We start from the raw sequence: 40,531 nt of genomic DNA on the forward strand, positions 1-40,531 counted from the left end.
GTTATGGCCGCGAGTACCGGCATTATTGGTGCGTCGGTGGTCATGCTTGGGTTGCTGGCGCTGCCGGTCATGCTCAAGCAGGGGTACAAGCCGGAGATGGCTTACGGCGTAGTAGCGGCGTCCGGCACCTTGGGCATCCTGATTCCACCCTCGATCATGCTGGTGCTGATGGGCTCCATCATGCAGATTTCGGTGGGGGCGTTGTTCAAGGCTGCACTGATTCCCGGTTTGATGCTGGGTGCGCTGTATACCTTCTATCTGCTGATGGCGGCGCGGTTGCGCCCAGACTGGGCACCACTGGCCAGTGAAGGTGGCGCGGCTGAAGAGGTTGAAGATCAGCTGCCGCTGGCGATTGCGCTGCTGCGTGACCTGCTTGGCCCGGTGGTATTGATTACAGCCGTGCTGGGCTCGATCATGGCGGGGATAGCAACACCGACTGAAGCGGCCGCCATTGGGGCGGGTGGTGCCATGCTGTTGGCGCTGCTGCTGCGGCAGCTGAATATGCAGGCGTTGCGTGAAGTCTGTCGGCTGACCTCAAAAACATCGGCCATGATCCTGTTTGTGGTGATTGGTGCGACCTGTTTCAGTGTGGTGTTCAAGCGCCTTGGCGGTGCCGACATGATCGAAGAGATGATCACCGGTACCGGCCTTGGACCTTATGGTCTGTTGTTGCTGCTGATGGGGTTGATCTTCCTGCTTGGTTTCTTCCTTGAGTGGATCGAAATCAGTTTCGTGATTCTGCCGTTACTGTTGCCGGTAGTGAACGGGCTGGACTTCGGCGGTGTGCTTCAAGGCGAGGCATTGCTGGTGTGGTTCGCCATTCTGGTAGCGATTAATCTGCAAACCAGTTTCCTGACGCCACCCTTTGGGTATGCCCTGTTCTATCTCAAGGGCATCACCGATGGCAGCGTCAGTATTGGCACTATTTACCGTTCGATCATTCCGTTCGTGTTGTTGCAGCTGACCGGATTGGTTATGTGCATCCTGTTCCCGTCTATCGTGCTGTGGTTGCCGGGCATGAGCGAGTAGATATTCCAGCGAGCGTTATTGGCCAGGGAAGGCCTGAGACCAGGAAGGGCACACCATTTATTGGTTGCCAAACATGGCCTCATGCAGTGCTTGAAAGTTCGGAAAGGCATAATCTGCCAGGTGTGAGTAGTCGGGTAGCATCCTGTAATTAACCAGGCAGGATTTCATGTTTGCATTCCGACCGGCCTCCAGGTCATACCGATAATCCCCCACCATCAATACCTCATGCGTCGGCAGTGCGAAATCACGGGCGATATCCAGCAGAGCCGTCGGGTCTGGCTTGGGCTTGGAGGTCTCCCGTGTAATCACAACCTCGATGGGAATGGCATTGCGCTCAATTTTCAATTTTGAGGATTGGCAGGAGTTACGCGTCACAATCGCCATCGGAATGTTGTGTTCAAGACAACTATCAACGAAGGCACGGGCACCCGAAATCCACTCACAGTGTTGTGCATCCTGCAGTTCATGGCGGTGAACGATGGCCATTGCTTCATGCTGCTGTTCGACTGGAAGAGTTTCCAGAAACGTTAGTACATCGGCCTCTGGCGGACAGTTGATCTCCCGTTTGATCGCGGCAAAATCAAGATCGGAAGACACCAGGGTGCCATCCAGGTCGAAAATAACGCCTCGCAGTTGTTTCACTCTGCAGCCTCTGAGTAATGTGGATTGAACAGGTTACCTTATCAGGACTGCCGATATTGGGTAGAGCCTGAATGTGTTTCAAGGCGTACGCAAGCAGTTGGGTGATTGGTTCAATGGGGGCGTGCTCATTTGCTATTGGAATCAATGAGTTTGCACATGCAGTCAATAATGACTATTTATATCGTAAATATTCTTTGCTTCGCTCCAAAAATTCCGGTGAGTGGGGCGTTATGTACAAGGGGGGAATCAGTGCTTAGACCCGTCGTTCAGGAAGAAACCAGCGGCTGCGGAATTGCGTCGGTGGCCAATATTCTGGGTAAAACCTACGCGGAAATGAAAGTCGTGGCGAATGCGATGGGGATTTATGCCGAAGATACATCGCTTTGGTCGGATACCCAGTATGTGAGGGAGATGCTGTCCATTGCCGGTGTCGAGACGTCTGCCGATGAAATTCCGTTTGAATCATGGGACGGCTTGCCTGATCTGGCGCTACTTTCGATCAAGCACCACACGGAAGACGGCAGAAATTTCTGGCACTGGGTTGTTTTCAAGCGCACGGATGGTCAAGCGTTTGTTTTGGATTCAGCAAGTTACCTGCCATCCAACATTCGAACAGACTTCGATGAAATGCAGCCCAAGTGGTTCATTGAGGTCACGCATGCTTAATAAACCGCAGTAGACTCTTTTCAATCTCTGCCTTTTCCTGCGGCTGGCGGGTCAGTATTTCCAGTCGTGAGTCGCGCCGCCAGGCTGATTCGCTAACACTGGCGGGTTGGTTGGCGTTGCGGTTATAGCTGACCCAGGCATGGCCAATTTTCACGACGGCTTTAAGCCGGACGATTTCATTCAGGCCGTCCAGGTAAGCCTGCACGCTGGGCCAATCGAAGGCGTCGTCGGCGGTGAAGATCCAGCCATAACTGTAATATCCGTCATGGTTGCCGCTTTTGCAGATCGGCTTGCCGGGCATGGGGCGTTCTGGCGTGGTGATCGGTTGTAGCAGGTGTGGTGCTGGCGTGGCGGCTGCATGGGCCTGTGGATAAGTAGCCTGGCGCTGGCTCAGGTGGTCCAGATCCAGCCATGCCGGGTCGAGCTGTCCCTGTGTCACCTGCTGAATGGCGGCCTTGGGCGGGAACAGGTTGGCCGACAGTGCGGAGGCTTCTTCAATCTCTTCGGCACCGGCCAGATCGGTACGGTTGAGTACGACCATGTCGGCGAGGTTGAGCTGGTCAATAAAGCCGGGCTGGCGTATCACCTCGGGCTGGTGCAGTACCATTGGGTCGAGCAGGCAGATGATGGTGCGCAGGTCGAGCACGGTGCGGAACTGTTCATTCTGCAGCGTATCGATGATGCGTGCAGGGTGGCCCAGGCCGGTGGGTTCAATCAGCAGGCGGTCAGGGCGAAAGCGGCGCAGCAATGTCGCCAGCGTGATCGGCAGGCTGGGACCCAGGGCGCAACAGAGGCAACCGCCTGCCAGCTCTTTCACTTCGATGCCGTCCTGCTGTTCGATCAGGCCGCCATCAATGCCGATCTGGCCAAACTCGTTGACCAGTACCGCCCAGCGTTCGCCTTCGGGTTTGTGCGTAAGCAGGTGGTTGATCGCGGTGGTTTTACCGGTGCCAAGAAAGCCGGTAATGATGTTGGTGGGGACATGTTGAATTGCTGGCTGGCTCACGCGGAGGCTCCCTGAATGTTACAGGGTAACGATTGTGAGCCAGCCGCCGCCGACTGGCAAGTTCAGGCGCAGACCTTTTCGTGTTTACGCTTGGCTTCCAGATAACGCGGCATGGGGCCGATATCTTCGTAGACCGGTTCGTCATCCTCGACCCTGATTACGCGGGTTCCCTGCTTGTACGGCATGTGGGCTTCAATATCGGTAAGGATTGTATGCAGCAGAATCGGCGTCAGTTCGACGATATCCATACCGTAAACCTCAGCCAGTGCCTGCAAGCGCACCATATCTTCGCGGTTGATCGGCAGGGTGACGGTCTGCAGATGCGTCTGTTGCCGTGAATGTTGTTCCAACCGCTCGAGCAGGGCGGTGATGTGGCTGTCGGGCATAATATGCATCCTCTTGCTGGAACAGGACGCCCCGGGGGGCACTCCCGTTCAGCATAGTCGACGGCTCATCGCCCTGCATGGCGTTAACGCTTGATGAAACCTTTCGTATTCAGGAAGGGCAGCATGTGCGGGCGCGCTTCTTTCACCAGCATGCCGGAGATCTGCTCACTCCAGCTCATTTCCTTGTTGCCACCGGTGCGGGTGCGATAGTACTCGCGCACGCTTGCGTCATAGGCAGCGATGCGTTCTGCGTCGGCACTGTCATCGTAACGGTCGTGCTTGAGGACTACGTCCAGCGGCAGTCGCGGCTTCACTTCCGGGTTTTGATCCGGCTGGCCGAGGCAGAGGCCAAAGACCGGATACACCAGTTCCGGCAGTTCCAGCAGGTCAGCAACCGCTGCAATCTGGTTGCGCAGACCGCCGATATAGACCCCGCCCAGTCCCAATGATTCAGCTGCGACCATGACGTTCTGGGCGAACAGAGCGCAGTCGAGGGACGCGGTCAGGAACTGTTCGGTATAGCCGGACAGCATCTCGGCATCGTGCATGCCACAGGCCAGCTGGTGGCGTTTCATGTCGGCACAGAACACCAGAAAGACAGGGGCGGCAGCAACGTATGGCTGGTTACCGGCCATCTCGGCCAGGGCATCACGGCGTTCGCCCTGGCTGACCTGGATAACAGTGCAGGCCTGAATGAAGCTTGAGGTGGCGGCAGCCTGACCGGCCTGGACCAGTGCATCCACGGTGGCCTGGTCGATCGGCTCTGCGGTGAACTTGCGGATGGAACGGTGACTATTCAGCAGGTCGATCATCGGGTTCATGGATCTCTCTCCGTTAATGAGGGTGGCGCGATTATACATGGATCAGGCGGAAGGTCAGGTTGATGCGCGGGTGCTGGCAGCGTTTTGTCCGTGGCAGGCAGTGCTGCCAGTGGTGCTGAGTGGGGCCGGCCATCAACAGCAGGGAACCGTGCTCCAGCGTGAGTGCATGGGTGTCACGGCTGGCGCTATGGCGCAGGCGAAAGCGGCGAGGTGCACCCAGACTGACCGAGGCGATCAGCGGGTTCTGGCCCAGCTCCGGCTCGTTATCGGCGTGCCAGCCCATGGCGTCCTGACCGTCGCGGTAGAGGTTGAGCAGCAGGGCATTGAACGGCCGATCACATAGCGCTTCCAGTTTCTGTTTCAGTGGCAGCAGCGCGGGTAGCCAGGGGGCTGCGTTCATGCGCAGGCCTGAATAGGTGTAGCCGATGCCTGCGTCCGCCTGAAAGGCCTGCAGACGCGGGATCGGGTGTTCCTTGCCGAACAGGCGGATGCGGTCCTGCCGCCAGGTAACCGCATGCAGCAACTCCGCCAACAGCGCATCGGCATCGGCGGGACGCATAAAGTCAGGCTGGTAGCGGATATCGGCGTCGGGCAGTAACAGGTCAGTCGGTATCATGGTGGGCAAGCAGTTCCTGCACGGCCTCGGCGATGGGTTCAGCGATATCGATCTGGTTGCTCAGGTGCGGGATGCAGGCAGTGGTCACTACATCGGCCACTTCGGTGAGTTGGCTGTAGGCATCTCCGGCGAAAATGCCGTGCACACCGATGGCAACGGGGCGGGGCAGGCCAGCGGCTTGCAGGTGCTTGATCGTTTCCAGCATGGTGCGCCCGCTGGAGATGATGTCATCCACCAGCACGGGGGTGCGTTGGGCAGCATCTTCCAGATCGGGCAGTGATACGCTGACGTCATAGTCGCCGCGACGTTCTTTCTGTAGCACCTGAAAGGGGGCACCGGCCAGCTCTGCTACCTGGGAGACCCACTGCTCACTTTCGCTGTCCGGTCCGATCAGCAGGGGGTGGGTGATGTGGGTCTGAATCCAGCGTGCGATCAGGGGCGCGGCCGGTACCACGCGGGACGAAATACTGTAGATCTCATCCAGCGAGTCATAACGGTGCAGATGCGGGTCGACGGTCACCAGATAATCGAAGGCGGCTGACAGTAACCTGGCGAAGGGGCGTGAGCTGACGCATTCCCCCGGGTGAAAGCGTTTGTCCTGACGCATGTATGCCAGGTACGGGGTGACCAGGCCGACGCTGCGGGCACCGCACTCGCGCAGCGTGTCGGCCAGAAACAGCAGGCGCAGGGTGCGTTCGTCCGGGTGGAACAGGTTACACAGGATCACGCAGTCCTGCCCCGCGCAGTCGGAATGCACGCGCAGGTAACTTTCGCCATCGGGGAAACGGCGCTGTTCCAGTATGCCGGCCTGAGCGTCGAGCAGGCGGGTCAGTTGAGAGGCCAGCGCAGGATCTGAATCGGGATTGAAAAGCAGCATGATTAAGGCTGTCCTCCTTGGGGATCAGTGTCCAGTTGGATGACCTGGACGTGGTCGTTGAGATACTCCACCGCGTAGTTGAGTTCCCCGGCATTTTCAGCATGAATCATCATCAGGATATCCCGGCACTCCACTTCATCACCCAGTTTGACGCAGATTTCCACGCCCGCGGCCGGGTCCGCCGGTGCGCCTGCCAGTTTGGCGATCTTGGCCAGAATACGGTTGTCGATCTGGTGCACACGGCCCTTGCGCTCGGCGACCATGGCATAGCGATAATGGGCGACAGGTGGTTGCCGCAGCCCACCCTGGGCTTTACAGATGGCGCGGAATTTGGCCCAGGCCGCGCCGCTGGTCAGCGTTTCCTCGGCGAGCACAACGCCTTCTTCCGGGGTCATGTGGTTGGCCATCGATAGCATTGCACCTGCGACCTGCGTTGCGCGGGTGCGCAAGTCCTGAGGCGCATCAGACTTGTTCTGTAGCACGGCCAGCAGATCATGAGCCTCCAGTGCCGGGCCGATGCCACGCCCGACCGGCTGGCTGCCATCGGTGAACATGACCTGAAGTGTGAGCCCCAGCTGGCTGCCGACAACGCGGAAACTCTCGGCCAGGCGCTCGGCAGCGTCCTGGCTGCGGACCTTGGCGGTCGGGCCGACCGGAATGTCGATCAATACATGGGTGGCACCGGCGGCGATCTTCTTCGACAGTACCGAGGCGATCAATTGGCCTTCACTGTCGATGTCCAACGCTCGCTCCACCTGAATCAGCAGATCGTCAGCGGGGCTCAGACGCATGGCTCCGCCCCAGGCCAGACAGCCACCTTCACTGTCAACGACTCGGCGCATCTGTTCCAGTGTCAGGCTGACTTCGGTCAGCGTTTCCATGGTGTCGGCGGTACCGGCCGGCGAGGTAATCGCCCGTGACGAGGTTTTGGGAACCGTCAGGCCACAGGCGGCCAGAATGGAGACCACGATGGGGGTAGTGCGGTTTCCGGGCAGGCCGCCGACGCAGTGTTTGTCGACGACCAGCGGCAGCTGCCAATTGATCGTGCTGCCGGATTTGACCATTGCCTGGGTCAGTGAGGTGATCTCCTGATCGCTCAGGCTGTCGTCACCACAGGCGGTAATGAAGGCCGCCAGATGCACGTCGGCATAGCGACCATCGACGATGTCGTTGATGATGCTTTGAAACTGCAGATCGTCGAGCTCATGTCCGTAGACCTTGGCTCGCACATGAGACAGTGACTGTACCGGCTTGGGGTGGGACAGCCAGATGGAGTCGGCGGTATTCAGCTGCAGTCGTTGCCAGGCAGAGTCGGAAAAGCCGACTTCATCGTCGGCCAACAGTTCACCGGTAACGATATTGAGTGACGCGATCAGATGCAGATCATGGTGCGTTGTGATCAGGACCCGTGACAGGCTTTCAAAGCCTTCCGAGCGGCAGACATGGCTGTGCGCCGGCAAATACAGCGTGGGTTCATGGTGGGTGTCGATGCCCATTCGGCGTGCCTTGAGCGGTGCCATCCGTTCGGGGGTCAGCATCATCATCGGCGTGTCTCCTTGTGATCCGGCCAAGTCATCAGTGTAACGCAACTAAGCTTACGGCGGATAATACCGATGCCCAGACAGCACTGTCGGGAGTACGGCCCGACTGTTAGAATGCGCGATTAGACTTTGGATCTACATACTGGATGCGAGCACAGCATATGGAACGCCGTTACCGTTTGGTTCTTTCCTGCCCGGACCGCGTGGGCATTGTATCGATGGTCAGTAACTTTATCTCCAGCCATGGTGGCTCGATCACCGACGCCAACCAGCACTCCGATACGAGTACCGGCTGCTTTTTCATGCGGGTCGAGATCAGTGCGGCCACACTGCCATTTTCCCTGGAGCAGCTGAAGGAGGCGTTTGCGCCGATCGCGGCCTCCTTCCAGATGGAATGGGAAATTCATGATTCGGCCCGTCCCAAGCGGGTGGTGTTGATGGCCAGCCGCGAGTCGCACTGCCTGGCTGACTTGCTGTACCGATTCCACAGCAACGAGCTGTTCTGTGAGATCGCCTGCGTGATCTCCAACCACGATGATCTGCGCAGCATGGTGGAATGGCATGACATTCCCTATCACCATGTCCCGGTTGATCCGGCCGACAAGACACCGCACTTTGCCGAGGTCAATCGACTGATTGAAGCGCATGAGGCCGATGTCGTAGTGCTGGCGCGTTACATGCAAATTCTGCCGCCGGATCTGTGCGAGCGTTACCCGCACCGGATCATCAACATTCATCACAGCTTCCTGCCGTCGTTTGCCGGTGCCAAACCCTACCATCAGGCTCATGAGCGTGGGGTAAAGCTGATCGGTGCAACCTGCCACTATGTCACCCAGGATCTGGATGCCGGGCCGATCATTGATCAGGATGTGACCCGTATCAGCCACCGTGACTTGCCGGAAGATATGGTACGCCTGGGACGTGATGTGGAGAAAACCGTACTGGCCCGTGGCCTGCGTTGGCATCTGGAAGATCGTGTGCTGGTAGAGGGCAATAAAACCGTCGTATTTGCCTGATGGCGGCGATGACTGACTGGACTACTATAAAGGTAAAGGCCGGTCGGCGTGGATTGACCATGGCCGCACACTGGAAACGGGAGACCAAGGGATGCTGAGATCCGTAAAAGCACAGGATTACATGGCGACCAATCTGATTTCGTTCAGCCCGGAAACGCAGTTGTTTGATGCCATTCGGGCATTGCAGGAGTACGGCATATCGGGAGCGCCGGTCGTGAATCCCGAAGGCCAGTTGGTCGGCATGTTGTCGGAGCTGGATTGCCTACAGGCAATACTGACCCAAACCTATCACGAAGAAGAGATGGGCAGCGGCGGGCATGTGCGTGATTACATGACCGTCCAAGTGGATACCGTGGCCCATGATGCCGATCTGACGACTGTTGCGCGCCAGTTCATTGAACGTGGTCGTCGTCGCTTGCCGGTCGTGCATAATGGTCGGCTGGTCGGGCAGATCAGCCGAGGTGACATACTGCGTGCGGTTGAGGAGTTTGCCAAAGATGGTTGAGTTACACGGCAGGTCCGCTCATGCGTGACTGGTTGCCTGAAGCGCCGGTATTGTTTTATCCGTCACTGGCGCGTGAGCTGGGCAGTGACGAAGCATTGCTGTTGACGATTTATCACGATTACGCTCGCCATGCCGGTATGCATGCCGACGATGGCAGTGTCGAATGTATTCTGCCGCACAGCCGCTGGTTGCAGCTGGCCGACTTCTGGACTGAAGCACGTTTACGCACCGCGACAGAAAGCCTGGCGCAACAGGGCTGTTTGCAGGTCAGTCTGAATCAGGGTGGCAGTGTACGCTTGCGTTTGCTGCCGCGTGCAGCCGCTGCGCCTGTTGTTGTGGAACCCGAAGAGCAGCAGGATGTGGCGCCTGCGTCCGTACAGCAGCTGCCGGTCTATGATGCGCCGCCATCACGGCCCGTGCGACGCAATACCATGATGGAACGCAAGGGGCCGGCGCCCACATTCGGTGGCAGTATCGGCTGGCGTCGACACAAGGACGAACTGCAGGCCATCTTCGAGCAGGCTGAAGAGCGCAATCTGCAACTGCAGTCGATGGTGCTCGGATGGCAGCCGTCCGACATGTTTCACGCAATGTTGCCGCGTCATGCCATTCCCACCGAATTTGCCACCGGTTGTCTGGACGAATTCGTGTTGTACTGGCTCGACAAGGACCGCAAGGAAAGCAACTGGGACCAGAAATTTCTGGCCTGGGTCAAACGCGAGTGGGTCAAGAAGCAGACACGGGACGCGCGCGAGCAGCGTTACGAACAGGAACGTCAGCCAGTAAGTGGGGGCAGTCATGAAAACACCCGCGGAGATTCTCGGGAAAAACGCAAACGGATTACCGCAGCCATCATGGACATCAAGGACACCGACTGGTAGGTCGGATGCGCCTTCGCCCTCGGCCATCAGTGCGCAGACCAAAACACTGGTCAACATGATCTTTGCCCGTTTCATGGCCATATACGGACACAAGTTCAAAAGCTGTTTCGAAACCGAAAACGAGCTGCGCCTGGCCAAGCGCGAATGGGCGATGAGTCTGGATGGTTATGGTGAGCAGGAACTGGTGGCGGCGGTCAATCGCTGTAAGGAAACCACCTCCTGGATGCCCAGCATCGCCGAGTTCCTCGACATTTTGCGCGATATCAATGGCGACTTCGGCCTGCCCGGTTTACGGGATGCCTATGCGGAAGCGTGTCGGCATGCCGAGCATCCGACGCGGCATCGCTGGTCACACCCGGCGGTGTATTACGCCGGTCGGGAAACCGACTGGTTTCTGCTGCGCAGTGAAGAAGAAAGCCGGGCCTTGCCGGCGTTCCGTTATCACTATGAGGTGATCTGCCGTCGTGTACGTGCCGGTGAAACCCTGGATCAGCCGGTACCGGTGGCACTGGAAGACAAGCAGGCCAACACCGTGGCCGACTTTATTCAGCGCTTTACCGCTGAGCATGGGCTGACGCCGGAAGAGGGGGCTACTTTGCTGTTTTATCTGACCCTGCCGCGTAGCAGTCGCACCCGCAAGCGTTTGCAGGCGCAGTCACAGCATAAGCTGGAGCAGCGCGGCCTGACGATCCGGTTACCGGACGAGGCCTGCTGATCCGGTTGGTTCAGTGAGCCGGTGGCGTATCGAAGGTCTGGCCGAACATCTCGCCAATTGCCTGACTTAATGCGTCGCTGCGGTCCGGGTTGCGGAATGCCTGCAGAATCAGGGCGCGGTGGACCGGCATGAACATCAGTTCGGCCAGAATGCGGCTGAAGCCCGTCTGTCCCGCTTCACCCTGCGCCAGTTGTTCCAGGAATACCGACAATACTTCGGGGGCCATTAACGCAGTTTCGCAACGGGTGGCAATCACGGTGATGACCTCCGGTTGAGTTGCGTGGACGCTCGCCAGTACCGACAGTACCCAGGCCTGCTTGGCGGATTCGTCGCTCATGTTGGACAGCGCCCGGCACAGGGCTGCCACTCGATTACTGTTGTCAGTCGCGAGTGCATGATTCAGCTGGGCATGCAGTGCCTGCTGCAGTGCGCCACTCGGCCGGGTGTGTTCCAGTAACGGGCACAGCGTTTCCAGCACGGCGGCGGGCATATCGGCCAGGCGTTGGCACAGGGCGCGCTCATTGTCGTCCTGATCCAGTCGTGCGATGACATCGGCCAGGCCCTGATAGGCCAGTGACTGCCATGCATCCAGTGGCAGTTGTCCGTTGAACCAGGCGTGAGCACGTTCATAGTGCGGGGATGCCGGCGCTTTCATTTCGCGGGCGGCCAGGGCGTGGAAGGCAGCCATGCGGCTCTGGTCCGGTGTGAAGGAGTACGGATTATCCTTGAGCGCATCCTCGTCCAGTTGACCGTTCTGGCTATTGATAACATTTTGCAGCAGACGTTTGAGCAGGTCGTCACGCGCAGCCGGTGCTACCAGTCCCTGTTCATCCAGCGGAAGACGCAGAAACCAGACCGCATTTTCCTGCTGCCGTTTCGGGTTCCAGATCAGCAGTGCCATCCAGGCCAGGTGTTGAAAGGGGCTGGGGTAGGGCAGCTGCGAATCCTCGATACGGCGAAACTGGTCGAGTGACAGCTTGCTGATGCGGCGGCCCATGTCGAACACGCGCAACGCCGCGCCGGTGGAGCGCAACAGTTCAGTAATGGAGTCGGGCAGAGTGTTTTCAGCAGACATACAGATCCACAACGTAATGATGAAGTTTGCCGTTATCTTACCATTTCAGCGAGTGCGCTGCCCTCGCACTTTACGAGCAGGCCGTTGTGATGAGCCGAGGGTTTGTAACCGGCCTATGTTAAATTATCTTTATGTCATGCCAAAAGGACCGTTGTAGTCATGATCCTGACCCTGCTATTTGCCAGTGCGATGCTGTTGATCAGTATTGTTCTCAGTCCGTTGTCCAACCGTATCGGCATGCCGGTACTGCTGCTGTTTCTCGGCGTCGGTCTGCTGGCGGGACAAACCGAGATGGGTCAGCTGCTGTCCGCCGACGTGGACAGCACCTTTCTGGTCGGTCACCTGGCGCTGGCCATCATTCTGCTGGATGGCGGCATGCGCACCCGGATCGAAACCTTCAGGGTGGGCCTGAAACCGGCGCTTTCTCTGGCAACCTTCGGGGTGGTGATCACCGCGGCACTGACCGGTTTGGCGGCACACTGGATTCTGGACCTGCCGCTGCTGCCGGCACTGTTGATCGGCACCATTATCTCCTCGACTGACGCGGCGGCCGTGTTTGCGCTGTTACAGAATCACGGGTTGCGCCTCAATCAGCGTGTCAGTGCCACGCTGGAGATTGAGTCTGGCAGTAACGACCCGATGGCGATCTTCCTTACCATTATTCTGCTGGAGCTGATCACCCGCGAGACACCGCCCGGCGTGATGGAAGCAGGGTTGTTGCTGGTTACCCAGCTGGGGTTGGGTGCATTGGGTGGATTGGCCGGTGGCTGGTTGCTGGCGCGACTGTTGCCGCGGCTGGCGCTTCAACCCGCGTTCTATCCGCTGCTGGTGACAGCGGCCGGTTTAACCGTATTTTCACTGGTTGGCCTGCTGGATGGCAGTGGTTTTCTGGCGATCTACTTGATGGGGATCCAGATTGGCAACCGTGGTCTGCGCAAGCTGGACGATATTCTGCAGGTGCATGATGGGCTGGCCTGGCTGGCGCAATTGAGCCTGTTCCTGATGCTGGGCCTGCTGCTGTCCCCGCATGAAAAGCTGGATTATGTCGGCGAAGGGCTGGCGCTGGGGGCGGTATTGATCCTGTTCGCCCGTCCGCTGGCGGTATTCATCAGTCTTTGGCCGTTCGGGTTTCGCTGGCGCGAGCAGGTATTTATCGCTTGGGTCGGGTTGCGGGGGGCGGTACCGATTGTGCTGGCGCTGTTTCCGTTGATGGCTGATATCGAACATGCGGCGCTGTTTCCGATCATCGCGTTCATCATTGTTACCCTGTCGCTGTTGTTGCAGGGCGCGACGCTGGCACGGGTGGCGCGCTGGTTAAAGCTGGAGTTGCCCACGGAGCCTGCAGCCACACACCGGTTAAGCCTCGACTGGTCACCGGCGCATTACCACCGGTTAATGGTGTTCGAGCTGGATGGCGAACACTGGACGCCACCCCGTAATCTGCAGGGGGTACGCCTGCCCCCGGATATTGTGCTGACGGCAGTGTTGCGAAATGGCCAGCTGATACCGTATGAGCCCGACCTCAAATTGCAAAGTGGCGATCAGCTTGCGGTGATTGGCGAGGAAGGGGCGGAAAAGCCGCTGGCGCGGCTGTTCAGTTCGGTGGCGTCGATCCCGGCCTTGAAGGAAAGTACCTTCTTTGGTGCCTTTGAACTCAACGGCAATGTGCAGCTGCAGGCGCTGGCTCAGAACTTCGGCCTCGAGATTGATCCGGCCCTGCAGCCATTGAGCGTGGCTGAGTACATTGCATCCTGCCTGCACGTGCCGCCGGTGGAAGGCGACCGTGTTGCGCTAGGCTCGATCCAGTTGGTGGTCAAGGTATTGGAAGACGGCAAGGTTAGCCGCGTTGGTCTAAAGTTCTGATCCCTGTCGCTGACAGTATGGGGTTGACGTGGTTTAATTGCGCGCGATTAGGCAAGGAAGTAAAGGGAGTCATCTGTGATTGAAGCCGTTTGGATCATCTTCGCATTCGTGCTGGGGATGGGGGTCAAGTTGGTCGGATTGCCGCCGTTGATCGGTTATCTGGCTGCCGGGTTCGCCATTGTGGCGGCCGGCGAATATACCGGTATTCCGGTGCAGGGCACGGAGGCGCTGAGCCATCTGGCTCACCTGGGCGTATTGTTGCTGCTGTTTACGGTCGGGCTGAAATTGAAAGTGCGCAACCTGGTGCGTCCGGAAGTGATCGGCGGCGGAGTGCTGCACTTTGCAATATCCATCGCCATGTTCACACCGGCATTGCACTGGATTATGGGGCTGGAATGGTACACCGCGATGATGTTGGCGGTGGCGCTGTCGTTCTCCAGCACCGTTTTGGCGGCGAAGGTGCTTGAATCCAAACGCGAGCTGAGAGCCTTTCATGGTCGGGTGGCGATCGGCATCCTGATTGTTCAGGACCTGCTGGCACTGCTGGTACTGGCATTGGCCAGTGGCCAGACGCCATCGCCCTGGGCGCTGCTGATTTTTGCCATGCCGCTGCTGCGTCCGCTGTTCTACAAACTGTTGGATATCAGTGGGCATGAAGAGTTGCTGGTGCTGTTGGGTCTGTTACTGGCGCTGGTTGTCGGCGGCAAGGGCTTTGAACTGGTCGGTCTCAGCTCTGAACTGGGGGCGCTGGCGTTCGGTGCGCTGCTGTCCAGTCATCGCCGGGCAGGTGAGTTGTCGCAGTCGTTGTGGAGCATCAAGGAAGTGTTCCTGGTGGGCTTCTTCCTGCAGATTGGTATGGGCGGTTTGCCGGATGCCAATGCGCTGGTGTTTGCGCTGGTGATGGGGCTGGTGTTGCCGCTGAAGGGGATTCTGTTCTTTTTCCTGCTGTTGCTGTTCAAGTTGCGTGCACGCAGCGCATTTCTGTCTGGCTTAAGCCTGACCAACTACAGCGAATTCGGTTTGATCGTGGCCAGCATCGTCTTGCCCGAGTGGCTGATTCCGCTGGCTATTGCGGTTTCCGTCTCGTTTTTGGTATCGGCACCGCTGTATCGTCTGGCGCATCCGCTCTATGACCGTTTCGGTCACTTTCTGTCCCGTTTCGAGCGTCAGGGTTTTCATCCGGACGAGCAGCCGCTGTCATTGGGTGATGCCGAAATCCTGATTATCGGTATGGGCCGTACCGGTACGGCAGCCTATGATCATCTGAAGCAGCGCGGCATCCCGATGGTGGCGCTGGACTCGGACCCCGCGAAGGTGGAAACGCATGCCAAGTGCGGACGTAATGTGGTCTTTGCCGATGCCGAGGATGTGCAACTGTGGAAGAACCTGCAGGCACCGAAGCTTAAGCATGTCATTTTGGCGGCCAACGATGTGGAGGCCAAGGTGACGGCGGCGCGACAGTTACGTCAGGCCGGGTTTGAAGGGATTATCGTGGCGCACAGCATGTTTGCCGATCATGCCGAAGCGATCACGGCCGCTGGTGCCGATCATACCTATCAGACCATGGCGGAAACCGGGGTGGGTTTGGCCGAGCATATTTTCAGTGAATCACGACGCAAGGAAGAAGCGCTGATCTGATCAGCGCGGCTTCTCGCCGGAGCGGTCAGCCTTGCCGCTCCCGTCTTGTACGTTCTGCTTTTCCACTGCGGCTTTCGGCACAGCCGCATCCGGTTTACCCTTGCTGTCGGGGCTGCGTGAAGTCTGCAACAGTACCAACATGTATTCCAGTTGTTGCTCGATGTTCTCCAGCCGATTTTCCAGTCGGGTGATACGGTTCAGGTTCTGGCGTTCGCGTTCGGCGATTTCGCCTTCGTCCTTCTCGATGAAGAACACCGAGAAGCTGGCGGTTAATAACGAAAACATGCAGATCCCCACCAGAATCAGCAGGGAGCCGAACAGGCGGCCCTCGTTGGTGCTGGGCACCAGATCGCCATAACCGACCGTGGTCATGGTGACCCATGCCCACCAGATGCCGTCGATGGGGCCGTCAAATGCCGGGTCCAGTGCCGCAATCAGGAAGCCTGAAATCACCAGAAACAGCAGGCAGATCAACAGGGTTGTGCCCAGATTGTGGCGCGCCAGAATCGAGCGCAAGTCCCGTGAGACCTTGAACAGAATGCCGACCATGACCAGCAGCCTCAGGCTGCGGATGGCACCGGCATAGAAGGAATAGTCGCCCAACAGGGCGGGCAGTCCGGCGCAGATAATCACCAGACTCATCCAGTTTTGCTTCAGGTAGCGGCTGCGATCATCGACGACGCAGAGCATTAGCCCCATTTCGGTGACGAAGCCAAGCCAGATCACCCAGTCGGTGATCTGGTGAGTCATGCCGTTGACGATACCGTCGGCACGCAGGTACCAGTCGACCAGAATCCACAGCGCCAGTATCAGCATCGGCCATTCCAGACGCTTGCCCCAGCGTTTGGCCCGAGCGTTCTCGGCCTTGCTGACACCGCCAAATCCCATACGAAACATCAGCGAGTGGTGTGTGTCGTAGCTCATCGGCGGCGGCCTGTCCCTGGTTTAGTGGTGTACGCGCAGCTGCATATCCAGCTGGCCGATCAGTGCGATCAGATGACGTGTATCTTCACGCATCTGCTTGAACACTTCTTCGGCCATCGGCACTATTTCGCTGTTCTGCGGCAGCGGCAGTTGCTGTTGGATCATCATTTCCAGTCGCGGCAGCAGTAACCACTGTACCCACTCATTGAAATCGAGCGTATCGACACAGAATGGCTGGGTGCTGGCCAGAGCCTCCGGGGCCGGAGGCTGTTGTTGCCACAGGCCTATATTCTGCATTTCGCTGCGGATTTCGATCAGCAAGGCGCTGACCTGCTGGTGTTGGCTCATCAATTACTCCTTGCGCGCGGCTTTGAGGGTGTCGGCGATCAGGAAAGCCAGCTCCAGTGACTGGTCGGCATTGAGGCGCGGGTCACACTGGGTGTGATAGCGATCGGCCAGACCTTCTTCAGTGATCTGGTAGGCACCACCGATACACTCGGTCACATTGTTGCCGGTCATCTCGAAATGTACGCCGCCGGCATGGGTGCCTTCGGCGTTGTGGACTTCGAAAAAGCCCTTCATTTCGGTGAGAATGGCGTTAACACTGCGGGTCTTGTAGCCACTGGACGCCTTGATGGTGTTGCCATGCATCGGGTCGGAGCTCCACACGACATGGTGGCCGCTGGCCTTGACCGCACGGACCAGTGGCGGCAGCATTTCAGTAATGCGGTCGGCACCCATGCGTGCGATCAGGGTAATGCGGCCCGGAATCTGGGACGGATTGAGGATGTCGAGCAGGCGCAGCAGGTCGTCAACCTGAGTGCTCGGACCAACCTTGATGCCGACCGGGTTGCGTACGCCGCGCAGGAACTCCACGTGGGCATGATCCGGCTGGCGGGTGCGGTCACCGATCCAGAGCATGTGCGCCGAGCAGTCGTACCAGTCGCCGGTCAGGCTGTCCTGACGGGTCAGTGCCTGTTCATAGCCCAGCAGCAGTGCCTCGTGCGAGGTGTACAGGCTGGTTTCTTTCAGCTGCGGGGTGTTGGCCGAGCTGATGCCACAGGCTTCGATGAACGCCATGGTCTGGTCGATCTGATCGGCCAGATGCTGGTATTTCTCGCCCTGCGGGCTCTGCTGTACGAAGCCCTGAGTCCACTGATGTACCTTGTGCAGGTCGGCAAAGCCGCCGGTGGCAAAGGCACGCAGCAGGTTCAGTGTGGCAGAGGACTGATGGTAGGCCGACAGCAGGCGCTGTGGGTCCGGTGTGCGAGCTTCGGCGGTGAAGGCGATGTCGTTGATAATGTCGCCGCGGTAGCTGGGCAGCTCAATGCCATTGATTGTTTCGGTGTCGGTCGAGCGCGGCTTGGCGAACTGGCCGGCCATGCGGCCGATCTTGACCACCGGGCAGCTGCCGGCAAAGGTCATCACCACTGCCATCTGCAACATCAGCTTGAAGGTGTCACGGATCTTGTTGGCATTGAACTCGGCAAAGCTTTCGGCGCAGTCGCCGCCTTGCAGCAAGAACGCCTTGCCTTCGGCCACCTGGGCCAGGTCAGCGGTTAGAGAGCGAATCTCGCCGGCAAACACTAGCGGCGGATACTCGCCAAGCACCTGTTCGACCCGATACAGGGCGTCCTGATCAGGGTAGGTCGGGTGCTGTTTGATCGGCTTGTTACGCCAGCTGTCGGGAGTCCAGAGTTCCATTTTGCTCTCACTACTTAACTGATTAACTGAACCCATGATAGTACCGTAAATACGGCGTAACGACAGCCCGGCCGTGCGTTCTGTTCTGTTGGCAGGTGCGGTTGCGCATTCGCAAGGCCTGAGTGAGCCGGTATACTGATGCGTTATTCTGTTGATGCCCGAGTGCCAAGGATTTCATGACTGCCATACTGTTTCGTGTTTCACGTTTGTATATTCGCCAGCAGCAGGCCAAGCAGCTGTTGTGGGTCCTGCTGATGCTGGTTCTGGTTGCGGGTAGTGGCTATTTCTTAACTCGTGCCGAAGCGGTGGTTGATTATTTGCTGCCGGTACTGGGTGTTGCTGCTTGTTCAGCGTATCTGGTCAAACTGGTGCAGCTGCTGAAGCGTGGTGCGTCCGGGTATCCAGACGTTGAAGTGGACGCATCGGCAGGCACCTTGAAGGTGCTGCAGGAGACGCCGGTGGTGTTGAATCTCAGCAACATTCTGAACATGCGTATTCAGGTTGCACTCACGCGGGTGCTGGCGATTACCTTGGTCACGGAAGCCGGTGAGCAGCTGCGGCTGGAGGGGTATGAGCGAATTGATGAGCTGGTGGCTGCACTGGAAGCTGTGCTGCCGGAGGATCGTGTGATCCGTACCCGGCTGCGTTATTGACGGCTGCGTTCAGGCGCTGCGGATGCCATTGAGGTTGTGGAACGTAACCTCGCGGGCAGTATTGAGGAAGTCGACCATGAAGTCGGCATCCTTTTGATCCTCACGCATGGCAGCGTAGAGGGTGCACCATAATCCCTTCTCACCCAGCGGGCGGGCAGCAATATACTCGCGCTGCAGGTACTCATGGGCGGCCCAGTTGGGCAGGGCAGCAATGCCTCGGCCGCTGGCGACCAGCTGCATGATCATCATGGTCAGCTCGGCAGTCCGGATCTCGGCGGGTTCGATATCCACGGGGTCGAGGAAGCGGGTGAATAGATCCAGACGGTCCCGTTCGACCGGATAGGTGATGAGCGTTTGCCCTTCAAAGTCTCGCGGCTGGATAAAGCGTTTGCTGACCAGTGGATGCTGGCGTCCCATGACCAGAATGGACTCGTAGCTGAACAGCGGCACATAGTGGATGCCGGTCCGCTCTTCCGGGTCTGAGGTGATGACCAGATCCAGGTCGCCACGGGCCAATGCTGGCAGTGGCTGGAAGCTGAAGCCGGTGGACAGGTCCAGCTCGACCTCTGGCCAGTGTTGCCGGAAGTGGTCGATGGTCGGCATCAGCCAGTCGAAACAGCTGTGGCATTCAATGCAGATGTTGAGGCGACCGGTTTCGCCGCCCGCGAGGCGCATGATGTCGCGCTCCGCACTGCGCACCATCGGCAACAGTTCATCCGCCAGCGCCAGCAGGCGCTGGCCTGCGCTGGTGAAACAGATCGGGCGTGTCTTGCGGATGAATAGGGAGCAATTGAGCCGCTCCTCAAGATCCTTGATCTGGTGGGACAGGGCGGATTGGGTCAGGTGGATGCGCTCGGCGGCCTCGACCAGACTGCCTGCGTCGCGCAAGGCGGCAAGCGTTTTCAGGTGACGAATCTCGATCATGCCCACCCCTCAGGTTGTGGATAACAGCCAGTATAGTAGCGAATGCGCAAGTCTGGCGAGGGCGGTAGCCAGCAGGCTACCGCAACCCGTCTCAGGATTTGACCAGCAGGAATTCCAGCAGTGCTTTTTGCGCGTGCAGGCGATTCTCGGCTTCGGCAAAAACCACCGAACGCGGGTCTTCCAGCATATCTTCGCTGACTTCTTCGCCGCGGTGTGCGGGCAGGCAGTGCATGAACAGTGCATCGTCTTCGGCCAGATCCATCAGCGCAGGCGTGATCTGGTAGCCACGGAACTCACGGATGCGTTCACGCTGCTCGTCTTCCTGGCCCATTGAGGCCCAGACATCGGTTACTACCAGATGAGCGCCATCGACCGCTTCTTCCGGGTTTTCGAACACGTTCACGCGGTCGCTGTTGCGTGCCACCAGTTCTGTGTTTGGGGCGAAGCCTTCAGGGCAGGCGATGTTCAGTTTGAAGTCGAACTGGCGTGCGGCGTTGATGTAGGAGTGGCACATGTTGTTGCCATCACCGACCCAAGCGACGGTCTTGCCCTTGATGGAGCCGCGGTGCTCGATGAATGTCTGCATGTCGGCGAGCAGCTGGCAGGGGTGGTAGTCATCGGTCAGGGCATTGATGACCGGTACCTTGGAGTAGCGGGCGAAGGTCTCAACCAGTTCATGGCTGAAGGTCCGAATCATCACCACGTCGACCATGCTGGAGATGACGCGGGCGCTGTCTTCGACTGGTTCGCCACGGCCCAGCTGGGTGTCGCGCGGCGACAGGAACATGGCATGGCCACCGAACTGCGCCATGCCGGCTTCGAAGGAAACGCGGGTGCGGGTCGAAGCCTTTTCGAAGATCATTGCCATGACCTTGTTTTTCAACGGCTCGTAAGTTTCGCCTGCGTCGCGCATCTGCTTGAGAATAATGGCGCGCTGTACGATCTGCTGCAGCTCTTCAGGGGTCATGTCCAGCAGCGTCAGAAAATGTCGTGTACTCATAAGTATGTCGGTCGGCGGCCTGGGCCACCGGCTCCCGGTGTCAGTTGAATAAAAGGGACTCAGTTGGCGCTATCGCGTTCTTCACCGGCATAAACCCGGATCAGCTGAGCCACGGTATTGACCATGAGGTCGGCATCATGGTCGGTCATTATTAGAGGGGGCAGCAGGCGAACGACACGGCCACCGCCGGTGACGTTCAGCAGGATGCCCTTGATCTTGGCCAGCACGACCAGCTCGCTGCCGGCTTCGGTCAGCTCGATGCCGATCATCAGGCCCTTGTTGCGGACCTCTTGCACGTAAGGGGCGTCGCCGAACTGCTCGCGGAATCCGTGGGCAATGCGTTCGCCCAGTGCTGCGGCGCGCTGGCACAGGTTGTCCTGTTCGATGGTGTTGACCACGGCCAGAGCTGTTGCGCAGGCCAGTGGATTACCACCATAGGTCGTACCGTGGCTGCCGGGGGTAAAGGTTTCGGCAGCGATGCCGCGGGCCAAGCAAGCACCAATCGGGAAGCCGTTGCCAAGCCCTTTGGCGGTGGTGACCACGTCGGGCAGTATATCGTTGTGCTGGTAAGCAAAATAGCGACCGGTACGGCCGTTGCCGGTCTGGACTTCGTCAAGCATCAACAGCCATTCCTGCTCGTCGCAGATCTGGCGGAGATGATTCAGGTAGTCCGGTGCGGGAATATGGATGCCACCTTCGCCCTGCACGGGTTCGACCAGAATGGCGACTACGTTGCTGTTGTCGCGGGCAACCTGGCGTACGGCGTCGACATCATTGTAGGGAACCTGGATAAAGCCGCTGACCAGTGGCTCGAAGCCCTGCTGGGTAGCGCGGTTGCCGGTCGCGCTCAAGGTTGCCATGGTACGGCCATGGAACGACTGCTGCATGACGATGATGGTCGGGGTGTCAATATTGCGGTTGTGGCCGTAGCGGCGGGCAAGTTTGATGGCCGCTTCGTTTGCTTCGGCACCGGAGTTGGCAAAAAAAGCGTTTTCCATGCCGGAGATACGGGTCAGCGCCGCTGCCAGAGCTTCCTGCTGCTTAATGGTATAAATGTTGGAGCAATGTACCAGTTTGGCGGCCTGTTCGCTGATGGCGCGCGTTACGGCCGGATGAGCATGGCCAAGCCCGGTGACGGCGATACCGCAGAGCGCGTCCAGGTACTTGTTACCGTCGGTGTCATACAGCCAGGCCCCTTCACCATGTTCAAAGGCGACCGAGAGCCGATTGAAAACATTCATCAATGGTTGCGTAGCCATGGGCGTCTCCCTACAACGCAAAAAGGCAGCCACGGCTGCCAGTAAAACAAACATTCTATGAGCAGCAACCGTGTTTGGCAATTCAATCATCGGCTGGAGGTCAATAAAACTGCGTCCAAGGGTTGAAAAAAACGGGAAATGGAGCAATACAAAAGACAGGCAGAGATAAGTTGTCGGGTCTAACTTGAGTGGAACGCTGGGTTATATGTTAAGCTTCGAGGCAGGCTGGATTTCACAGTTAGACAGATATAAAGGTGTATAGATGAGTGTAGTCGATACAATCAAAGAGCAGATCGAAAACAACGCAATTCTGCTTTATATGAAAGGTACTCCTCGCTTCCCGCAGTGCGGTTTTTCATCGCGTGCCGTTGAGGCTGTGATGTCCTGTGGCGAGCGTTTTGCGTTTGTAAACATCCTTGAGAACCCTGAAATTCGTGCCGAGCTGCCCAAATATGCCAACTGGCCGACTTTTCCCCAGCTGTGGATCAATGGTGAGCTGGTCGGCGGATGCGATATCATTTGCGAAATGGCGGCCAACGGCGAGCTGAAGGAAATGATTACGGCAGTTGCACCTGCGGGTGATGACGCTCAGGCGTAAATGATTATTCAGGCGGTGTGCCGGCTGTGTGGTCGGTGGACTGTCATTGGTTTCGACAAGTCGTACAACCCTAGCGAAGGAGAATAGAAGCATGGGCGTATTGGTAGGTAAGCAGGCTCCTGATTTCAATGCAGCAGCGGTTCTGGGCGATGGCCAGATTGTTGATACATATAACCTGAAAGAAGCGATCAATGGCAAATACGGCCTGATCTTCTTCTATCCGCTGGACTTCACCTTTGTGTGCCCGTCTGAGCTGATCGCACTGGATCACCGTATGGATGCGTTCCAGGAGCGTGGCGTTGAGGTGATCGGTGTCTCTATCGATTCCCAGTTCACTCATAACGCATGGCGTAACACCCCGGTTAACGAAGGCGGTATTGGTCAGGTCAAGTACACCCTGGTTGCTGACGTTAAGCACGAAATCTGCAAGGCATACGACGTTGAAGCTGAAGGCGGCGTTGCGTTCCGTGGCGCGTTCCTGATCGATGCGAACGGTGTTGTACGTTCTCAGATCGTCAATGACCTGCCGCTGGGTCGTAACATGGACGAGCTGATTCGTCTGGTTGATGCGCTGCAGTTCCACGAAGAGCATGGTGAAGTGTGCCCGGCGGGCTGGAACAAGGGTGACAAGGGTATGAACGCCTCTCCTGAAGGTGTTGCCAAGTACTTGGCTGAAGAATCTGGCAAGCTGTAAATTTGCCTTGTTGTGGCGGCGGCTCGGGTAGTTGACGAGTTGCTGGCAGACGAAAAAAATCCGGAGCTCTCGCAAGAGGCTCCGGATTTTTTATGCCACCGAGGTTGTCGGTGGGTGAGCTCAATCAGCGCAGGGCAGGGTCTGTCGCCGGGTGCAGTGTGCGTAACAGGGCTTTCAGTACCTTGGTGTTGCCGGTAACCAGATTGCCGCGCTCGCTGTACTTGTTGCCGCCGGAGAAGTCACCGACCAGACCGCCTGCTTCACGGATCAACAACAGGCCGGCAGACAGTTCGGTGCTGCTCAGGCCGATCTGGTAAAAACCGTCCAGTCGACCCGCTGCCGTATAAGCCAGGCTGAGTACGGGGGAGCCGCTGTTGTGCAGTGTTGCGCCGGCTTCCATGATGTTCTGCATCATGCGGGCATGTGATTCGATCCAGGGCTTGTCGCTGCTGCGGCCGTGGTAACCCGTGCCGATGATGGCACCGTCGAGAGCGGTACGGTTGCCCACGCGCAGGCGTTTACCGTTCAACTGGGCACCCTTGCCGCGGCTGGCGGTGAACTCTTCACCGAATACCGGGTTGATGACAACACAGTGTTCAGCTTTGCCGTTCATGAAGCCGGTGACGCTGAGGGCGAACATCGGCAGTGCGTTGGAGAAGTTGGTCAGGCTGTCGATCGGGCTGATATGCCATTCACAGTGCCCCGGGCCTTCACCGATCGGTGAGTGCGTACCGCTGTACTCGCCAATAACGCTGTGCTGCGGATAGGCTTTTTGGATTGACGTCGTGATTGTGCGTTCGGCCTGCATGCAGAGCTCACTGATGAACTCAGCGACATCGGCCTGTTCAGTTTTGATCAGATCAAGGCGTTCGAGGGCGCGAGAGATCTGTTCGCCTGCGAGCCGTGCCGCGCGCAGGGCAATATTAACCATTGGTTGCATCAGTGTGTGTGTCCAGTCTTCATGATTGTCAAAGGTCTATTGTAGCTCAGACCGGCGCTACGCTGAACAGGTGGTCTGCAACTCAATCATGTTCTGTTAGAATATTCAGCTTTTAACGGCGAAACCCCATGTCTGATCATATCCGTATTGTACTGGTGAACACGACACACCCCGGTAATATCGGGGGTGTTGCTCGCGCAATGAAAAATATGGGGCTGAGCGATCTCTGTCTGGTCAGCCCCAAGGTATTTCCGCACCGGGATGCGGATGCGCGTGCATCCGGCGCGACCGATCTGCTTGAGTCCGCCATGGTGGTCGATAGTCTGGATGAAGCTATCGCAGATTGTGAATTGGTGTTCGGGACCAGTGCGCGTGAGCGGCACATCCCCTGGCCGTTGGTTGATCCGCGTGAGCTCGCGGCCATTGCAGCGCCGCTTCAGGGCAAGGCCAAGGTGGCAATTCTGTTCGGCCGCGAGGACCGTGGATTGACCAATGAAGAGCTGCAGCGCTGTCACCACCACGTACATATTCCCGCGGTGGATAGTTTCAGCTCACTCAATATAGCGGCAGCGGTTCAGGTTATTACCTATGAGTTGCGCATGGCAGCGTTGGCGGAAGAGCCGATGAATAAGCCGCAATGGGGGACCAACTGGGACATCGACTTGGCTGAGCAGCGTGAGCTGGAATTGATGTTCGAGCATCTTGAGCGCACGTTGGTCAAAATCGATTTCCTGGATCCTGACAACCCGCGTCAGCTGATGCCGCGTTTGCGGCGTCTGTTGCAGCGGGCCGTGCCTGATAAAATAGAGGTGAATGTGCTGCGCGGTATTTTGACTGCGGTTGAGCGTCAGCTGCCACCTGCACCGGTGAAGGACGATGACGATGTTTAAGCGGATGAAAGAGGATATACGCTCGGTATTCCATCGCGACCCTGCTGCGCGCAATGCGTTTGAAGTGTTGACGGCATACCCGGGGCTGCATGCGATCTGGTTTCATCGGCTCGCCAATACACTGTGGCGGCGCAACTTCAAATGGTTGGCGCGGATGGTGTCCAATATTGCTCGCTGGCTGACGGGGATCGAAATTCATCCGGGGGCGACCATCGGGCGGCGCTTCTTTATTGACCACGGAATGGGTGTGGTGATTGGCGAAACGGCCGAAATTGGGGATGATGTCACGCTTTATCATGGCGTCACTCTGGGCGGTACCAGTTGGAATAAGGGTAAGCGCCACCCGACGCTGGGTAATAATGTTGTCTGTGGTGCCGGTGCCAAGGTGCTGGGGCCGATTACCATCAGTGCGGGTGCGCGCGTCGGTTCCAATGCGGTTGTCACCCGAGATGTGCCCGAAGATGCGACTGTGGTGGGGATTCCGGGGCGGATCATCAGGCGCCACCCGGAGGAAGACAGTGCCGAGGAGCTGAAGCGTCGCCAGATGGCTGACAAGGTCGGCTTTGATGCCTATGCGGTAACCCGTGAGGTATCCGACCCGGTGGCACATGCAATCCGTTGTCTGCTGGATCACATGCAGGCGATGGATCATAAGGTTGAAACCATGGGTAAGGCGCTGTGTGAGATCAAGCCGAGTTATTGTGACGAGCAGCTGCCCGAGTTGAAGTCGGAAGACTTTGAGGCGGTGGATGACAGCGGCGGCGTGCGCATGGGCGATGATAAAGACCGACGGAACGAGTCGGTTAAATAGTTGACTAAATTAGTAGGGAATCGCATAATGCCAGCATGCTGTAAAGCGTGGGTATGAGGAATACTATGCGATTAACAACAAAAGGGCGATATGCGGTTACCGCGATGCTTGACCTTGCATTGCATGAGGGCAGAGGGCCGATCAGCCTGGCTGATATCTCTGAGCGTCAGGGTATATCACTGTCTTATCTGGAGCAGCTGTTTGCCAAGCTACGCCGTAATGAGCTGGTAGGTAGCGTACGCGGTCCGGGTGGCGGTTATCAGCTCAAGCGTGCGCAGGCCTTGATCAATGTGGCTGAGGTGATCGATGCGGTAAACGAGTCGGTTGATGCCACAGGTTGCCAGCATAACGGCGGCTGCCAGGGCGGTGAGGTGTGTCTGACCCATCACCTTTGGTGTGATCTCAGTGATCAGATTCATAATTTCCTGAGTAGTATCAGTCTGGCGGACCTTGTGGCTCGTCGTGATGTTCAGGAGGTGGCCGGTCGCCAGCGTCAGGTTGAAGACCTGATCGCCAGTAGTACAGAACAGCCAGCGCGCAGTAAGGCCGCTGTGTAGAGTTTTTTTGGAGAGATGAGATGAAATTGCCGATCTACCTTGATTACGCCGCAACAACACCGGTTGACCCCCGTGTAGCAGAACAGATGATTCAGTGTCTGACACCTGATGGCAACTTTGGTAACCCGGCTTCACGCTCGCACCTGTTTGGCTGGAAGGCGGAAGAGGCGGTCGAGACTGCACGCCGTCAGGTCGCCGATTTGCTGGGCGCTGACCCACGTGAGATTGTCTGGACCTCCGGTGCGACCGAAGCCGACAACCTGGCGATTAAGGGTGTTGCCCATTTCTATGGCAAGAAGGGCAAGCACATCATTACCTCCAAGATCGAACACAAGGCGGTACTTGATCCCTGTCGTCAGCTGGAACGTGAAGGTTTCGAAGTGACTTACCTTGAGCCTGACAGTCAGGGTCTGATCACGCCGCAGCAGGTTGCTGATGCCCTGCGTGACGACACCATTCTGGTATCGTTGATGCATGTAAATAACGAAGTCGGCACGATTACGGATATTGCTGCCATCGGCGAGATTACCCGTGCCAAAGGCGTGCTGTTCCATGTGGATGCAGCCCAGAGCGTTGGCAAGTTGCCGATCGACATGGAGACGATGAAAGTCGACCTGATGTCGGTTTGTGCACACAAGATCTACGGCCCCAAAGGTGTTGGTGCCCTGTACGTTCGTCGCAAGCCGCGTGTTCGTCTGGAAGCACTGATTCACGGTGGTGGTCACGAGCGCGGCATGCGTTCAGGTACATTGCCGACCCACCAGATTGTGGGTATGGGCGAATCCTTCCGCATCGCCGGCGAAGAGATGGCGGCTGAAACCGAGCGTCTTGAAGGCCTGCGTCAGCGTTTGTGGGACAGCGTCAAGGATATGGAGGAGGTTCACGTAAACGGTTCTATCGAACAGCGTGTCCCCGGTATCTTGAATATCAGCTTTGCCTTTGTTGAAGGCGAATCGCTGCTGATGTCGATCAAGGATCTGGCAGTGTCTTCAGGTTCTGCCTGTACTTCGGCGAGTCTGGAACCCTCTTATGTGCTGCGTGCGCTTGGGCTGAATGACGAATTGGCACACAGTTCGATTCGCTTCTCTCTGGGGCGTTTCACAACCGAAGAAGAAGTCGATTACGCGGTTGCGCAGGTTCGTCACGCTGTTGACAAGCTGCGCGAGCTGTCTCCGCTGTGGGATATGTTCAAGGACGGCGTAGATCTGAGCAAGGTTGAGTGGGTTCACCACTAAGGTCCTGAATAGTTTTGGAGGTTTATCATGGCGTATAGCGAACAGGTTATTGATCATTACGAAAACCCGCGCAATGTTGGCAAGATGGATGCTGACGACGCGCATGTCGGTACCGGCATGGTAGGTGCGCCTGCCTGTGGTGACGTAATGCGTTTGCAAATCAAGGTCAGTGATGAAGGGGTGATCGAAGATGCTCGCTTCAAGACCTATGGTTGCGGTTCAGCGATTGCATCCAGTTCTTTGGTAACCGAGTGGGTCAAGGGTATGACGCTGGATCAGGCGTCCGAGCTCAAGAACGCACAGATCGCCGAAGAGTTGGCTTTGCCGCCGGTCAAGATCCATTGTTCGGTACTGGCCGAAGATGCGATCAAGGCTGCCGTCGAAGACTATCGTAACAAACAGAAAAAGTGACACCGTAACGGAGGGTGAAAGCCCTCCGTAATTGGGGTAATTATGGCAATAAGCATGACACAGGCCGCAATTGACCATGTTGCGGGATATCTTGTAAAGCGCGGTCATGGTGAAGGTATTCGCCTCGGCGTAAGAACGTCGGGCTGCTCCGGTATGGCCTATGTGCTGGAGTTTGTTGATGCCAGCGAGCCCGAAGATCAGGTCTTCGAATTCGGCGGTGTCAAGGTGATGGTTGATCCCAAAAGCCTGACTTACCTGGATGGTACCCAGCTTGATTTCGTTCGCGAAGGGTTGAATGAAGGCTTTAAATTCAGCAATCCCAACGTACGCAACGAATGCGGCTGCGGCGAGAGCTTTACTATCTGATGCGTTGGTGTCAGTGAGGCCGGTTGATGGATATCACACGTAACTATTTCGAGATTCTCGGGCTGCCCGTCAGCTTTGACATCGATCAGGCACAGCTTACCGAGCGTTATCGCGACCTGCAAAAGCAGGTACACCCTGACAGACATTCACATCAGTCTGACCGAGAACAGCGCCTGGCCGTGCAATATACGGCCTATCTCAATGAGGCGCTGACCACGCTGAAATCTCCGCTCAAGCGTGCCCAATACCTGCTGTCCCTGCAGGGAATAGATACCCTTTCCGACTCCCGCACCCAGCTCGACCCCATGTTTCTTATGGAACAGATGGAGCTGCGTGAGCGGGTCGCTGATGCGACGGATCATGATGATCCGGGAGCGGAGCTGGAGCAGCTGGAGGCGCTGGTTGGTGCCGAGTTGAAACAGCTGCAGTCCGCGTTCGTGAAGGCATGGGAAGGGCAACAGTTGGCACAGGCAGAGGTGCTGGTACGCAAGATGCAATTTGCCAGCAAACTGCAGAGTGATATCGAAGCGCTGGAAGACAGACTGTTCGACGATTAACGGAAGTTCTATGGCATTACTGCAAATTGCTGAACCTGGACAGAGCCCTGAACCTCACGCGCGCAAGTTGGCCGTGGGTATCGATTTGGGTACAACCAACTCACTGGTTGCCTCCGTGCGTAGTGGTGAGGCAATCACGCTGGCTGATGCCGAAGGGCAACACCTGCTGCCTTCGGTCGTGCGTTACCGACAGAATGAGCGGCCGCTGGTGGGGGCTGAGGCGTTAGCGCAAGCGGCGCAGGATCCATATAACACGATCATCTCGGTTAAACGTCTGATGGGGCGTGGTATTGAGGATATTGCGGGTTTGGGTGATGAGTTGCCCTACCGCTTTGCCGATTCCGATTCCGGCATGCCTTATTTGCAAACGGCCGCAGGTGATAAAAGCCCGGTAGAGGTCTCGGCTGATATCCTGGCGACACTGGTTGCCCGCGCCCGTGAGTCGCTTGGCGGTGAGCTGGAAGGGGCGGTGATTACCGTGCCGGCCTATTTTGATGATGCTCAGCGTCAGGCCACCAAGGATGCTGCCCAGTTGGCAGGCCTCAAAGTGCTGCGTCTGCTTAACGAGCCTACTGCAGCGGCGGTGGCATACGGTCTGGATCAGCGTGGCGAAGGTGTAATTGCCGTTTATGATTTGGGCGGTGGTACCTTCGATCTCTCCATCTTGCGTCTTAATCGTGGTGTCTTTGAGGTGCTGGCGACGGGCGGTGACACGGCTCTGGGTGGCGATGACTTCGATCATCTGCTGGCGCAGGTCCTGTTGCAGCAGTCCACTCTCGGCCAGGATCTGAGTGCTTCCTCGGCGCGCCGATTGACTGCCATGGCACGTCGCATCAAAGAGCGTTTGACCGATGAAGCGGTCGTGACTGAGACTATTGAGCTCGAAGGGCGTGACTTCACGGTTGAAATCAGTCGTGAGCAATTCGATGCGCTGATTCAGCCGTTGGTCAAGCGTACGTTGCGGACCTGCCGTCGCGCGCTTAAAGACGCGGGTGTTGGCGTTGATGAGGTAATGGAAGTGGTCATGGTAGGCGGGTCAACCCGTGTGCCGCTGGTCCGTGAATCGGTCGCCGGCTTCTTTGACCGCCAGCCGCATATCGATATCGATCCTGACCGTGTGGTTGCCATTGGTGCCGCTGTTCAGGCCGATGTATTGGTCGGCAACAAGCCGGACAGCGACATGTTGCTGCTGGACGTGATTCCGTTGTCGCTGGGGCTGGAAACCATGGGTGGTCTGGTGGAGAAAATTATCCACCGCAATACCGCCATTCCGGTGGCCCGTGCGCAGGAGTTCACGACCTACCAGGATGGTCAGACCGCGATGGTCATTCACGTGCTCCAGGGTGAGCGCGAGTTGATGCAGGATTGCCGTTCGTTGGCTCGTTTTGTCTTGCGTGACATACCGCCCATGGCGGCGGGTGCAGCCAAGATTCGGGTGGCATTCCAGGTTGATGCAGATGGCCTGTTGAGTGTGGAGGCAGAAGAGCTGTCTACCGGTGCGATCAGCAGTATCCAGGTGAAGCCCTCGTATGGTCTTGGTGATGACGAGATCACACGAATGCTGAAAGAGTCTTACAGCCATGCGGCTGAAGATCTGGAGGCGCGTAACCTGCGTGAACAGCAGGTTGAAGCGGAGCGTATCGTGGCGGCCTTGCAGGCGGCAATTCAGCAGGATGGCGAGCTGTTGAGCGATGCTGAGCGTGATGCGCTGGAACAGGACGTGGCCACGCTGGAAGCGGTTGTGGCTGAAGGTGATTACCGCCGTATCGAGAGTGCTGTTGAGGTTCTGGCCAAGGCGAGTGACTTCTTCGCATCACGACGGATGGATCAGAGTATTTCGCGTGCCCTGGCAGGGCATTCGATTGACGAACTAGATAAGGAGGCGCGTTAATGCCCCAGGTGATTTTTCTGCCACATGAAGAGCTTTGCCCTGAAGGCAAGGTAGTAGAAGCGCAGGCTGGTGTGTCCATTTGTGACATTGCGCTGGCGAACGGGGTGGAAATCGAGCACGCCTGTGAAAAGTCCTGCGCTTGCACTACCTGTCATGTGATTGTGCGTGAAGGTTTCGATTCATTGCAGGAGTCGGACGAGCTCGAAGACGATATGCTGGATAAGGCGTGGGGTCTCGAAGCTGAGTCGCGACTCAGCTGTCAGGCTCTGGTTGGTGATCAGGATCTGGTAGTGGAAATACCCAAGTACACAATCAACCAGGTATCCGAGCAACACTGAGGTATAGGTTATGGGCTTGAAGTGGGTAGATGTGCACGATATCGCCATCGAGCTGTATGAGGCATATCCGGATGTGAATCCGTTGCAGATCAGTTTTCCGGATCTGTACAGCAAGGTTATGGCGCTGGATATGTTCGACGATGTGCCTGATCACTGCGGTGAGAAGATTCTGGAAGCGATCCAGATGGCCTGGATCGAAGAAGCAGAATAACGCTGATGCCCGGCTCGGCGTAAAGTCCAGCCGGGCTGCATGACAGAGTTGTCTGTTCAGTCTCCGGTGCTTTGCGTATAATGTTGCGCCTTATTGATCTATAGCACTATAAATTGGGGATGTGACCTACTATGTCAGTTGAACGTACGCTTTCTATCATCAAGCCGGACGCTGTTGCTAAAAACGTTATCGGTGAAATCGTGACTCGCTTTGAAAAAGCGGGCCTGAAAGTTGTTTCCATGCAGATGAAGCAGCTGAGCAAAGAAGATGCTGAAGGCTTCTACGCTGAGCACAAAGAACGTCCTTTCTTTGCTGATCTGGTTGCATTCATGACCTCTGGTCCTGTTGTTGTGCAGGTACTGGAAGGTGAAAATGCAATCGCGATGAACCGCGATCTGATGGGCGCTACCAACCCGAAAGAAGCGGCTGAAAGCACTATCCGTCGTGACTTCGCTGAATCCATTGATGCCAACGCCGTACACGGTTCTGACTCTGCAGCTTCTGCAGAGCGTGAAATCGCCTACTTCTTCGGCGCGTGATCCATCTTGGGCTGCCTGTTCTGGGCAGCCTTTCACTCCAAACGAGTAACACTACGATATGTCTGAGACCCCATCCAAACTCAACCTCCTGGGACTGTCTCCGGCCAAGCTGGAAGCCTTTTTCGAAGCTCAGGGCGAGAAGCGCTTTCGCGCCACTCAGGTCCTCAAATGGTTGCATCAGCAGGGTGCCTCCAGCTTTGACGAGATGACCAACATCAGCAAGACGCTGCGTGCCAAGCTAGCTGAGGTAGCCGAGATTCGCGAGCCGGAAATTCTGCTCGACAAGACGTCAAAGGACGGTACCCGTAAATGGGTTATTCGCATGGATGGTGGTTCGGCAATCGAGATGGTGCTGATCCCGGAAGGCGATCGCCGCACCCTCTGTGTATCTTCCCAGGTCGGCTGCTCGCTGGACTGCAGTTTCTGCTCCACCGGCAAGCAGGGTTACAATCGCAACCTGTCTACGGCAGAGATTATCGCCCAGTTGCGGGTAGCTATCCGTGCCTTCGGCCCCTTTGATCCCAACGAGCGTCGCGTCAGTAACGTGGTCTTCATGGGCATGGGCGAGCCGTTGATGAATTTCGACAACGTGGTCGATGCCATCCAGTTGATGATGGATGACAACGCTTATGGTCTGTCCAAGCGTCGCGTGACCTTGAGTACGTCCGGTGTTGTACCGGCTATCGATCGCCTGCGTGAAGTGAGTGATGTGTCACTTGCTATTTCATTGCATGCGCCAAATGACGCACTGCGCGATACGTTGGTGCCGATCAATAAACGTTATCCGATCGAAGAGCTGATTGCTGCGTGCAACCGTTATCTTGATGGGCTTAGCGATAAGCGTGTGATCACGATTGAGTATACCTTGATCGAAGGTGTTAACGATCAGCCGGAACACGCTCGTGAGCTAGTCAAGGTGCTGCGCCAGGTTCCCTGTAAGCTGAACCTGATTCCGTTCAACCCTTTCCCCAACTCCGGCTACAGCCGTCCCAGTGAAGCGGCGACCCAGCGCTTCAAGGATGTGATGCTCAAGGCGGGCATTATCACCACGGTGCGCCGTACCCGCGGTGACGACGTGGATGCCGCCTGTGGGCAGCTGGTCGGGCAGGTCGAAGACCGTACCCGTCGTAGCCAAAAATACATTCCTGTGGTACAAGAGGAGCCTGCTCACGGAAAGACTGACAGGGTTTAAGGGGGACGAGTGAAAGGCTTCAGCTTGGTTTCGTTGCTGCTTGCGGCAGCGTTGGTGTCCGGCTGTGCGTCACAGTCGACTGGTTCTGTTGGTGCGCAACGCGGTGAATCCGAAGAAGCCGTGGAAGCCTACACTGGTCTGGGGCTGCAATATCTGCAGGCGGGTAACACCGTCAATGCCAAGATGTCTCTGCAGCGGGCACTGTCAATAAATGATGATTATGCGCCGGCCTACAACGCAATGGCGTTGGTGTTCCAGGTTGAGCAGGAATATGGTCTTGCTGAAGATTATTTCCGCAAGGCAATAGCGGCTGATGCTGATTCTGCCATGGTGCATAACAATTTCGGTGCCTTCCTGTTTGCTCGTCAGCGTTATCAGGAAGCCTGTGAAGAGCTGAATCGAGCGACCCTTGATCCTTTCTATCAGCAGCGTGCCCAGGCATTTGAAAATCTGGGTCGCTGTTATGCGCTGCTTGATCGTCATGACGATGCAATCGGCGCATTCAAACGTGCGCTTGCCATTAATGGCAATCGTCCTGTTGCTTTGGTTGAGCTCTCTGCCCAGTTACTGAGGCAGAACGACCACGCCATGGCCAGTCGCTATTTTGAACGCTTCCGGCAGCTGGTTGATAACAGGCAGGTTGAGCACTATCCGAAGAGTTTGTGGCTGGGCATTCAATTGGCCAGACTTGATCGCAATGTATCCCGAGCGGCGACCTATGCTTTGCTGCTGAAGAATATGTTCCCCCAATCGGAGGAGTATCGTCTTTACAAGGAGAGTGCCCAGTGAGTGACGAGTCATTAGCTGTACTACCTGACGCAGTATTTCCTGATCGTATATTTACCGATGCCCGAGAGCGTCTGGGGTTGAGTGTTGATCATGTCTGCCGCCAGTTGCATCTGCCGCAAGACGTGATCAACGCTATAGAGAAGGCTGACCTGCAGCACCTGTCTGACCCGGTTTTTGCCCGTGGCTACATTCGTTCCTACGCGCGCTTTCTCAGGTTAGATCCGGAACCATTGATACAGGCCTATAACCAGCAGACCGGCAATTTGTCGACTACCGGTCGCGTCAAGGCGATTGGCACTGTATCCGTCTCGCCGGGCCGGGGGCAGGGGCATCCGTTACTGCGGTTTGGATCCTGGCTGTTTCTGTTGGCGCTGGTTGCGGTCAGTATCTGGTGGTGGCAGGCACAATACGGCTTTGATGCCGATGAGCGAGCCGAGCTTGATCAGGCACCGGTTTCAGTGGAAACCAGTGATGGTACAACGCTGGTATTACCGCAGTTGGTTGAACCTGAGTTTGATGACATTGCCGATAGCGTTGCTCCACCTGTGGTGACTGCTGATAATGAGGCCACAGCGCCCGTTTCTGAGCCAGCAGCCATCGCCGCGGATTCAGAGTTTGGCGTGGAGCTGGAAGTAACTCAGGCGTTGCAAGTTGTTGCCGAGCCTGAATCTGAGCCTGAGTCAGCGTCTTTGGCGCAGCCCGGTACGCTGGATCTGAGTTTCTCTGCTGACTGCTGGCTCAGCGTCAAGGATGCAAGCGGTCGAACGTTGTTTAGTGGTGTCGCCGAAGCGGGCAGTTCACTGGCTCTCGACGGTGTCGAGCCTTTGGCGATTGTTGTAGGGCGTGTGAGTGCAGTGGCCCGTATGGCCTATGCCGAGAAGACGATAGATCTTGCTGCAATCAGCAAAAATAATGTGGCCCGCTTGAGCCTCCCGCTGTAACCCTATTTTTCAGATATGACAGGAAAGCTGACGTTTTGACAAAGATTAAAGCCATTCGCGGCATGAACGACATTCTGCCGGATCAGACACCGGTCTGGCAGTATCTTGAAGCCACCATCAAGCGCGTAGTAAGCGAATACGGCTACTCCGAGATCCGCATGCCGATCGTCGAGCAGACTGATCTGTTCAAGCGCTCTATTGGTGAAGTCACCGATATTGTCGAAAAGGAAATGTATACCTTTGACGACCGTAACGGTGAAAGCCTGACCCTACGTCCGGAAGGAACGGCATGTTGCGTGCGTGCCGGTGAAGAGCATGGGTTGCTGTACAACCAGACGCAACGTCTGTGGTACACGGGCCCCATGTTTCGTTACGAAAAACCGCAGAAGGGACGTTATCGTCAGTTCCATCAGGTGGGTGTCGAAGCGTTCGGTATGGCCGGTCCAGATGTGGATGCCGAGTTGATTTTGATGACTGCGGCATTCTGGCGTGAACTGGGTATGAGCGACGCTGTGACCCTGCAGCTGAACTCGCTCGGCAGCAATCAGGCGCGTGCGGCCTATCGTGATGCGCTGGTGGCCTATCTGCAGCAGCATTTCGATCAGCTGGATGAAGACAGTCAGCGCCGTCTCGAGAGTAATCCTCTGCGTGTTCTGGATAGCAAGGATGAAGGAACGCGTGCCATTCTTGAGCAGGCACCGGTGTTAACGGACCATCTGGATGAAGAGTCTGCGAGTGACTTCAAGGCGTTATGTGACATGCTGGATGCAGCGGGCGTGCGCTATGAGGTTAATCCCTACCTGGTGCGCGGCCTGGATTACTATTGCAAGACCGTCTTCGAATGGGTAACGGATAAACTGGGTGCTCAGGGAACCGTGTGTGCCGGTGGACGTTATGACGGGCTGGTTAAGCAGTTGGGCGGCAAGCCGACACCTGCGGTCGGGTTTGCCATGGGGATTGAGCGTCTGATCCTGCTGCTGGAAACGCTCGAACTGGTACCGGCTGCAGCGCGACAGACATTTGATCTCTATCTGGCGGCTGAGCACAAGGGTATCCAGGCCGAAGTGGTTCTGCTTGCGGAACAGTTGCGTCGTGCAGTACCCGGGATGCGGGTTCGAGTGCATTGCGCCGGGTTGAAGAATATTGCAACCAAGGCTCGTCAGACAGGAGCCGCGGCCATCGTGCTGGTCAAACGCGTGGAAGACGACAGTATCCAGGGCTCGCTTTGGCATCACGACGAAACCGAATATGATGTGTCGCCGGAGCAGCTGATTGAGCGCCTGCGCACGCTGTTCGGTAATTAAGAGTATCCACATCCATCGTGGTAACAGAATAATCAGGAGTTAGCGTGGCTGAATTACGAACGGAAGAAGAGCAGCTGCAGGCATTAAAGGGCTGGTGGCAGGAAAACGGCAAGTCACTGGTGTTGGGTGTAGGTCTGGCGGTTGCGCTGGTGCTGGGCTGGCAAGGCTGGCAGGCGCGTCAGGAGCAGCAGTCGGCCATGGCATCTGCTCTGTATCAGAACCTGATGGAAGCAGCTCAGCTGCAGTCTCGGGATCTGGCCGATGATGCGCAGTATGCGACCGCTCAGCATTTGGCCGATCAGCTGAAGAACGATTTTACCGATACCACATATGCACGTTATGCGGCACTTATTTTGGCCGCTTTGAATGCGCAGCGTGAAGATTTCGATGCGGCTCGTACGGAGCTCGACTGGGTATTGGCTGCTTCCGAGGAACAGGACAGCATCCGTCGCATTGCAACTCTGCGCAAGGCTGCAGTGCTGCATCAGCAAGCGGCGACGGATGAAGCCGTTGCCTTGCTGGAAGCTTTGGGTGCGGCGAGCTTCGAAGCTGAAAAGCAGGAGCTGTTGGGTGATCTTTACCTGGCTCTGGGGCAGCATGATCAGGCACGTAATGCCTATGATGCAGCGCTGCTGGCCGCTGGTGGTGCTGCGCAGCGCCCACTTCTGAAACTCAAGCGGGATGACTTGAGTGAGGTGAACTCATGAAACAGAGTGTCATATTCAAGCGCTTGCTTGCGGTGGCGGTCGTCGGTGCGAGTCTGTCCGGTTGCGGTATGTTTGGCAGTGACGATACCGTTAAGCCTGCGGAGTTGGTGTCGTTTGAGCAGGAGCAGCAGCTGAAAGAGTTGTGGAGCCTCAAGATCGGTGGCGATCTGGGCGAGAAGTTTCATCAGTTCAGTCCTTCCATTGATGGTGACCGCATCTTTGCCGTCAGCGCTGAAGGTGATGTGCTGGCTGCCTCGCTGGAAACTGGCGATGTTGCGTGGCGCAAAGAACTTGATGTTGAAGTCATCGGTGGCGTCGGTGCTGGTAATGGGCTGGTTGTACTGTCTACGCTCAGCGGTGAAGTGGTTGCCTTGTCGGCACAGGATGGCAGCGAGCAGTGGCGTTATCAGGCTTCTTCGGAAGTTGTCAGTCCAGCACAGATGAATGCCGAGATCGTGGTTGTGCAGCAGCTGGATGGCAGGGTGACTGCGTTGGATCTGGTAACAGGTTCACAGCGCTGGAGCTATGATAGCCAGATTCCGCGGTTGAGTCTGCGTGGAACCGCTTCACCGATCGTGGCGGCTGATTTGACGCTGGCCGGTTTTGCCAATGGCAAGCTGATTGCGCTTGAAAACCGTACCGGTCGCCCGGTCTGGGAGCAGCGGATTGGCCTGGCAGAAGGGCGTTCCGAGCTTGAGCGCATCATCGATATAGATGCCCAGCCCTTGATCTATAATCGACTGGTCTATGTTGCCGGTTATCAGGGGCGTTTGGCTGCTGTGAATCCGTCCAATGGCCAGTTGGTTTGGGCGCAGGACCTGTCCAGCTATCGAGGGCTTGCCGGTGGCTTTGGTAATGTCTATGCGGTGACGGCGGAAGACAGTTTGCAGGCGTTTGATGCCCGCAACAGTGCGAGTGTATGGCGTCAGGATGCATTACAGAACAGAAGGCTGACTGCGCCGGTCATCTTGGGTAATAGCGTGCTGGTTGCCGATGCGGAAGGTTATTTGCATGCATTGTCACAAGTCGATGGTCATTTTACGGCACGTCACAAGATCAGCTCTGCCGGTGTGCAGAGTGATCTGTTGGTAAAAGATGATGTACTCTACGCGTTGAGTAATGATGGCCGTTTGACGGCGTTGCAGCTACAGTAATCAAAATCGAATCTATTTTCGCGGCGGCCTCTGTTTATTGACAGAGTGCCGCCGTGTTGCTTTCCAGGTGAAACCCTATGTTACCCGTAATCGCTTTGGTTGGTCGCCCCAATGTTGGCAAGTCGACCCTGTTCAACCGACTGACCCGTTCGCGTGATGCGCTTGTCGCCGATTTGCCCGGTCTGACCCGAGACCGTAAATATGGAGAGGGGCGTGTCGGTGATTGTGACTATATCGTGATCGATACGGGAGGGATTTCCGGTGATGAAGCAGGCATTGATCAGCGCATGGCAGAGCAGTCACTGTTGGCGATCGATGAAGCCGACATTGTTCTGTTTCTGGTAGACGGTCGTGCGGGTCTTAACCCGGCCGATGAAATGATCGCGAATCATCTGCGCCGTCACAACAAGGAATGTTGGCTGGTGGTGAACAAGACTGATGGTCTTGATCCCGATATGGCAGTGGCTGATTTCTACGCGCTGGGTATTGGTCAGCCACTGGCGATTGCGGCCGCCCATGGCCGTGGCGTGTCGAATCTGATTGATGAGGTGTTGGCACCCTTTGTGCCAGACGAGGATGAGCTGGCGGCCGAGAAGGTCCGCAAGCATGACGACAGTATTCGCATTGCGATTATCGGCCGCCCGAATGTCGGTAAATCGACGTTGGTTAACCGTATGCTTGGCGAAGACCGTGTAGTGGTCTACGACGAAGCAGGCACTACACGTGACAGCATTTATATCCCTTATGAGCGTGATGGGCAGAAATATACGCTGATCGACACGGCGGGTGTGCGTCGGCGCAAACACATTACTGAAGCGGTTGAAAAGTTCTCGATCGTTAAAACATTGCAGGCGATCAAGGATGCGAACGTTGTTATCAGTGTGATCGACGCAAGTGAGGGTGTGACCGAGCAGGATCTCAGCATGATGGGATTTGTTATTGATGCTGGTCGTGCATTGGTGGTGGCGCTGAACAAATGGGACGGGATGAGCAGTGATCAGCGTGCGGATGTGAAAGTTCAGGTCGAGCGTCGTCTTGAGTTCGCTTCATTTGCGCGTTTCCACTTCATTTCTGCATTGCACGGTTCAGGGGTCGGTGACCTTTACGGCTCGGTTAATGAAGCGTTCGATTGCGCCATGGCTAAGTGGTCTACCAATCAGCTGACTCGCCTGCTGGAAGATGTTGTTGCCGATCACCAGCCGCCAGCGATCAACAATCGACGCATCAAGTTGCGATACGCGCATCAGGGTGGCTCCAACCCGCCAATCATCGTGGTGCATGGTAATCAGACAGCGGCGTTGCCGGGGTCATACAAGCGCTACCTTGAGAATCGTTTCATTCGCTATTTGAAAGTACGGGGTACACCCATCCGTTTTGAGTTCAAAACCAGTGACAACCCGTTTGCAGGACGTAAGAATACACTGACGGCCCGTCAGTTGGCGAAGAAGGAACGTAGTCGTCAGCACATCAAGACGCTGAAGCACAAAGCAAAGAAAAAGACGCAGCGCTAACAATGGCAGAACAGAATGTGCGCAGTTCGGATGCGGCCATTGGCGTATTCGACTCGGGTGTAGGTGGTTTGACGGTGCTGAACGCGTTGCGTGCAGCATTGCCGCATGAAAACCTGGTGTACTTGGGAGACACCGCACGGGTGCCGTATGGTACCAAAAGCGCGGTGTCGGTTATGCGGTATGCCGAGCAGGCGGTGCGTGCATTGCAAAGCCGTCACATCAAGGCGGTTGTCATTGCATGTAATACAGCGTCAGCTATGGCGCTGGAGCATCTTCAGGCAACGTACCCTGATATTCCTGTATTAGGAGTGATCGAACCGGGGGCTTTGGCGGCCTGTCGTCAAACCAGTAGTCGACATATCGGTGTTATCGCAACTGAAAGCACGACCTATAACCAGGCCTACCAGAAAGCGATCATCAACCTTATGCCTGATGCTCGGGTGCGTGCTCAGGCATGCTCTTTATTTGTTGCGCTGGCTGAAGAGGGTTGGCATAGCGGCGAGCTGGTCGAGAAAATCATCGCAAAATGCCTTCAGCCGTTATTGGAAGCTGGTGGGGAAGGTGGTGATATGGACACGCTTGTGTTGGGATGTACGCATTTTCCTGCATTAGGTGAAGCCATAGCTAATGTGGTTGGCCCCGATATCAAACTGGTCGACTCTGCTGTTACAACGGCAGCAGCCGTCAGTGAGCGCCTGGGATTGGCTGGATTGCTTAATAAGCAGTCGCCAGCGGGTACCCTCGGCTTTCTGGTTACCGATGGGCCTGAACGTTTTGTCCGGGTGGCCAACAACTTCTTTAATGAAACAATAGCCTCTGCCAGTGTTGAGCTGGTCGATATCCAGCATTATTCAGCGACATGAAACTTTTTTACAGAAAAGCGTTGACTCCCTCGCTGGTGTCTGTAGAATTCGCCTCCTCGCTTGAGACGACAGGGTTCGCGAAACACTGAAGACTCAAATGAGAAGGAAGTAAGTGCTTGAAACTGAATCAGTTTCTGATGTAGAATTTGCCTCCTTGATGTCACCGGTTCGTTGTTGAAGTGCTCGGCACTGAAACAAAAAAACGAAAATAAAGGTTGACATTGAAATGAGACGCGGTAGAATATGCGCCTCGCTTGAGACAACAGGTTCTGCCAAACGGCAGCGTTGTTC

General features: G+C 56.7%; 46 protein-coding genes (1 of these 46 running past the window's edge). 30 read left to right on the forward strand and 16 right to left on the reverse strand.

Going from position 1 to position 40,531, the window contains the following annotated elements; translation table 11 throughout:
- Positions 1-1,029, forward strand: the 3' portion of a protein-coding gene (locus CLV44_RS06535) for a TRAP transporter large permease (protein WP_106591309.1). The gene continues 330 nt to the left of window position 1, outside the view; only the last 1,029 of its 1,359 coding nucleotides appear in the window; the start codon falls outside the window, past its left edge; the stop codon is at positions 1,027-1,029.
- 57 nt (positions 1,030-1,086) lie between these two features.
- Here the strand turns inward: CLV44_RS06535 and CLV44_RS06540 are convergent, their stop codons facing one another.
- The gene (locus CLV44_RS06540) at positions 1,087-1,671 is read right to left on the reverse strand and encodes an HAD family hydrolase (RefSeq protein ID WP_106591310.1); all 585 of its coding nucleotides are present in this window, start codon (positions 1,669-1,671) and stop codon (positions 1,087-1,089) included.
- A 249-nt stretch (positions 1,672-1,920) separates the two neighbouring features.
- Here CLV44_RS06540 and CLV44_RS06545 point away from each other — a divergent pair, with 249 nt between their 5' ends.
- Positions 1,921-2,337 (forward strand): hypothetical protein, encoded by a 417-nt coding sequence (locus CLV44_RS06545; protein WP_106591359.1) that lies wholly within the window; start codon positions 1,921-1,923, stop codon positions 2,335-2,337.
- On the opposite strand, the gene CLV44_RS06550 is transcribed toward CLV44_RS06545, so the two are convergent.
- The 6 genes from CLV44_RS06550 to CLV44_RS06575 all read right to left on the reverse strand — a co-directional run bounded on the left by CLV44_RS06550 (position 2,324) and on the right by CLV44_RS06575 (position 7,584).
- Complete coding sequence (locus CLV44_RS06550) at positions 2,324-3,343, reverse strand: CobW family GTP-binding protein (protein WP_245912624.1); 1,020 nt, start codon at positions 3,341-3,343, stop codon at positions 2,324-2,326. The two genes, CLV44_RS06545 and CLV44_RS06550, sit on opposite strands and share 14 nt — an antisense overlap.
- Positions 3,344-3,405: 62 nt before the next feature.
- Positions 3,406-3,729 carry a hypothetical protein gene (locus tag CLV44_RS06555; protein WP_106591311.1) on the reverse strand — a complete coding sequence of 108 codons (324 nt, stop codon included), beginning with the start codon at positions 3,727-3,729 and terminating at the stop codon, positions 3,406-3,408.
- Positions 3,730-3,812: 83 nt separating this feature from the next.
- Positions 3,813-4,550 (reverse strand): oxygen-insensitive NADPH nitroreductase, encoded by a 738-nt coding sequence (gene nfsA, locus CLV44_RS06560; protein ID WP_106591312.1) that lies wholly within the window; start codon positions 4,548-4,550, stop codon positions 3,813-3,815.
- 31 nt (positions 4,551-4,581) lie between these two features.
- On the reverse strand, positions 4,582-5,166 hold the full coding sequence (locus CLV44_RS06565) for an alpha-ketoglutarate-dependent dioxygenase AlkB family protein (RefSeq protein WP_106591313.1): 585 nt from the start codon (positions 5,164-5,166) through the stop codon (positions 4,582-4,584).
- Complete coding sequence (locus CLV44_RS06570) at positions 5,153-6,043, reverse strand: ribose-phosphate pyrophosphokinase (RefSeq protein ID WP_106591314.1); 891 nt, start codon at positions 6,041-6,043, stop codon at positions 5,153-5,155. The genes CLV44_RS06565 and CLV44_RS06570 overlap by 14 nt, the downstream gene beginning before the upstream one ends.
- Positions 6,044-6,045: 2 nt before the next feature.
- Entirely contained in the window at positions 6,046-7,584 is a 1,539-nt protein-coding gene (locus CLV44_RS06575; RefSeq protein WP_170069286.1) for a thymidine phosphorylase family protein, read from the reverse strand.
- Positions 7,585-7,745: 161 nt separating this feature from the next.
- Between CLV44_RS06575 and purU the strand changes: the two genes are divergently transcribed.
- The 4 genes from purU to CLV44_RS06595 all read left to right on the forward strand — a co-directional run bounded on the left by purU (position 7,746) and on the right by CLV44_RS06595 (position 10,701).
- Entirely contained in the window at positions 7,746-8,600 is an 855-nt protein-coding gene (gene purU / locus CLV44_RS06580; RefSeq protein WP_106591316.1) for a formyltetrahydrofolate deformylase, read from the forward strand.
- Between the two features lie 91 nt (positions 8,601-8,691).
- On the forward strand, positions 8,692-9,105 hold the full coding sequence (locus CLV44_RS06585; protein WP_106591317.1) for a CBS domain-containing protein: 414 nt from the start codon (positions 8,692-8,694) through the stop codon (positions 9,103-9,105).
- Positions 9,106-9,125: 20 nt separating this feature from the next.
- Positions 9,126-9,986: a DnaT-like ssDNA-binding domain-containing protein gene (locus CLV44_RS06590; protein WP_106591318.1), complete on the forward strand. Its 861-nt coding sequence runs from the start codon at positions 9,126-9,128 to the stop codon at positions 9,984-9,986.
- Between the two features lie 55 nt (positions 9,987-10,041).
- Positions 10,042-10,701: a replication protein P gene (locus tag CLV44_RS06595; RefSeq protein WP_106591319.1), complete on the forward strand. Its 660-nt coding sequence runs from the start codon at positions 10,042-10,044 to the stop codon at positions 10,699-10,701.
- 10 nt (positions 10,702-10,711) lie between these two features.
- Here CLV44_RS06595 and CLV44_RS06600 read toward each other — a convergent pair whose 3' ends face one another.
- Positions 10,712-11,776: a DUF3549 family protein gene (locus CLV44_RS06600; protein ID WP_106591320.1), complete on the reverse strand. Its 1,065-nt coding sequence runs from the start codon at positions 11,774-11,776 to the stop codon at positions 10,712-10,714.
- 159 nt (positions 11,777-11,935) lie between these two features.
- Between CLV44_RS06600 and CLV44_RS06605 the strand changes: the two genes are divergently transcribed.
- Entirely contained in the window at positions 11,936-13,639 is a 1,704-nt protein-coding gene (locus CLV44_RS06605; protein WP_106591321.1) for a potassium/proton antiporter, read from the forward strand.
- 75 nt (positions 13,640-13,714) lie between these two features.
- Positions 13,715-15,277, forward strand: a complete 1,563-nt coding sequence (locus CLV44_RS06610; protein ID WP_106591322.1) for a cation:proton antiporter family protein — start codon at positions 13,715-13,717, stop codon at positions 15,275-15,277.
- Here the strand turns inward: CLV44_RS06610 and CLV44_RS06615 are convergent, their stop codons facing one another.
- Genes CLV44_RS06615 through CLV44_RS06625 form a run of 3 tightly spaced genes read right to left on the reverse strand, consistent with a single transcriptional unit; the run spans position 15,278 to position 17,905 of the window.
- On the reverse strand, positions 15,278-16,201 hold the full coding sequence (locus CLV44_RS06615) for a potassium channel family protein (RefSeq protein ID WP_106591323.1): 924 nt from the start codon (positions 16,199-16,201) through the stop codon (positions 15,278-15,280).
- Between the two features lie 21 nt (positions 16,202-16,222).
- Positions 16,223-16,549 carry a YqcC family protein gene (locus tag CLV44_RS06620; RefSeq protein ID WP_106591324.1) on the reverse strand — a complete coding sequence of 109 codons (327 nt, stop codon included), beginning with the start codon at positions 16,547-16,549 and terminating at the stop codon, positions 16,223-16,225.
- A gap of 3 nt (positions 16,550-16,552) precedes the next feature.
- Positions 16,553-17,905 (reverse strand): class II 3-deoxy-7-phosphoheptulonate synthase, encoded by a 1,353-nt coding sequence (locus CLV44_RS06625; RefSeq protein WP_106591325.1) that lies wholly within the window; start codon positions 17,903-17,905, stop codon positions 16,553-16,555.
- A 176-nt stretch (positions 17,906-18,081) separates the two neighbouring features.
- Between CLV44_RS06625 and CLV44_RS06630 the strand changes: the two genes are divergently transcribed.
- Positions 18,082-18,558, forward strand: coding sequence for a hypothetical protein (locus CLV44_RS06630; RefSeq protein ID WP_106591326.1), 477 nt, complete (start codon positions 18,082-18,084; stop codon positions 18,556-18,558).
- Between the two features lie 9 nt (positions 18,559-18,567).
- Here the strand turns inward: CLV44_RS06630 and CLV44_RS06635 are convergent, their stop codons facing one another.
- The 3 genes from CLV44_RS06635 to CLV44_RS06645 all read right to left on the reverse strand — a co-directional run bounded on the left by CLV44_RS06635 (position 18,568) and on the right by CLV44_RS06645 (position 21,741).
- On the reverse strand, positions 18,568-19,482 hold the full coding sequence (locus tag CLV44_RS06635) for a LysR family transcriptional regulator (RefSeq protein ID WP_106591327.1): 915 nt from the start codon (positions 19,480-19,482) through the stop codon (positions 18,568-18,570).
- 91 nt (positions 19,483-19,573) lie between these two features.
- Positions 19,574-20,482 (reverse strand): ornithine carbamoyltransferase, encoded by a 909-nt coding sequence (gene argF, locus CLV44_RS06640; protein WP_106591328.1) that lies wholly within the window; start codon positions 20,480-20,482, stop codon positions 19,574-19,576.
- 59 nt (positions 20,483-20,541) lie between these two features.
- Positions 20,542-21,741, reverse strand: coding sequence for an aspartate aminotransferase family protein (locus tag CLV44_RS06645; RefSeq protein WP_106591329.1), 1,200 nt, complete (start codon positions 21,739-21,741; stop codon positions 20,542-20,544).
- Positions 21,742-22,003: 262 nt separating this feature from the next.
- On the opposite strand from CLV44_RS06645, the gene grxD reads away from it, so the two are divergent.
- Positions 22,004-22,339, forward strand: a complete 336-nt coding sequence (grxD, locus tag CLV44_RS06650; protein ID WP_106591330.1) for a Grx4 family monothiol glutaredoxin — start codon at positions 22,004-22,006, stop codon at positions 22,337-22,339.
- 91 nt (positions 22,340-22,430) lie between these two features.
- Complete coding sequence (locus CLV44_RS06655; RefSeq protein WP_106591331.1) at positions 22,431-23,033, forward strand: peroxiredoxin; 603 nt, start codon at positions 22,431-22,433, stop codon at positions 23,031-23,033.
- Positions 23,034-23,157: 124 nt separating this feature from the next.
- Here CLV44_RS06655 and CLV44_RS06660 read toward each other — a convergent pair whose 3' ends face one another.
- Positions 23,158-23,973 (reverse strand): inositol monophosphatase family protein, encoded by an 816-nt coding sequence (locus CLV44_RS06660; RefSeq protein WP_245912626.1) that lies wholly within the window; start codon positions 23,971-23,973, stop codon positions 23,158-23,160.
- Between the two features lie 128 nt (positions 23,974-24,101).
- On the opposite strand from CLV44_RS06660, the gene CLV44_RS06665 reads away from it, so the two are divergent.
- The 19 genes from CLV44_RS06665 to murI all read left to right on the forward strand — a co-directional run bounded on the left by CLV44_RS06665 (position 24,102) and on the right by murI (position 40,240).
- The gene (locus CLV44_RS06665; RefSeq protein WP_106591333.1) at positions 24,102-24,863 is read left to right on the forward strand and encodes an RNA methyltransferase; all 762 of its coding nucleotides are present in this window, start codon (positions 24,102-24,104) and stop codon (positions 24,861-24,863) included.
- Entirely contained in the window at positions 24,856-25,674 is an 819-nt protein-coding gene (gene cysE / locus CLV44_RS06670; protein ID WP_106591334.1) for a serine O-acetyltransferase, read from the forward strand. The genes CLV44_RS06665 and cysE overlap by 8 nt, the downstream gene beginning before the upstream one ends.
- A 65-nt stretch (positions 25,675-25,739) precedes the next feature.
- Positions 25,740-26,231 carry a Fe-S cluster assembly transcriptional regulator IscR gene (gene iscR / locus CLV44_RS06675; protein WP_106591335.1) on the forward strand — a complete coding sequence of 164 codons (492 nt, stop codon included), beginning with the start codon at positions 25,740-25,742 and terminating at the stop codon, positions 26,229-26,231.
- Between the two features lie 20 nt (positions 26,232-26,251).
- Positions 26,252-27,466, forward strand: coding sequence for an IscS subfamily cysteine desulfurase (locus CLV44_RS06680; protein ID WP_106591336.1), 1,215 nt, complete (start codon positions 26,252-26,254; stop codon positions 27,464-27,466).
- 27 nt (positions 27,467-27,493) lie between these two features.
- Positions 27,494-27,877, forward strand: coding sequence for a Fe-S cluster assembly scaffold IscU (gene iscU, locus CLV44_RS06685; RefSeq protein WP_106591337.1), 384 nt, complete (start codon positions 27,494-27,496; stop codon positions 27,875-27,877).
- 42 nt (positions 27,878-27,919) lie between these two features.
- Positions 27,920-28,243, forward strand: a complete 324-nt coding sequence (gene iscA, locus CLV44_RS06690; RefSeq protein WP_106591338.1) for an iron-sulfur cluster assembly protein IscA — start codon at positions 27,920-27,922, stop codon at positions 28,241-28,243.
- A 26-nt stretch (positions 28,244-28,269) separates the two neighbouring features.
- On the forward strand, positions 28,270-28,800 hold the full coding sequence (hscB, locus tag CLV44_RS06695; protein WP_106591339.1) for a Fe-S protein assembly co-chaperone HscB: 531 nt from the start codon (positions 28,270-28,272) through the stop codon (positions 28,798-28,800).
- Positions 28,801-28,810: 10 nt separating this feature from the next.
- Positions 28,811-30,691, forward strand: coding sequence for a Fe-S protein assembly chaperone HscA (hscA, locus tag CLV44_RS06700; RefSeq protein WP_106591340.1), 1,881 nt, complete (start codon positions 28,811-28,813; stop codon positions 30,689-30,691).
- Positions 30,691-31,029, forward strand: coding sequence for an ISC system 2Fe-2S type ferredoxin (fdx, locus tag CLV44_RS06705; protein ID WP_106591341.1), 339 nt, complete (start codon positions 30,691-30,693; stop codon positions 31,027-31,029). Before hscA ends, fdx begins: the two co-directional genes overlap by 1 nt.
- 10 nt (positions 31,030-31,039) lie before the next feature.
- Positions 31,040-31,240 (forward strand): Fe-S cluster assembly protein IscX, encoded by a 201-nt coding sequence (gene iscX, locus CLV44_RS06710; RefSeq protein ID WP_106591342.1) that lies wholly within the window; start codon positions 31,040-31,042, stop codon positions 31,238-31,240.
- A gap of 131 nt (positions 31,241-31,371) precedes the next feature.
- Positions 31,372-31,779, forward strand: a complete 408-nt coding sequence (gene ndk / locus CLV44_RS06715) for a nucleoside-diphosphate kinase (RefSeq protein ID WP_106591343.1) — start codon at positions 31,372-31,374, stop codon at positions 31,777-31,779.
- A gap of 58 nt (positions 31,780-31,837) precedes the next feature.
- Complete coding sequence (gene rlmN, locus CLV44_RS06720) at positions 31,838-32,971, forward strand: dual-specificity RNA methyltransferase RlmN (protein WP_106591344.1); 1,134 nt, start codon at positions 31,838-31,840, stop codon at positions 32,969-32,971.
- A gap of 9 nt (positions 32,972-32,980) precedes the next feature.
- The gene (gene pilW, locus CLV44_RS06725) at positions 32,981-33,760 is read left to right on the forward strand and encodes a type IV pilus biogenesis/stability protein PilW (RefSeq protein ID WP_106591345.1); all 780 of its coding nucleotides are present in this window, start codon (positions 32,981-32,983) and stop codon (positions 33,758-33,760) included.
- Entirely contained in the window at positions 33,757-34,701 is a 945-nt protein-coding gene (locus CLV44_RS06730; RefSeq protein WP_106591346.1) for a RodZ domain-containing protein, read from the forward strand. Before pilW ends, CLV44_RS06730 begins: the two co-directional genes overlap by 4 nt.
- 62 nt (positions 34,702-34,763) lie before the next feature.
- Positions 34,764-36,005 (forward strand): histidine--tRNA ligase, encoded by a 1,242-nt coding sequence (gene hisS, locus CLV44_RS06735; RefSeq protein ID WP_245912627.1) that lies wholly within the window; start codon positions 34,764-34,766, stop codon positions 36,003-36,005.
- Positions 36,006-36,049: 44 nt separating this feature from the next.
- On the forward strand, positions 36,050-36,712 hold the full coding sequence (locus tag CLV44_RS06740) for a YfgM family protein (protein ID WP_106591348.1): 663 nt from the start codon (positions 36,050-36,052) through the stop codon (positions 36,710-36,712).
- Positions 36,709-37,866, forward strand: coding sequence for an outer membrane protein assembly factor BamB (bamB, locus tag CLV44_RS06745; protein WP_106591349.1), 1,158 nt, complete (start codon positions 36,709-36,711; stop codon positions 37,864-37,866). Before CLV44_RS06740 ends, bamB begins: the two co-directional genes overlap by 4 nt.
- Before the next feature lie 77 nt (positions 37,867-37,943).
- Positions 37,944-39,377: a ribosome biogenesis GTPase Der gene (der, locus tag CLV44_RS06750; protein WP_106591350.1), complete on the forward strand. Its 1,434-nt coding sequence runs from the start codon at positions 37,944-37,946 to the stop codon at positions 39,375-39,377.
- A gap of 2 nt (positions 39,378-39,379) precedes the next feature.
- Positions 39,380-40,240 carry a glutamate racemase gene (murI, locus tag CLV44_RS06755; RefSeq protein ID WP_106591351.1) on the forward strand — a complete coding sequence of 287 codons (861 nt, stop codon included), beginning with the start codon at positions 39,380-39,382 and terminating at the stop codon, positions 40,238-40,240.
- A 93-nt stretch (positions 40,241-40,333) separates the two neighbouring features.
- Here the strand turns inward: murI and CLV44_RS17395 are convergent.
- Positions 40,334-40,531, reverse strand: a 198-nt coding sequence (locus CLV44_RS17395; protein WP_211298095.1) for a hypothetical protein, incomplete at its 5' end; no start/stop codon positions are given.

Origin of the sequence: Marinobacterium halophilum (genome assembly GCF_003014615.1) — a bacterium.
Classification (GTDB): domain Bacteria; phylum Pseudomonadota; class Gammaproteobacteria; order Pseudomonadales; family Balneatricaceae; genus Marinobacterium; species Marinobacterium halophilum.

What these genes read in the sequence shown, in the direction of transcription:
- CLV44_RS06555 (WP_106591311.1), bottom strand. Translation starts at nt 3,729, where the DNA reads ATGCCCGACAGCCACATCACCGCCCTGCTCGAGCGGTTGGAACAACAT.
- nfsA (WP_106591312.1), bottom strand. Translation starts at nt 4,550, where the DNA reads ATGAACCCGATGATCGACCTGCTGAATAGTCACCGTTCCATCCGCAAG.
- CLV44_RS06565 (WP_106591313.1), bottom strand. Translation starts at nt 5,166, where the DNA reads ATGATACCGACTGACCTGTTACTGCCCGACGCCGATATCCGCTACCAG.
- CLV44_RS06570 (WP_106591314.1), bottom strand. Translation starts at nt 6,043, where the DNA reads ATGCTGCTTTTCAATCCCGATTCAGATCCTGCGCTGGCCTCTCAACTG.
- CLV44_RS06575 (WP_170069286.1), bottom strand. Translation starts at nt 7,584, where the DNA reads ATGATGCTGACCCCCGAACGGATGGCACCGCTCAAGGCACGCCGAATG.
- purU (WP_106591316.1), top strand. Translation starts at nt 7,746, where the DNA reads ATGGAACGCCGTTACCGTTTGGTTCTTTCCTGCCCGGACCGCGTGGGC.
- CLV44_RS06585 (WP_106591317.1), top strand. Translation starts at nt 8,692, where the DNA reads ATGCTGAGATCCGTAAAAGCACAGGATTACATGGCGACCAATCTGATT.
- CLV44_RS06590 (WP_106591318.1), top strand. Translation starts at nt 9,126, where the DNA reads ATGCGTGACTGGTTGCCTGAAGCGCCGGTATTGTTTTATCCGTCACTG.
- CLV44_RS06595 (WP_106591319.1), top strand. Translation starts at nt 10,042, where the DNA reads ATGATCTTTGCCCGTTTCATGGCCATATACGGACACAAGTTCAAAAGC.
- CLV44_RS06600 (WP_106591320.1), bottom strand. Translation starts at nt 11,776, where the DNA reads ATGTCTGCTGAAAACACTCTGCCCGACTCCATTACTGAACTGTTGCGC.
- CLV44_RS06605 (WP_106591321.1), top strand. Translation starts at nt 11,936, where the DNA reads ATGATCCTGACCCTGCTATTTGCCAGTGCGATGCTGTTGATCAGTATT.
- CLV44_RS06615 (WP_106591323.1), bottom strand. Translation starts at nt 16,201, where the DNA reads ATGAGCTACGACACACACCACTCGCTGATGTTTCGTATGGGATTTGGC.
- CLV44_RS06620 (WP_106591324.1), bottom strand. Translation starts at nt 16,549, where the DNA reads ATGAGCCAACACCAGCAGGTCAGCGCCTTGCTGATCGAAATCCGCAGC.
- CLV44_RS06625 (WP_106591325.1), bottom strand. Translation starts at nt 17,905, where the DNA reads ATGGAACTCTGGACTCCCGACAGCTGGCGTAACAAGCCGATCAAACAG.
- CLV44_RS06630 (WP_106591326.1), top strand. Translation starts at nt 18,082, where the DNA reads ATGACTGCCATACTGTTTCGTGTTTCACGTTTGTATATTCGCCAGCAG.
- CLV44_RS06635 (WP_106591327.1), bottom strand. Translation starts at nt 19,482, where the DNA reads ATGATCGAGATTCGTCACCTGAAAACGCTTGCCGCCTTGCGCGACGCA.
- argF (WP_106591328.1), bottom strand. Translation starts at nt 20,482, where the DNA reads ATGAGTACACGACATTTTCTGACGCTGCTGGACATGACCCCTGAAGAG.
- CLV44_RS06645 (WP_106591329.1), bottom strand. Translation starts at nt 21,741, where the DNA reads ATGGCTACGCAACCATTGATGAATGTTTTCAATCGGCTCTCGGTCGCC.
- grxD (WP_106591330.1), top strand. Translation starts at nt 22,004, where the DNA reads ATGAGTGTAGTCGATACAATCAAAGAGCAGATCGAAAACAACGCAATT.
- CLV44_RS06655 (WP_106591331.1), top strand. Translation starts at nt 22,431, where the DNA reads ATGGGCGTATTGGTAGGTAAGCAGGCTCCTGATTTCAATGCAGCAGCG.
- CLV44_RS06660 (WP_245912626.1), bottom strand. Translation starts at nt 23,973, where the DNA reads ATGCAACCAATGGTTAATATTGCCCTGCGCGCGGCACGGCTCGCAGGC.
- CLV44_RS06665 (WP_106591333.1), top strand. Translation starts at nt 24,102, where the DNA reads ATGTCTGATCATATCCGTATTGTACTGGTGAACACGACACACCCCGGT.
- cysE (WP_106591334.1), top strand. Translation starts at nt 24,856, where the DNA reads ATGTTTAAGCGGATGAAAGAGGATATACGCTCGGTATTCCATCGCGAC.
- iscR (WP_106591335.1), top strand. Translation starts at nt 25,740, where the DNA reads ATGCGATTAACAACAAAAGGGCGATATGCGGTTACCGCGATGCTTGAC.
- CLV44_RS06680 (WP_106591336.1), top strand. Translation starts at nt 26,252, where the DNA reads ATGAAATTGCCGATCTACCTTGATTACGCCGCAACAACACCGGTTGAC.
- iscU (WP_106591337.1), top strand. Translation starts at nt 27,494, where the DNA reads ATGGCGTATAGCGAACAGGTTATTGATCATTACGAAAACCCGCGCAAT.
- iscA (WP_106591338.1), top strand. Translation starts at nt 27,920, where the DNA reads ATGGCAATAAGCATGACACAGGCCGCAATTGACCATGTTGCGGGATAT.
- hscB (WP_106591339.1), top strand. Translation starts at nt 28,270, where the DNA reads ATGGATATCACACGTAACTATTTCGAGATTCTCGGGCTGCCCGTCAGC.
- hscA (WP_106591340.1), top strand. Translation starts at nt 28,811, where the DNA reads ATGGCATTACTGCAAATTGCTGAACCTGGACAGAGCCCTGAACCTCAC.
- fdx (WP_106591341.1), top strand. Translation starts at nt 30,691, where the DNA reads ATGCCCCAGGTGATTTTTCTGCCACATGAAGAGCTTTGCCCTGAAGGC.
- iscX (WP_106591342.1), top strand. Translation starts at nt 31,040, where the DNA reads ATGGGCTTGAAGTGGGTAGATGTGCACGATATCGCCATCGAGCTGTAT.
- ndk (WP_106591343.1), top strand. Translation starts at nt 31,372, where the DNA reads ATGTCAGTTGAACGTACGCTTTCTATCATCAAGCCGGACGCTGTTGCT.
- rlmN (WP_106591344.1), top strand. Translation starts at nt 31,838, where the DNA reads ATGTCTGAGACCCCATCCAAACTCAACCTCCTGGGACTGTCTCCGGCC.
- hisS (WP_245912627.1), top strand. Translation starts at nt 34,764, where the DNA reads ATGAACGACATTCTGCCGGATCAGACACCGGTCTGGCAGTATCTTGAA.
- bamB (WP_106591349.1), top strand. Translation starts at nt 36,709, where the DNA reads ATGAAACAGAGTGTCATATTCAAGCGCTTGCTTGCGGTGGCGGTCGTC.
- der (WP_106591350.1), top strand. Translation starts at nt 37,944, where the DNA reads ATGTTACCCGTAATCGCTTTGGTTGGTCGCCCCAATGTTGGCAAGTCG.
- murI (WP_106591351.1), top strand. Translation starts at nt 39,380, where the DNA reads ATGGCAGAACAGAATGTGCGCAGTTCGGATGCGGCCATTGGCGTATTC.